This is a genomic window from Paenibacillus dakarensis, assembly GCF_001373415.1.
Classification (GTDB): Bacteria; Bacillota; Bacilli; order Paenibacillales; family Paenibacillaceae; genus Paenibacillus_AQ; species Paenibacillus_AQ dakarensis.
The window spans coordinates 1-55,639 of sequence record NZ_CDSE01000027.1 but is presented as its reverse complement, the minus strand read 5'-3'; the positions used below and the strand labels follow the sequence as shown (position 1 = coordinate 55,639).

The 55,639-nt window shown below is 45.9% G+C and carries 72 protein-coding genes and 1 other annotated feature (1 of these 73 cut by a window edge); of the genes, 69 read left to right on the top strand and 3 right to left on the bottom strand.

The window, feature by feature from the left end; genetic code table 11:
* The 3 genes in view from radA to pssA are tightly spaced (at most 48 nt apart) and all read left to right on the top strand, a layout consistent with a single transcriptional unit that may run on beyond the window.
* Positions 1-655, top strand: the final stretch of a protein-coding gene (radA, locus tag BN1234_RS07755) for a DNA repair protein RadA (protein ID WP_054956091.1). The gene continues 713 nt to the left of window position 1, outside the view; 655 of the gene's 1,368 nt are visible here — the last part of the coding sequence; its start codon lies off the left edge, out of view; the stop codon is at positions 653-655.
* 13 nt (positions 656-668) lie between these two features.
* Positions 669-1,745 (top strand): DNA integrity scanning diadenylate cyclase DisA, encoded by a 1,077-nt coding sequence (gene disA, locus BN1234_RS07750; RefSeq protein ID WP_054956090.1) that lies wholly within the window; start codon positions 669-671, stop codon positions 1,743-1,745.
* 48 nt (positions 1,746-1,793) lie between these two features.
* Positions 1,794-2,522: a CDP-diacylglycerol--serine O-phosphatidyltransferase gene (pssA, locus tag BN1234_RS07745; protein WP_156337170.1), complete on the top strand. Its 729-nt coding sequence runs from the start codon at positions 1,794-1,796 to the stop codon at positions 2,520-2,522.
* Between the two features lie 110 nt (positions 2,523-2,632).
* Here pssA and BN1234_RS07740 read toward each other — a convergent pair whose 3' ends face one another.
* Positions 2,633-3,028: a nucleoside triphosphate pyrophosphohydrolase family protein gene (locus BN1234_RS07740; protein WP_054956088.1), complete on the bottom strand. Its 396-nt coding sequence runs from the start codon at positions 3,026-3,028 to the stop codon at positions 2,633-2,635.
* A gap of 222 nt (positions 3,029-3,250) precedes the next feature.
* Here BN1234_RS07740 and BN1234_RS07735 point away from each other — a divergent pair, with 222 nt between their 5' ends.
* The 63 genes from BN1234_RS07735 to salA all read left to right on the top strand — a co-directional run bounded on the left by BN1234_RS07735 (position 3,251) and on the right by salA (position 51,839).
* The gene (locus tag BN1234_RS07735) at positions 3,251-4,339 is read left to right on the top strand and encodes a PIN/TRAM domain-containing protein (protein ID WP_054956087.1); all 1,089 of its coding nucleotides are present in this window, start codon (positions 3,251-3,253) and stop codon (positions 4,337-4,339) included.
* An 83-nt stretch (positions 4,340-4,422) separates the two neighbouring features.
* Positions 4,423-5,109: a 2-C-methyl-D-erythritol 4-phosphate cytidylyltransferase gene (ispD, locus tag BN1234_RS07730; RefSeq protein WP_054956086.1), complete on the top strand. Its 687-nt coding sequence runs from the start codon at positions 4,423-4,425 to the stop codon at positions 5,107-5,109.
* A gap of 16 nt (positions 5,110-5,125) precedes the next feature.
* The gene (gene ispF, locus BN1234_RS07725; RefSeq protein WP_054956085.1) at positions 5,126-5,614 is read left to right on the top strand and encodes a 2-C-methyl-D-erythritol 2,4-cyclodiphosphate synthase; all 489 of its coding nucleotides are present in this window, start codon (positions 5,126-5,128) and stop codon (positions 5,612-5,614) included.
* Positions 5,615-5,649: 35 nt separating this feature from the next.
* Positions 5,650-7,113 (top strand): glutamate--tRNA ligase, encoded by a 1,464-nt coding sequence (gltX, locus tag BN1234_RS07720; RefSeq protein ID WP_054956084.1) that lies wholly within the window; start codon positions 5,650-5,652, stop codon positions 7,111-7,113.
* 427 nt (positions 7,114-7,540) lie between these two features.
* On the top strand, positions 7,541-8,239 hold the full coding sequence (cysE, locus tag BN1234_RS07715; protein WP_054956083.1) for a serine O-acetyltransferase: 699 nt from the start codon (positions 7,541-7,543) through the stop codon (positions 8,237-8,239).
* A gap of 23 nt (positions 8,240-8,262) precedes the next feature.
* Complete coding sequence (gene cysS / locus BN1234_RS07710; protein WP_054956082.1) at positions 8,263-9,669, top strand: cysteine--tRNA ligase; 1,407 nt, start codon at positions 8,263-8,265, stop codon at positions 9,667-9,669.
* Complete coding sequence (locus tag BN1234_RS07705) at positions 9,666-10,112, top strand: Mini-ribonuclease 3 (protein ID WP_054956081.1); 447 nt, start codon at positions 9,666-9,668, stop codon at positions 10,110-10,112. The genes cysS and BN1234_RS07705 overlap by 4 nt, the downstream gene beginning before the upstream one ends.
* Before the next feature lie 80 nt (positions 10,113-10,192).
* Complete coding sequence (gene rlmB / locus BN1234_RS07700) at positions 10,193-10,939, top strand: 23S rRNA (guanosine(2251)-2'-O)-methyltransferase RlmB (protein ID WP_054956080.1); 747 nt, start codon at positions 10,193-10,195, stop codon at positions 10,937-10,939.
* A gap of 6 nt (positions 10,940-10,945) precedes the next feature.
* Positions 10,946-11,467, top strand: coding sequence for an NYN domain-containing protein (locus BN1234_RS07695; RefSeq protein WP_054956079.1), 522 nt, complete (start codon positions 10,946-10,948; stop codon positions 11,465-11,467).
* 154 nt (positions 11,468-11,621) lie between these two features.
* On the top strand, positions 11,622-12,266 hold the full coding sequence (sigH, locus tag BN1234_RS07690; RefSeq protein ID WP_054956078.1) for an RNA polymerase sporulation sigma factor SigH: 645 nt from the start codon (positions 11,622-11,624) through the stop codon (positions 12,264-12,266).
* A gap of 334 nt (positions 12,267-12,600) precedes the next feature.
* Complete coding sequence (gene rpmG / locus BN1234_RS21825) at positions 12,601-12,750, top strand: 50S ribosomal protein L33 (protein ID WP_006212941.1); 150 nt, start codon at positions 12,601-12,603, stop codon at positions 12,748-12,750.
* A 20-nt stretch (positions 12,751-12,770) separates the two neighbouring features.
* Positions 12,771-12,962: a preprotein translocase subunit SecE gene (secE, locus tag BN1234_RS07685; RefSeq protein WP_013312170.1), complete on the top strand. Its 192-nt coding sequence runs from the start codon at positions 12,771-12,773 to the stop codon at positions 12,960-12,962.
* A gap of 21 nt (positions 12,963-12,983) precedes the next feature.
* The gene (nusG, locus tag BN1234_RS07680) at positions 12,984-13,517 is read left to right on the top strand and encodes a transcription termination/antitermination protein NusG (RefSeq protein ID WP_054956077.1); all 534 of its coding nucleotides are present in this window, start codon (positions 12,984-12,986) and stop codon (positions 13,515-13,517) included.
* Between the two features lie 69 nt (positions 13,518-13,586).
* Complete coding sequence (gene rplK / locus BN1234_RS07675; protein ID WP_054956076.1) at positions 13,587-14,012, top strand: 50S ribosomal protein L11; 426 nt, start codon at positions 13,587-13,589, stop codon at positions 14,010-14,012.
* Positions 14,013-14,091: 79 nt separating this feature from the next.
* Positions 14,092-14,784, top strand: a complete 693-nt coding sequence (gene rplA / locus BN1234_RS07670; RefSeq protein WP_054956075.1) for a 50S ribosomal protein L1 — start codon at positions 14,092-14,094, stop codon at positions 14,782-14,784.
* Between the two features lie 69 nt (positions 14,785-14,853).
* Positions 14,854-15,011: a sequence feature (ribosomal protein L10 leader region), on the top strand.
* Positions 15,012-15,064: 53 nt separating this feature from the next.
* Positions 15,065-15,568 (top strand): 50S ribosomal protein L10, encoded by a 504-nt coding sequence (rplJ, locus tag BN1234_RS07665; RefSeq protein ID WP_054956074.1) that lies wholly within the window; start codon positions 15,065-15,067, stop codon positions 15,566-15,568.
* A 65-nt stretch (positions 15,569-15,633) separates the two neighbouring features.
* Entirely contained in the window at positions 15,634-15,999 is a 366-nt protein-coding gene (rplL, locus tag BN1234_RS07660) for a 50S ribosomal protein L7/L12 (RefSeq protein WP_054956073.1), read from the top strand.
* A gap of 162 nt (positions 16,000-16,161) precedes the next feature.
* Positions 16,162-16,782 carry a class I SAM-dependent methyltransferase gene (locus BN1234_RS07655; protein WP_054956072.1) on the top strand — a complete coding sequence of 207 codons (621 nt, stop codon included), beginning with the start codon at positions 16,162-16,164 and terminating at the stop codon, positions 16,780-16,782.
* 334 nt (positions 16,783-17,116) lie between these two features.
* A complete protein-coding gene (gene rpoB / locus BN1234_RS07650) occupies positions 17,117-20,662 on the top strand; it encodes a DNA-directed RNA polymerase subunit beta (protein ID WP_054956071.1) in 3,546 nt (1,181 codons plus the stop codon).
* Between the two features lie 89 nt (positions 20,663-20,751).
* A complete protein-coding gene (gene rpoC / locus BN1234_RS07645; RefSeq protein WP_054956070.1) occupies positions 20,752-24,366 on the top strand; it encodes a DNA-directed RNA polymerase subunit beta' in 3,615 nt (1,204 codons plus the stop codon).
* A 171-nt stretch (positions 24,367-24,537) separates the two neighbouring features.
* Positions 24,538-24,789 carry a ribosomal L7Ae/L30e/S12e/Gadd45 family protein gene (locus BN1234_RS07640; protein WP_054956069.1) on the top strand — a complete coding sequence of 84 codons (252 nt, stop codon included), beginning with the start codon at positions 24,538-24,540 and terminating at the stop codon, positions 24,787-24,789.
* Between the two features lie 134 nt (positions 24,790-24,923).
* Positions 24,924-25,343: a 30S ribosomal protein S12 gene (gene rpsL / locus BN1234_RS07635; protein ID WP_054956068.1), complete on the top strand. Its 420-nt coding sequence runs from the start codon at positions 24,924-24,926 to the stop codon at positions 25,341-25,343.
* Between the two features lie 47 nt (positions 25,344-25,390).
* Positions 25,391-25,861, top strand: a complete 471-nt coding sequence (gene rpsG / locus BN1234_RS07630) for a 30S ribosomal protein S7 (protein WP_046680956.1) — start codon at positions 25,391-25,393, stop codon at positions 25,859-25,861.
* 47 nt (positions 25,862-25,908) lie between these two features.
* Complete coding sequence (gene fusA / locus BN1234_RS07625; protein ID WP_054956067.1) at positions 25,909-27,990, top strand: elongation factor G; 2,082 nt, start codon at positions 25,909-25,911, stop codon at positions 27,988-27,990.
* A 94-nt stretch (positions 27,991-28,084) separates the two neighbouring features.
* The gene (gene tuf / locus BN1234_RS07620) at positions 28,085-29,275 is read left to right on the top strand and encodes an elongation factor Tu (protein WP_054956066.1); all 1,191 of its coding nucleotides are present in this window, start codon (positions 28,085-28,087) and stop codon (positions 29,273-29,275) included.
* Positions 29,276-29,646: 371 nt separating this feature from the next.
* Complete coding sequence (gene rpsJ / locus BN1234_RS07615) at positions 29,647-29,955, top strand: 30S ribosomal protein S10 (RefSeq protein WP_006037947.1); 309 nt, start codon at positions 29,647-29,649, stop codon at positions 29,953-29,955.
* Between the two features lie 42 nt (positions 29,956-29,997).
* Positions 29,998-30,621: a 50S ribosomal protein L3 gene (gene rplC / locus BN1234_RS07610; RefSeq protein ID WP_054956065.1), complete on the top strand. Its 624-nt coding sequence runs from the start codon at positions 29,998-30,000 to the stop codon at positions 30,619-30,621.
* A gap of 26 nt (positions 30,622-30,647) precedes the next feature.
* Positions 30,648-31,271, top strand: coding sequence for a 50S ribosomal protein L4 (gene rplD, locus BN1234_RS07605; RefSeq protein ID WP_054956064.1), 624 nt, complete (start codon positions 30,648-30,650; stop codon positions 31,269-31,271).
* Complete coding sequence (gene rplW / locus BN1234_RS07600; protein WP_054956063.1) at positions 31,271-31,564, top strand: 50S ribosomal protein L23; 294 nt, start codon at positions 31,271-31,273, stop codon at positions 31,562-31,564. Before rplD ends, rplW begins: the two co-directional genes overlap by 1 nt.
* A 29-nt stretch (positions 31,565-31,593) precedes the next feature.
* Positions 31,594-32,424 (top strand): 50S ribosomal protein L2, encoded by an 831-nt coding sequence (rplB, locus tag BN1234_RS07595; RefSeq protein WP_054956062.1) that lies wholly within the window; start codon positions 31,594-31,596, stop codon positions 32,422-32,424.
* 69 nt (positions 32,425-32,493) lie between these two features.
* Complete coding sequence (gene rpsS / locus BN1234_RS07590; RefSeq protein WP_054956061.1) at positions 32,494-32,769, top strand: 30S ribosomal protein S19; 276 nt, start codon at positions 32,494-32,496, stop codon at positions 32,767-32,769.
* Between the two features lie 35 nt (positions 32,770-32,804).
* Entirely contained in the window at positions 32,805-33,137 is a 333-nt protein-coding gene (rplV, locus tag BN1234_RS07585) for a 50S ribosomal protein L22 (RefSeq protein WP_054956060.1), read from the top strand.
* A 13-nt stretch (positions 33,138-33,150) separates the two neighbouring features.
* Positions 33,151-33,816, top strand: a complete 666-nt coding sequence (gene rpsC / locus BN1234_RS07580) for a 30S ribosomal protein S3 (RefSeq protein WP_054956059.1) — start codon at positions 33,151-33,153, stop codon at positions 33,814-33,816.
* A gap of 2 nt (positions 33,817-33,818) precedes the next feature.
* A complete protein-coding gene (gene rplP / locus BN1234_RS07575; protein WP_054956058.1) occupies positions 33,819-34,253 on the top strand; it encodes a 50S ribosomal protein L16 in 435 nt (144 codons plus the stop codon).
* Entirely contained in the window at positions 34,243-34,440 is a 198-nt protein-coding gene (gene rpmC, locus BN1234_RS07570) for a 50S ribosomal protein L29 (RefSeq protein WP_007132561.1), read from the top strand. The genes rplP and rpmC overlap by 11 nt, the downstream gene beginning before the upstream one ends.
* A gap of 41 nt (positions 34,441-34,481) precedes the next feature.
* On the top strand, positions 34,482-34,748 hold the full coding sequence (gene rpsQ / locus BN1234_RS07565) for a 30S ribosomal protein S17 (RefSeq protein ID WP_281177640.1): 267 nt from the start codon (positions 34,482-34,484) through the stop codon (positions 34,746-34,748).
* Positions 34,749-34,783: 35 nt separating this feature from the next.
* Positions 34,784-35,152, top strand: a complete 369-nt coding sequence (gene rplN, locus BN1234_RS07560) for a 50S ribosomal protein L14 (RefSeq protein ID WP_054956056.1) — start codon at positions 34,784-34,786, stop codon at positions 35,150-35,152.
* Positions 35,153-35,208: 56 nt separating this feature from the next.
* Positions 35,209-35,565: a 50S ribosomal protein L24 gene (gene rplX / locus BN1234_RS07555; protein ID WP_082423136.1), complete on the top strand. Its 357-nt coding sequence runs from the start codon at positions 35,209-35,211 to the stop codon at positions 35,563-35,565.
* Positions 35,566-35,588: 23 nt separating this feature from the next.
* Entirely contained in the window at positions 35,589-36,131 is a 543-nt protein-coding gene (rplE, locus tag BN1234_RS07550) for a 50S ribosomal protein L5 (protein WP_082423135.1), read from the top strand.
* 40 nt (positions 36,132-36,171) lie between these two features.
* Positions 36,172-36,357: a type Z 30S ribosomal protein S14 gene (locus tag BN1234_RS07545; RefSeq protein WP_010348808.1), complete on the top strand. Its 186-nt coding sequence runs from the start codon at positions 36,172-36,174 to the stop codon at positions 36,355-36,357.
* Between the two features lie 33 nt (positions 36,358-36,390).
* The gene (gene rpsH / locus BN1234_RS07540; RefSeq protein WP_007132557.1) at positions 36,391-36,789 is read left to right on the top strand and encodes a 30S ribosomal protein S8; all 399 of its coding nucleotides are present in this window, start codon (positions 36,391-36,393) and stop codon (positions 36,787-36,789) included.
* A gap of 29 nt (positions 36,790-36,818) precedes the next feature.
* Complete coding sequence (gene rplF, locus BN1234_RS07535; RefSeq protein ID WP_054956054.1) at positions 36,819-37,361, top strand: 50S ribosomal protein L6; 543 nt, start codon at positions 36,819-36,821, stop codon at positions 37,359-37,361.
* A 112-nt stretch (positions 37,362-37,473) separates the two neighbouring features.
* Positions 37,474-37,842, top strand: a complete 369-nt coding sequence (rplR, locus tag BN1234_RS07530; protein WP_054956053.1) for a 50S ribosomal protein L18 — start codon at positions 37,474-37,476, stop codon at positions 37,840-37,842.
* Positions 37,843-37,868: 26 nt separating this feature from the next.
* Positions 37,869-38,366, top strand: coding sequence for a 30S ribosomal protein S5 (gene rpsE, locus BN1234_RS07525; protein ID WP_054956052.1), 498 nt, complete (start codon positions 37,869-37,871; stop codon positions 38,364-38,366).
* A gap of 12 nt (positions 38,367-38,378) precedes the next feature.
* Positions 38,379-38,564, top strand: coding sequence for a 50S ribosomal protein L30 (rpmD, locus tag BN1234_RS07520; RefSeq protein ID WP_054956051.1), 186 nt, complete (start codon positions 38,379-38,381; stop codon positions 38,562-38,564).
* 42 nt (positions 38,565-38,606) lie between these two features.
* Entirely contained in the window at positions 38,607-39,047 is a 441-nt protein-coding gene (gene rplO, locus BN1234_RS07515) for a 50S ribosomal protein L15 (protein WP_054956050.1), read from the top strand.
* On the top strand, positions 39,047-40,345 hold the full coding sequence (gene secY, locus BN1234_RS07510) for a preprotein translocase subunit SecY (RefSeq protein WP_054956049.1): 1,299 nt from the start codon (positions 39,047-39,049) through the stop codon (positions 40,343-40,345). Before rplO ends, secY begins: the two co-directional genes overlap by 1 nt.
* Before the next feature lie 81 nt (positions 40,346-40,426).
* On the top strand, positions 40,427-41,071 hold the full coding sequence (locus BN1234_RS07505) for an adenylate kinase (protein WP_054956048.1): 645 nt from the start codon (positions 40,427-40,429) through the stop codon (positions 41,069-41,071).
* 5 nt (positions 41,072-41,076) lie between these two features.
* A complete protein-coding gene (gene map / locus BN1234_RS07500; protein WP_054956047.1) occupies positions 41,077-41,829 on the top strand; it encodes a type I methionyl aminopeptidase in 753 nt (250 codons plus the stop codon).
* 9 nt (positions 41,830-41,838) lie between these two features.
* On the top strand, positions 41,839-42,144 hold the full coding sequence (locus BN1234_RS07495) for a KOW domain-containing RNA-binding protein (RefSeq protein WP_054956100.1): 306 nt from the start codon (positions 41,839-41,841) through the stop codon (positions 42,142-42,144).
* Positions 42,145-42,146: 2 nt separating this feature from the next.
* On the top strand, positions 42,147-42,362 hold the full coding sequence (gene infA, locus BN1234_RS07490; protein ID WP_054956046.1) for a translation initiation factor IF-1: 216 nt from the start codon (positions 42,147-42,149) through the stop codon (positions 42,360-42,362).
* A gap of 153 nt (positions 42,363-42,515) precedes the next feature.
* A complete protein-coding gene (gene rpmJ / locus BN1234_RS07485) occupies positions 42,516-42,629 on the top strand; it encodes a 50S ribosomal protein L36 (protein ID WP_054956045.1) in 114 nt (37 codons plus the stop codon).
* An 18-nt stretch (positions 42,630-42,647) separates the two neighbouring features.
* A complete protein-coding gene (gene rpsM / locus BN1234_RS07480) occupies positions 42,648-43,016 on the top strand; it encodes a 30S ribosomal protein S13 (protein WP_054956044.1) in 369 nt (122 codons plus the stop codon).
* Positions 43,017-43,035: 19 nt separating this feature from the next.
* Complete coding sequence (gene rpsK / locus BN1234_RS07475) at positions 43,036-43,431, top strand: 30S ribosomal protein S11 (RefSeq protein WP_054956043.1); 396 nt, start codon at positions 43,036-43,038, stop codon at positions 43,429-43,431.
* 131 nt (positions 43,432-43,562) lie between these two features.
* Positions 43,563-44,507 carry a DNA-directed RNA polymerase subunit alpha gene (locus BN1234_RS07470; RefSeq protein WP_054956042.1) on the top strand — a complete coding sequence of 315 codons (945 nt, stop codon included), beginning with the start codon at positions 43,563-43,565 and terminating at the stop codon, positions 44,505-44,507.
* Between the two features lie 33 nt (positions 44,508-44,540).
* Positions 44,541-44,906, top strand: coding sequence for a 50S ribosomal protein L17 (gene rplQ / locus BN1234_RS07465; RefSeq protein WP_054956041.1), 366 nt, complete (start codon positions 44,541-44,543; stop codon positions 44,904-44,906).
* A 393-nt stretch (positions 44,907-45,299) separates the two neighbouring features.
* A complete protein-coding gene (gene truA / locus BN1234_RS07460) occupies positions 45,300-46,097 on the top strand; it encodes a tRNA pseudouridine(38-40) synthase TruA (protein WP_054956040.1) in 798 nt (265 codons plus the stop codon).
* Between the two features lie 290 nt (positions 46,098-46,387).
* Positions 46,388-46,825 (top strand): 50S ribosomal protein L13, encoded by a 438-nt coding sequence (rplM, locus tag BN1234_RS07455; protein WP_054956039.1) that lies wholly within the window; start codon positions 46,388-46,390, stop codon positions 46,823-46,825.
* 19 nt (positions 46,826-46,844) lie between these two features.
* Entirely contained in the window at positions 46,845-47,237 is a 393-nt protein-coding gene (gene rpsI, locus BN1234_RS07450; RefSeq protein WP_054956038.1) for a 30S ribosomal protein S9, read from the top strand.
* A 712-nt stretch (positions 47,238-47,949) separates the two neighbouring features.
* Positions 47,950-48,642: a phosphoadenylyl-sulfate reductase gene (locus BN1234_RS07440; RefSeq protein ID WP_054956036.1), complete on the top strand. Its 693-nt coding sequence runs from the start codon at positions 47,950-47,952 to the stop codon at positions 48,640-48,642.
* A gap of 33 nt (positions 48,643-48,675) precedes the next feature.
* Entirely contained in the window at positions 48,676-49,845 is a 1,170-nt protein-coding gene (gene sat, locus BN1234_RS07435) for a sulfate adenylyltransferase (protein WP_054956035.1), read from the top strand.
* A gap of 68 nt (positions 49,846-49,913) precedes the next feature.
* The gene (gene cwlD / locus BN1234_RS07430; protein ID WP_054956034.1) at positions 49,914-50,681 is read left to right on the top strand and encodes an N-acetylmuramoyl-L-alanine amidase CwlD; all 768 of its coding nucleotides are present in this window, start codon (positions 49,914-49,916) and stop codon (positions 50,679-50,681) included.
* A 69-nt stretch (positions 50,682-50,750) separates the two neighbouring features.
* A complete protein-coding gene (gene salA / locus BN1234_RS07425; protein ID WP_054956099.1) occupies positions 50,751-51,839 on the top strand; it encodes an iron-sulfur carrier protein/transcriptional regulator SalA in 1,089 nt (362 codons plus the stop codon).
* A 71-nt stretch (positions 51,840-51,910) separates the two neighbouring features.
* Here the strand turns inward: salA and gerD are convergent, their stop codons facing one another.
* On the bottom strand, positions 51,911-52,624 hold the full coding sequence (gene gerD, locus BN1234_RS07420) for a spore germination lipoprotein GerD (protein WP_054956033.1): 714 nt from the start codon (positions 52,622-52,624) through the stop codon (positions 51,911-51,913).
* Positions 52,625-52,751: 127 nt separating this feature from the next.
* On the opposite strand from gerD, the gene BN1234_RS07415 reads away from it, so the two are divergent.
* Complete coding sequence (locus tag BN1234_RS07415) at positions 52,752-53,345, top strand: KinB-signaling pathway activation protein (protein WP_054956032.1); 594 nt, start codon at positions 52,752-52,754, stop codon at positions 53,343-53,345.
* A gap of 45 nt (positions 53,346-53,390) precedes the next feature.
* Here BN1234_RS07415 and pdaB read toward each other — a convergent pair whose 3' ends face one another.
* Positions 53,391-54,194 carry a polysaccharide deacetylase family sporulation protein PdaB gene (gene pdaB, locus BN1234_RS07410; RefSeq protein WP_054956031.1) on the bottom strand — a complete coding sequence of 268 codons (804 nt, stop codon included), beginning with the start codon at positions 54,192-54,194 and terminating at the stop codon, positions 53,391-53,393.
* Positions 54,195-54,286: 92 nt separating this feature from the next.
* Between pdaB and BN1234_RS07405 the strand changes: the two genes are divergently transcribed.
* Positions 54,287-54,898, top strand: a complete 612-nt coding sequence (locus tag BN1234_RS07405; protein ID WP_054956030.1) for a stage II sporulation protein M — start codon at positions 54,287-54,289, stop codon at positions 54,896-54,898.
* Between the two features lie 202 nt (positions 54,899-55,100).
* Positions 55,101-55,331 carry a hypothetical protein gene (locus BN1234_RS07400; RefSeq protein WP_054956029.1) on the top strand — a complete coding sequence of 77 codons (231 nt, stop codon included), beginning with the start codon at positions 55,101-55,103 and terminating at the stop codon, positions 55,329-55,331.
* The last annotated feature ends 308 nt before the right edge of the window (positions 55,332-55,639 follow it).

The window sequence follows — 55,639 nt, the reverse complement described above, 5'->3', positions numbered from 1 at the left end:
TGAAGGGGAACGCCATCACACCTATCGGCTCCTTCGGGCGGTAAAGAACCGATTCGGATCAACGAACGAAATGGGCATTTTTGAAATGGGAGAAGACGGGCTGCGTGAGGTTGGTAATCCGTCAGAGCTGTTTCTGTCAGAGCGTCCCCTTGGTGTTGCCGGCTCAACGGTCGTAGCAAGTATGGAAGGCACAAGGCCTGTTCTGGTCGAACTCCAGGCGCTCATTTCGTCTACTCATTTTCCATCGCCGCGAAGAATGGGCACAGGAATCGATCATCACCGGATGAATCTGATTATTGCCGTGCTTGAGAAACGAATGGGCATGTTCCTTCAAAATCAGGATGCATACCTGAATGTTGCCGGCGGAGTTAAGTTAGATGAGCCTGCGGTAGACCTGGCGATTGCGGTTAGTATCGCTTCGAGCTTTCGTGATATGCCAACCAAGCCTTATGATGTTATATTTGGTGAAGTTGGGTTGACTGGGGAGGTTCGCGCCGTTTCAAGAGTTGAGCAGCGGGTAAAAGAGGCGGAGAAGCTTGGGTTCAAACGAGTTATTATGCCAGAGAAAAGCCTGAAGGGATGGAAGCATCCGAAGGGCATACAAATTATTGGAGTCAATACCGTTGCAGATGCACTAGCTGTTGCGTTAGATTAGGGGGCATACTAAAGTGAAAGAAACGAGCCAACTCGATAAAATGAATGATCTTCTGAAGCTGGTGGCGCCTGGGACGCCATTCCGCGACGGGCTTGAGAATGTGCTTCGGGCAAAGACTGGTGCACTGCTCGTTGTCGGGTACAGTCCAGAGGTTATGGAAGTCGTCGATGGCGGTTTTTCCATCAATTGTGATTTCTCGCCTAACTATTTGTATGAGCTGGCGAAGATGGATGGAGCGATCATATTAAGTGAAGATCTTAAGCGAATTTTATATGCGAATACACAATTGATTCCGGATTCCTCGATTTCTTCTTCCGAGACGGGAATTCGGCACCGTACTGCAGAGCGTGTTGCGAAGCAGACAGGTAAACTGGTTGTATCTATTTCCCAGAGACGGAATATAATTACCTTGTATCAGGGTTCGTTACGTTATGCCCTGAAGGAAATTGGCGTTATTTTGACCAAAGCAAACCAGGCGATTCAAACGTTAGAGAGATATGGAATGGTGCTTAATCAGTCCCTGACCAATCTTTCCGCATCAGAATTTGAAGAGATGGTTACGATTCCCGAGGTTGTGAATGTTATCCAGCGGGTTGAGATGGTGCTCCGTATCAAGAAGGAGATTAAACGGTATATCAACGAGCTGGGTAATGAAGGACGCCTGATCAGTATGCAGATGGATGAGCTGGTCAGCAACATTGAAGAAGAAGCTTGGCTGCTGTATTCTGACTATGCACGTGAATACAGCGAGGAAAAGATTCGTGAAATTATTCTGTCCCTGAAACGATTGACGGATGATGAGCTGCTTGATATTCATCACATTATCCGGATTCTCGGGTATCCGTCATCAGCCGCTGCTTCGGAGGAGGAAATTTCCCCGCGCGGCTACCGGATTTTGAACAAGATCCCTCGTTTGCCTAATGTGATTATTCGTAATCTGGTGGATCGGTTTGAAGATTTGACGACAATTATGTCCGCTACAATTGACGAATTGGATGAAGTTGATGGAATTGGCGAGGTTCGGGCGCGCACGATTAAGGATGGATTGAAAAGATTGCAAGAGCAAGTATTCATTGACAGACAAATGTAAATCTCATACAATCAATGAATGCGAAGAATTAATGAGGTGAATATACAAATGACGAAGTCAATTCCGAACATGTTTACTCTCGGTAATCTGTTTCTCGGAATGATTGGCATTATTTTGGCGACAGAGGGCAAGACCAGTATGGCTGCCATCATGATCATTATTGCTATGCTTCTCGACGGTTTGGATGGGCGCGTTGCTCGTGCACTGAATGCACAGAGTGAATTTGGTAAAGAGCTGGACTCTTTATCCGATGTAATCTCGTTTGGGGTTGCTCCCGCTCTGATTATGTACACGGTGGCTCTCTCGGATCTGAATCATGCATTTGCATGGACGGTTGCCGCTATTTTTCCGATGTGTGGTGCTCTGCGATTGGCACGGTTTAATGTGCGTCCGGGGATTCCAGGATATTTTATCGGTCTGCCCATTCCGGCGGCAGGTGGTGTGCTTTCGACATTAGCACTGTTCCACGAAGAGATTACTGCACCGTATATGATTATTGCCATGTTACTGTTATCTTATCTCATGATCAGCAGCGTTAAATATCCTAACTTCAAAAAAATCGGGCTTCCTAAAAAGGCGATTAAATATACGCCGATCGTGATTATCGTAGCGGTAATCGTGGCGGTATTCTTTCCGGAACAAACCTCTATGCTGATCTTTGTCCCTCTCGTTATTTATGCGGGATACGGCTTGAAACAGAGCTTCCGCAAGCTGAACCGCAGACATCGGGAAGAGGACCATAAATCAGATGAGGCATATCATTCCTCAGACCGTTAATCTATAGCCTAAATATAATAAAAAGCACTTAATTTCTCTGCCTTGCGGCAAGAAGTTAAGTGCTTTTTTTGTTATATGCATTTGAAATGACCAACTGTATTCAAAGGGGCCTAAGACAGATTGAACAAGCCAAGCGTTGAACATTTCTGGGATTCTTTATCCACGACTTCATCCAGTTGAATATCCAGTAAATTGGCCATAGCCGACAAATAGAATAAATTACGGCCAATCTCAGAACTGACGGCTTCCCGGCAATTTTCGCATAATTGACCATTAACGTGGGTACCTGCGAGTTGTTTAGCCTGTTCGAGGTCAGCGCCCATATCGAAGCTTTGCTTCGTGGCATGCAGTTCGATACAGCCGCATTCCGTAATAGCTTTGGTGACAGCGCGATTAACGGACGCATTGCTTTGCCCTGTTTTGGACAGCACATCTAGAAGACTGCGGTGACGGAGCAACAATTCGGAAACTTGATCCTGAAAAGCCTGCAAACTAGGAGCGCTCATGATTATCATCCACCTCGATATCGTTATTATGAATTGTGTTCATTATATTCCAGCCGTTTAGGAGATTTCAACTAAATGAGTCTCTTTATTTTCTTGTTTGAAGAATTTGATGCTCGTGGCTTCAATTTCAGAAAAAAAAGAATGACCACGATTACACCTCTGAAAAATGGACCATACTGGTAATTATACCATGATGAATTGAATTAGGAGGTGTGGGAACTCATGTTAAAAAAAGCTATCTTAGCATTTACGGTATTATGCGGTGCATGGTGTGGATATACGTTATATCAAATGGTGGAGCGGTCGTTCCCCGAAGTATCCTCACTCTTCGGTCAAGGAGTAATTACCGGGGGAAGCGGCATATTTGCACTGCTTGGAGGATTGTTGTTTGGAATGATCACCATTCTGACCGCAGAAAAATTTGACGGGAAGCTTCAAGCTATGATTGCATCCTTCTCACGGATTCCGATGACTGACCTTGCAGCAGGCACAGCAGGATTACTGGGAGGCCTGTTGATATCTTTGCTGTTATCGCCTAGTCTGACATGGCTGGGACAAGGGGGAAGATTTCTTCAGGTAGGTATCACCCTGCTTGGGGGATATGTAGGGCTGCGAATTGGCCTCGAGAAGAAGCAGGAGCTCGCTTCGCTCTGGATGTCTGGAAAATGGAGTCAAGGCACAGAGCCGGAAGCGCGCAGAATTGAAGAGCACAAGATTTTGGATACCAGTGTAATTATTGACGGACGGATTGCTGATATTTGCAAAACAGGATTCATTGAGGGAACCATTGTTATTCCGGAATTCGTGCTCGAAGAGTTACAGCATATCGCAGATTCGTCTGACCTTCTGAAACGGAACCGCGGCCGGCGTGGACTTGATATTTTGAACAAAATCCAGAAAGAACTGGATGTAAAGGTCCTTATTTATGAAGGAGATTTCGAAGAAATTTCCGAGGTGGACAGCAAGCTGGTTAAACTGGCTAAAGTTCTTCAGGGCAAAGTGGTTACCAATGATTTCAATCTGAACAAGGTATGCGAACTTCAGGGTGTGTCGGTGCTGAATATTAATGACTTGGCGAATGCGGTCAAGCCGGTCGTGCTGCCGGGTGAAGAAATCCTGGTCCAGATTATCAAGGATGGCAAGGAGCACGGTCAGGGTGTGGCGTATCTTGATGACGGAACCATGATTGTCGTAGAAGGCGGGCGTGAATATATCGGGTCGATGATGGAAGTGCTTGTGACAAGTGTGCTGCAGACCTCAGCAGGCCGGATGATTTTTGCGAAACCAAAACTATTGGAAAAAGCCCAGTAAACGGGGTATGATGGAAGATGTACATATCCGTTCCCGGTTGTAACGACTAGATTTTACTGCCGGGTGAAGATAGGGGTTTTCGTATGAGTAACAGCTTCGGGGTTGTCATTGTGGCAGCAGGTAAAGGTAAACGAATGGGAACCCGTGAAAGTAAACAATTTTTGCAAATCGAGGGCAGACCCATCGTTGTGCATACATTAGATACTTTTAACCAGTTGCCTTGGCTTGATGAGATCGTTTGGGTTACCGGAAGCGGTGACGTGGATCGCTGTAAAGCCTGGGTGAAGGATTATGGGCTGGACAAGGTGTCGGCAGTGATTCCGGGTGGCAGCGAGCGCCAAGAGTCTGTTTACCAAGGCATCAAGCAAATGAATACAGAATGGGTAATGATTCATGACGGTGTCAGACCATTTGTTACCCGCGAGGAGATCGAGAGCTGCCGTGAGACCGCTTTGCGTGAAGGAGCGGCTGTTCTCGGTGTTCCTGTAAAGGATACGATCAAGCAGGTGAACGGGCAGGGGCTAATTACAGCTACTCCTGAGCGTCATAGTCTGTGGGCTGTTCAAACCCCACAGGCTTTTCGTCTTTCCGACCTGCTGGAAGCCCATGAGTCTGCAGAGCGGGAAGGATTTTTGGGTACCGATGATGCAATGCTCCTGGAAAGAGCGGGACTTCCTGTTGCTATGGCGGAAGGGAAGTATACAAACATCAAGATTACAACACCGGAAGACTTGGAGTATGCCGCATTTTTGAAAAATAAGAAGCTATAAGCAAGGAGAGATACTGATGATTCGAGTAGGCCAGGGATTTGATGTGCATCAGCTTGTGGAAGGGAGGCCATGCATTATTGGAGGGGTTACCATTCCGTATGAAAAAGGTCTGGCAGGTCATTCGGATGCTGACGTGCTCCTTCATGCGATTACAGATGCGATTTTGGGTGCATTAGGGCTCGGGGACATCGGCCGCCATTTTCCGGATACAGATCCGGATTTCAAGGATGCCGACAGTCTGAAGCTTCTGGAGCAGGTATGGGAGATGGCGAAGGCAAAAGGTTACCGTCTAGGCAATGTAGACAGCACCATTATTGCCCAGCAGCCGAAGATGGCCCCATACATTCCTGAGATGACCAAGATTATCGCAAAAGCACTTGAAGCAGACAAAGCACAAGTCAACGTCAAAGCGACAACAACAGAACAGCTTGGCTTTACAGGCCGGGGCGAGGGGATCGCCGCACAATCTATTGTGTGCCTTGTTAAAGGTATGCTATCATCTTGAAAGAATCTTTGAGAAAGCGAACGGAGGGGTTAGAAATGACCGAAGAAGTCCGTGTGCGCTATGCACCGAGTCCAACGGGACATTTACATATCGGCAATGCCAGAACGGCATTATTCAATTATTTATACGCACGCAAGCACAATGGTAAATTTATTATCCGTATTGAAGATACGGACGTGAAACGCAATGTGGCAGGCGGGGAAGAAAGCCAGCTTAAATACTTGAAATGGCTTGGCATGGATTGGGATGAAAGTGTGGATGTAGGGGGCGAATACGGTCCTTATCGCCAGACTGAACGCCTGGACATTTACCGCAAATATTGGCAGGACCTGCTTGATCGCGGATTGGCTTATCGCTGCTATTGCACGGAGGAAGAGCTGGAGAAGGAGCGCGAGGAGCAGACGGCCCGCGGCGAAACCCCGCGTTATTCCGGCAAACACCGGAACCTGACGGACGAACAGTGCAGAGCATTTGAAGCGGAAGGACGGGTTGCCAGCATCCGTTTCCGTGTTCCGGAGGATAAAGTCTATACGTTTGATGACATGGTGAAGGGTACGATCTCTTTCAACACGAAGGAAATGGGCGACTTTGTCATTGTGAAAAAAGACGGTATACCGACATACAATTTTGCGGTTGCCATTGATGATTATCTCATGAAAATCACCCATGTACTCCGGGGTGAGGACCATATCTCCAATACTCCTCGTCAGCTGATGATCTATGAAGCGTTTGGCATGGAGCCTCCGCGCTTCGCTCATATGACTCTGATCGTCGGGGAGAATCATAAGAAGCTGAGCAAGCGGGATGAGTCGATCATTCAGTTTATCGAACAGTATGATCAGCTCGGATACCTGCCGGAAGCCTTGTTCAATTTCATCGCTCTTCTGGGCTGGTCCCCGGAAGGCGAAGAAGAAATCTTCTCGAGAGAGCAGTTAATCGAGATTTTCGATGCGAACCGTCTCTCGAAGAGCCCGGCCGTATTTGATACGAATAAATTAGCGCATTTGAACAACACATATATCAAGCAGGCTGATCCGGACCGGATTGCGGATCTTGCCATCCCGCATTTGCAGCGTGCATCTCGTCTCCCTGCAAAATTGACGCCGGAGGAAGATGCTTGGGCACGCGCGCTGGTAGCTCTTTATCAAGAGCAGATGACATCGGCTTCCGAGATTGTGGATCTGTCTGAAGTATTCTTCCGCACACATCTTGAACTTGACCAGGAAGGAATCACTATTCTTGCCGAAGAGCAGGTTCCTGCTGTGCTGTCAGCTTTCCTCACCAAGCTGGAAAATGCAGAGGAGTTTACGGCATCCACTATTGCTGCTCTGATCAAAGAGGTTCAGAAGGAAACAGGAGTTAAAGGTAAAGGACTCTTTATGCCAATTCGTGTAGCCTTGACGGGGCAGACACATGGTCGTGACCTGAATCAGACCATCTGGCTGCTTGGAAAAGACCGTGTGCTTGACCGTTTGCGTTCCCAGATCAAGGGTGCTTAACAGGTCCTGATCTATCATTGATAACTTCTTGTCAGGAAACGGTCTTTTGGGTAATATATAAACAAGTAAAGATCGAAAAGCTACGATCAGGAGAAGTACGTGTAGTATAAGGCACGATTCAGAGAGGATAACCGGAAGAGAACAAGGAAGCTTGATTCTTCCAGGCTGTGAGTTATCCCGCTGCCGAAAGCGGAAATGCGCCTGTGAGCTGTATGGTTGAAGCGGGATTTCATGCGTTAGATCATACCGGCCGTCACCGTTAACGACTTGAAGTTGGACCGTGCTATCCATCCCTGGCCCTGGGAGGATGTCAGCCGGTTTAAGCAGAGTGGAACCGCGTGTTTGACGCCTCTGCAGCGATGGCTGCAGGGGCGTTTTTTATTGAATATCGATTCTTGTGGGGCGAAATGGGGGAGGAGGTTCGTTCATGTTCAAGAAAATAAAGTCGGATATACGAACCGTATTTGAGAATGATCCGGCTGCCCGAGGGGTTTTCGAAGTGGTGTTCACGTATTCGGGTCTGCATGCCGTGTGGGCGCATCGGATAGCCCATGCCTTGTTCAAACGGCGCTGGTACTCCTTAGCTCGAATGATTTCGCAATTCAGCCGGTTTATGACTGGTATTGAAATACACCCGGGTGCTAAGATCGGCGAGCGGTTTTTTATCGACCATGGGATGGGAGTCGTTATTGGTGAAACCTGTGAGATAGGTGATAATGTCGTCATTTATCAAGGCGTAACCCTTGGAGGCACAGGGAAAGAGAAGGGGAAACGTCACCCTACGATCGGCAGCAACGTGGTTATCGGTTCAGGCGCTAAGGTGCTCGGGTCTTTTACGATCGGCGAGAACAGTAATATCGGCTCCAATGCCGTGGTGCTTCGTGAAGTTCCTCCGAACAGTACGGTTGTCGGTAACCCTGGGAAGATCGTGAAGCAGAACGGTGAGCGTATCCGTGATCGCCTTGATCATACCAATCTTCCTGACCCAATCGTGGACACACTCCGCAGCATGCAGAAAGAAATTGATGAGCTGCGCAGGGAATTAGCACAAAAAACAGATCAAACAGCGGCTTCGGATGCGGAACGTATAGAGGTCCCCTTACAAAGAGATTTACAAAAGCGATAACAGAAAGGATCGTGACCTGATAGATGGCACTTCAAATTTATAACACGTTGACCCGTACCAAAGAGAACTTTACAGCGCAGGAGCCTGGAAAAGTGAGTATGTATGTGTGCGGACCGACGGTTTACGACTATATTCATATCGGTAATGCGCGGCCTATGATCTTTTTTGATGTCGTGCGTGCTTATTTCGAACAGCAGGGTAATGAGGTCAAATATGTCGTTAACTTTACCGATGTGGATGACAAAATGATCCGTAAAGCGGAGCAGACAGGAACAACAGTGCCGGAAGTGGCGGATCGATTTATTTCTGCGTACTTTGAAGATCTGGATGGGCTTGGTATACCGCGTGCGACCATAAATCCTCGTGTTACTGAGAATATGGAGGATATTATCCGCTTTATTGAAGAGTTGATTGAGAGAGGCTTCGCCTATGAAAATGGCGGGGATGTGTTCTACCGGACACGCAAGTTTGACGACTATGGCAAGCTGTCGCAGCAAAAGCTCGATGAATTACAGTTTGGAATCCGGATTGAAGTGGACGAGCGTAAGGAAAATCCGGAGGATTTTGTCCTGTGGAAGGCTGCTAAGCCAGGGGAAATCTTCTGGGAAAGCCCATGGGGTAACGGACGTCCGGGTTGGCATATTGAATGCTCTGCAATGGCCCGCCGCTATTTGGGTGATACGCTGGATATTCATGGGGGCGGACAGGATTTGCAGTTCCCCCATCATGAGTGCGAGGTAGCCCAGTCAGAGGCCTTGACAGGTAAACCGCTGGCGAATTACTGGATGCATAACGGTTATATCCGAATAAACAATGAGAAAATGTCGAAATCTCTAGGTAACGGGGTATTGGTTAAAGATCTGCGTAAGCAGTATACCAAAGAAGCGATTCGCTACTTTATGCTGTCGACCCATTACCGTAACCCGCTGAATTTCAGCGACGAAGTGATGGAGCAGGCTCAGAACAGTGTGGACAGGATCGCGAATGCAGCAGGTAACATCAAGCATCGTCTTGAAACGGCAGTTGGATCTCCGGAAGGTAAAGCGGGAGCTGAGGTCATCTCCAAAATGTCCGATGTGCTTGCTGATTTCCATAGCAAAATGCAGGATGATTTCAATACGCCGGATGCCATTACCGCCATGTTCCAATGGGCGACAGAAGCGAATCATATTCTTCAGAAGGCTTCCGTGCCAGCGGAGGATTTGCAGGCTGTCCTGTCTGTCTTTGAAGAAATGAATGGAGTATTGCGCATTGTGGATACAACGGCAGATGAGCTTCTTGATGAAGATGTGGAACGGTTAATTGAGGAGAGAGCAGAGGCACGCAAAAATAAGGACTGGGCACGTGCTGATGAAATCCGGGATCGCTTACTGGCTGAGGGAATCATCTTAGAGGATACAGCGCAGGGTATGCGCTGGCGCCGTAAATGAGCAGCACAGGCAGCGAGAAATTGGAAGGCGGATGGTTTCCTTATCCTCCTTCCAGGCCTGTCCGTCTCATTCCCCCCATCGTGCTTGCTTACATTGGGGATTCCATCTATGAAATTGCAGTCCGTCAGTATTTGATATCCCTGCCCAATCTTCGCCCCCATCATTTGCATCGCAAGGCCACAAGCCTTGTATCTGCCAAAGCGCAGAGTCGTATATTGTCATTCCTTGAACCAATCTTAACAGAGGAGGAACACGACATTGTACGGCAGGGCCGGAACGCTAAATCCGGAAGTATACCCAAGAATGCTGATGTTCTGGAATATCGGCACGCTACAGCTTTTGAGAGTCTGGTTGGTTACCTTTATTACGCTGGACAACATAAACGACTTCAGGAATTAATTAAGCTGGCTATTGACTATATGGAGAGTCCTGCTGAATCATAGCAGCAGGCAGTGAGAGTATAAATCAAACCGCGGGCCTTGAATGGCGGGCCTTTAGCCGGTATTGCAGGAGGAAGAATAACATGCAGGATGAAGAAATAATTGCCGGTAAACACTCCGTAACCGAGGCGCTCCGTTCCGGACGCACAATCAATAAAATTTGGGTTGCGGATAACGCTCAGAAACATTTGATTACGCCAATCATTGCTGAGGCAAGAAAACTTGGGATCGTGATTCAAAATGTGGATAAACGCAAGCTGGATCAGCTTGTCCCAGGGGTGCAGCACCAGGGTGTTGTGGCGCAGGCAGCTCCTTATGCCTATGCAGAAGTGGATGATCTTTTGAAGATCGCTGAAGACAAGGGTGAACCTCCGTTCCTGCTGATTCTTGACGAAATTGAAGATCCGCATAACCTTGGGTCGATATTGAGAACAGCAGATTGTACAGGAGTTCACGGGGTCATTTTGCCCAAACGACGGTCTGCCCAGATTACGGCGACGGTTTCTAAAACCTCTGCTGGCGCTGTTGAATACGTGCCGGTTGCGAGAGTTACGAATCTGGCACAAACAATAGAGCAGCTGAAAGAGATGGGCGTTTGGGTCGTCGGAACGGTTGTGGATGCCGTAGAAGAAATTTATGATACCCAGGTGTTTAACGGCCCGGTTGCCATCGTGATTGGTAATGAGAGCAAAGGCATGGGCAGACTGATTCGGGAAAAATGCGATGTTCTTGTTAAGCTCCCGATGGCTGGCCAGATCAACTCGCTGAATGCTTCGGTTGCTGCCGGTGTTATCATGTATGAAGTCCTCCGCCGCCGTCTCGAAGGTTAGAAAGAGATGGCCGATTGGCGGGATATACTGCTGGTCGATGGATATAACATGATCGGCGGATGGCCGTTTCTCGCGGAGCTCGCTAATATCGGCATGCAGGAGGCAAGGGATGCTCTTCTGGAGAAACTGGCAGATTACCAAGCTTTCTCGGGGCTTCGTGTCATTGCTATTTTTGACGCATACCGGGTACCCGGTTTGGGTAAATCTTTTACTCAAGGGAAGGTGCAGGTATATTTCACGAAGGAAAAAGAGACCGCTGATGAATGTATTGAACGGCTTGTTGTTGAGTTTAGCCACCGTAGGCGTAAAATTTATGTTGCGACGAGTGATCTGATGGAACAGCATATTATATTTGCGCTAGGTGCTTTTCGGATCTCTGCAAGAGAGCTGCTCAATCAAGTGGAGCAAAGCGAGAAGGAAATTGCCCAAAAAATTAAAGAGGACCAATCCAAGTCGACAAGGAACACCCTGGATAATAAACTAAGCCCCGATGTCCGTCTCATGTTTGAACGCTGGCGCCGCGAATAGGTTCAATTATTTGAATCCAGACGGGGAAAACCCTTACATTTCTTTTTTTTATTCACCCTGATGTGGTTGACGGTCTTATATACATCATATATACTTGACATATATTTCAAGCGAGTGGCGGGGTACCGTGCGTTCCGGGCCGGAGGGATTCTAATTGAGTGTCGACCTCAGAGAAATCATGATATCGGGGTATGATTTGATAAGTGATGAAGACATGGTTGAGGCGGTCCGTGAAGGTGACAGCGGGGCGCTTGAATATTTGATCAATAAGTACCGGAACTTTGTACGGGCTAAAGCCAGGTCTTACTTCTTGATAGGTGCAGACCGAGAAGATATCGTACAGGAAGGCATGATCGGACTTTATAAAGCGATTCGCGATTTCAAAGGGGACAAGCTCTCGTCGTTTAAGGCTTTTGCTGAGTTGTGCATAACGAGGCAGATCATCACGGCCATTAAGACTGCAACGAGACAGAAGCATATTCCGCTTAATTCCTATGTATCGCTGGACAAGCCGATTTATGACGAAGATTCAGACCGAACACTGCTTGATGTTATATGCGGTACGGCTGTATGTGATCCGGAAGAACTGTTGATTAACCAGGAAGAGTTTGTAGGATTGGAAGATAAGATGTCTGAGATCCTGAGCGATTTGGAACGGAAAGTTTTGATGCTTTATCTGGATGGACGTTCCTATCAAGAAATCGCGGTAGATTTAAGGCGTCATGTCAAATCTATTGATAATGCCCTCCAACGGGTAAAGCGTAAGCTTGAGCGGTATTTGGAGGTTAGGGATAATTAGAAAGATGCAATCGTTAAAGGCTCAGATCGAGCCTTTTTTTACTTCAATTCAATTTTTGTTGTTTCATTTATTCCAAGTATGAACATAATGGTAAGTAAATGCAGCTTGCTTTCAGAGAGAAAAAGGCTTGAAATGGCTTCAACCATGTGATAAAGTGTTTTAGGTAGGCCTAAATTCGCGTGTTTTTGAATGGGAACGTTGTTACAGCGATGGAACAACGGTTTTGTTCATCTCGCAGGAATTTCGACTGTCTGTTACAGGACACAACGGATTTTCTACTAGGATTAATATGGGTTCTTCTGATAAAGAAGGACGTCTTCGGGAGGTGCAAATCATGCGGGTAATTATCACTTTGGCTTGTACAAGCTGCAAACAAAGAAACTACACAACCACAAAGAACAAGCGAAATCACCCCGACCGCATGGAGATGAAGAAATTTTGCAAGTTCTGTAACGAGCAAACTCCTCATCGCGAAACCAGATAGTTTTTGGAGGTGTAGTCGGCGTGAAACGTAGTTTCAAGTCTCTGTTTTCCTTTTTCTCTGAAAGCTGGGCGGAACTTAAAAAAGTTCGCTGGCCCAATCGTAAAGAACTGACGAACTATACTCTCATCGTTATCGGCACCATTGCGTTTGTCACAATTTATTTTTGGGTTTTAGACATCGGCATTTCCGCTGTGATCGAAGCGATAATTTAGAAGGGTCCCAGGTGGCTTGATATGGAAAAAAGATGGTACGTAGTTCATACCTATTCAGGGTATGAGAATAAAGTCAAAGCCAATTTGGAAAAACGTGTCGAGTCCATGGGCATGGAGGATAAAATATTCCGCGTTCTTGTTCCTATGGAAGAAGAAATTGTAAACAAAGACGGTAAGAAAAAGACCGTTATGCGTAAAGTTTACCCGGGATATGTCTTGGTCGAAATGATTCAAACTGATGATTCTTGGTATGTTGTCCGCAATACGCCTGGAGTTACAGGTTTTGTTGGTTCGACAGGCTCCGGTTCAAAACCGACGCCTTTGCTTCCGGAAGAAGTGGAACAGATTCTGAAGCATATGGGCATGGATGAACCGAAACCGAAGATTGAATTCGAAATCAAAGAATCAGTTCGTATCAAGGTTGGTCCTTTTGCGAATTTCGTGGGCTCCGTGGAAGAGATTTTGGCTGAAAAGAGTAAGCTTAAGGTTCACGTCAACATGTTTGGGCGGGAAACCCCGCTGGAGTTGGATTATACTCAAGTGGAGAAGTTATAAATACTTCAGGTTTCTTGTGGTAGGACATGGGATGTCCGTTACCACTATTGATGCAAGGAGGTGTCTTACATGGCGAAGAAAATTATCAAAATGGTAAAACTGCAAATTCCTGCAGGTAAAGCGAACCCGGCTCCTCCAGTAGGTCCAGCATTGGGTCAAGCAGGTGTCAACATCATGGCATTCTGTAAAGAATTCAACGCTCGTACTGCTGATCAAGCTGGTTTGATCATTCCGGTTGAAATTTCGGTGTTTGAGGATCGTTCCTTTACATTCATCACCAAAACTCCACCGGCTGCTGTCCTGCTTCGTGTGGCTGCCAAGATCGAAAAAGGATCCGGCGAACCAAACAAGAAGAAAGTGGCAACTGTTAAACGTGATGCGGTTCGTCAAATCGCAGAACAAAAAATGCCTGACTTGAACGCTGCATCTGTTGAAGCTGCAATGTTGATGGTTGAAGGTACTGCTCGTAGTATGGGTATCACAATCGAAGACTAATCGTCTTTCGGTAAACCGGATCAGATCCGGAACATGTGGGAGGAATTTCCGCTAAAACCACAAAGGAGGATAAACAATCATGGCTAAACACGGTAAAAAATACCTTGAAGCTGCTAAGCTGATTGACAGCGAAGCAACTTATGAGCCTTCAGAAGCCGTTGAACTGGTGAAGAAGGCAGCTGTTGCCAAATTCGACGAAACTGTTGAAGTGGCTGTACGTTTGGGTGTAGACCCTCGTAAACAAGACCAGGCTGTTCGTGGTGTAGTAGTTCTGCCTCACGGTACAGGTAAAACGCAACGCGTTCTGGTATTTGCAAAAGGTGAAAAAGCGAAGGAAGCCGAAGCGGCTGGCGCTGATTTTGTTGGGGATCAAGACATGATCAACAAAATTCAACAGGGCTGGTTCGAATTCGACGTCTGCGTAGCAACACCTGATATGATGAGTGAAGTCGGTAAATTGGGCCGTCTGCTCGGTGGTAAAGGTCTGATGCCTAACCCTAAAGCTGGAACGGTTACATTCGATGTTTCCAAGGCTGTTCAAGAAATTAAAGCTGGTAAAATCGAATACCGTCTTGACAAAGCAGGTCAAATCCACGCGCCAATCGGTAAAGCGTCCTTTGATGCAGCTAAGCTTAATGAGAACCTTAAGGCTCTCTTGGATGCATTGAACCGCGCGAAGCCAGCTGCTGCTAAAGGTGTATACCTTAAAGGCATCGCTGTATCTTCGACAATGGGACCTAGCGTTCGCGTGAACACAGCTGCTTACAAATAATATTTACCATTGACTTGCTTGTCTTGGTTTGATATTATATAACAGTTGTGAGTCCTAGTGACTGACCATTAAAGTTGAATATGCTTACCGTAGACAGTAGGTGCCGTTAGCTGGCTTAATTTCCTACCGAGGTGTTATGATAGAACGTCAGCAGTATGTTCGGGTGACCAGCATAATGATGATCCATCAGGCCTTCGTGATTCTACGGAGGCTTTTTTAGTGCCCGTAGGATGGTGGCCCTTGAGGTCCCAGCTAACCATACAATCAGGAGGTGTAGACATTGGCAAACGTAAAAGTGATTCAAGCTAAACAAGAAGCGGTTGACGTTATTACTTCTAAGTTTCGCGAAAGTGCGACAACTGTTGTAGCTGACTATCGTGGATTGAACGTTGCTCAAGTAACTGAACTGCGTAAGCAGCTTCGTGAAGCTGGCATCGAATTTCAAGTATTGAAAAACTCCCTGCTTCGCCGTGCAACAGCAGCTGCAGAGCTGACTGAGCTGGATGAAGTGTTGACGGGTCCAACGGCTGTAGCTTTCAGTACTGAGGATGTTGTCGCTCCTGCGAAAATCTTGAATGATTTCGCTAAGAAGAACGACGCTCTGAAACTGAAAGGCGCAGTAGTAGAAGGCCGTGTTGTTGGAGAGGACGAAATTAAGGCGCTTGCGGAACTTCCGTCCCGCGAAGGTCTCTTGTCCATGCTCCTCAGCGTGCTTCAAGCTCCAGTGCGGAACTTCGCGCTTGCAGTTAAAGCAGTTGCTGAAAAAGAAGAACAAGGCGCATAAGCAACTTTTTCGTCAAGCAGTATAAAACAATAAAATTCTAAATATAAAATGGAGGTTCAACCCAAATGAGCAAAGAGCAAATCTTGGAAGCAATCAAAGGCATGTCCGTTCTGGAACTGAACGATCTCGTTAAAGCAATCGAAGAAGAATTCGGCGTAACTGCTGCAGCTCCAGTAGCTGTTGCAGGTGCAGGCGCTGGCGCAGCTGCAGAAGCTGAGCAAACTGAATTCGACGTAATCCTGAATGGTGCAGGCGCGTCCAAAATCAACGTTATCAAAGTTGTTCGCGAAATCACTGGCCTCGGCTTGAAAGAAGCGAAAGAACTCGTTGACAACGCTCCAAAACCATTGAAAGAAAAAGTTTCTAAAGAAGAAGCTGAAGCTGTTAAAGCTAAATTGGAAGAAGCAGGCGCATCCGTAGAAGTTAAGTAATTTCTTCTATACTGCAGCAAGAAACAAACCCCTTGAATATTTGTTCAAGGGGTTTGTTATTGTAATGGACTGATTTTTGGGCAAGACGGTTATACTAGAGTTAGAGGATACTAGTAATGGTTATTGCATATATGAAAAGGAATATGCTATGTGGAGGTTGGTATGCCGAATCAGCATTATTATTCTAACCAGCCGGTGACCGAACATGACAGACGGAAACTAGAAACTGTGCTGCGTGGCAGCAAGTTTACGTTCATAAGTGATTCGGGCGTCTTTTCAAAAGGCGGTGTGGATTACGGAAGTAAGGTATTGATTGAAGCACTGGAGATCCCAAGCCGGTCTCATGTGCTGGATGTCGGCTGCGGTTATGGACCCATAGGGCTTTCGGCTGCAAGGCTGGCTAACGAAGGTCATGTAACGATGATCGATATAAACAGCCGGGCGATAGAATTAGCTAAGGAAAATGCGGAGTTAAATGGGATCAGCAATGTGACCATTGTGGAAAGTGACTTGTTTGCAGCGGTGCAGGGCCAGCAATTTGATATCGTTATTAGCAACCCGCCTATACGGGCAGGGAAGGAAACGGTACACAAAATTTTTGAGCAGGCATATGAACACTTAAAAGATGGCGGAGAGTTGTGGATTGTTATACAAAAAAAACAAGGATCTCCATCGGCCAAGGCCAAGTTGGAAAGCTTGTTCTCACGTGTAGAGGAAGTAACGAAGGATAAAGGATATCGCATATTTAAAGCGGTAAAAACTTCATCTCAAAAAAGTGAATAGGCTGTTGACTCGGATTTCTGGATGTGTTATTATTATAAAATGTCAGTATTAGGATGGTCTCCTTGTCTTTAGTTTGCTGAAATGTCAAGGCTTAATGTGGGAAACGTTGCATAAAGTCAGTCATGTTGACGTATAATATGTACATTTTGGGCAAATCTACTGGATATGAGAGGAGTATCATAACCATGGATAAGCTGCTCTTTTTTCGAAAGATATTCGATAAGGGCTTTTCTCTATTTATGGGAGTTTCCTCTGTACGTACCATTATAGTGTTACAAACAGAGGTTCGCAATGAATTTTTTAAAAGTGAGTAGACATGAGGGGTGAGTTTAAGTTGGCAGGACATCTTGTTCAATATGGTCGACGCACTCGGCGAAGTTATGCACGTATTAAAGAGGTACTCGAAGTTCCGAACCTGATTGAAATCCAACAAAAATCTTATGAGTGGTTTTTGGAGGAAGGACTCCGCGAAATGTTCCAAGACATCTCGCCGATCCAGGATTTCACAGGGAATTTAGTGCTGGAGTTTATTGACTACAGCCTTGGGGAACCGAAATACACCGTCGATGACGCGAAAGAACGCGACGTAACTTATGCGGCGCCGCTCCGTGTAAAGGTCCGTCTCATTAACAAGGAGACCGGAGAAGTCAAGGAGCAAGAAGTGTTCATGGGAGACTTTCCGTTAATGACGGAAACCGGAACATTTATTATCAATGGTGCCGAACGGGTCATTGTCAGCCAGTTGGTTCGCTCTCCCAGCGTCTATTTCAGCACTAAAGTGGATAAAAACGGCAAGAAAACATACACTGCTACCGTTATTCCAAACCGTGGCGCGTGGTTGGAGCTGGAGACGGATGCTAAGGATATTGTATATGTGCGGATCGACCGTACGCGTAAAATACCTGTAACCGTATTGCTGCGTGCACTTGGTTTTGGTACAGATGCAGAAATTTTAGAACTGCTGGGCGATGACGAATATATTCGTAATACCCTGGATAAGGACAATACAGACTCAACGGAAAAGGCGCTTATTGAAATTTATGAACGCCTTCGTCCAGGTGAGCCGCCGACTTTGGATAACGCGAAAAGCCTTTTGGTTGCTCGTTTCTTTGATCCGAAGCGTTATGATCTGGCGAACGTGGGTCGCTATAAGATCAATAAGAAGCTTCATATTAAGAACCGTCTCTTTAACCAGCGTTTGGCTGAGAGTCTGATTGATATGGAGACTGGGGAGATCGTTGCGGAAGCAGGCCAGACTGTGGACCGCCGTCTTTTGGACGAGATCATGCCTTACCTTGAGAAGAGCGTTGGCTTCAAAACTCATCATGTAGTTGGCGGCGTTCAGGATAGTGAGGATATCACGCTCCAGACGATTGATGTGTTCTCACCGATTGAGGACGGTAAAGTTGTTAAGGTTATCGCTAATGGTAACATTGATAAATCCGTGAAGCATATTACGCAGGCGGACATTATTTCGTCCATCAGCTATTTCATTGATTTGCTGCATGGCATCGGAGATACAGATGATATTGACCACCTGGGTAACCGTCGTCTGCGTTCTGTGGGCGAGCTTCTGCAGAACCAGTTCCGTATTGGTCTTTCCCGTATGGAACGCGTTGTGCGTGAGAGAATGTCGATTCAGGATGCGAGCGTAATTACACCGCAAGCTCTGATCAATATTCGCCCTGTAATTGCATCGATTAAAGAATTCTTCGGCAGCTCTCAGTTGTCACAGTTTATGGACCAAACCAATCCACTTGCTGAATTGACGCACAAGCGTCGTCTGTCCGCTCTCGGACCTGGTGGTTTGACGCGTGAGCGCGCGGGCTTTGAAGTTCGAGACGTTCACCACAGTCACTATGGTCGCATGTGTCCGATCGAGACGCCAGAGGGTCCGAACATCGGTCTCATCAACTCCTTGTCGACATTTGCCCGTATTAATGAATACGGCTTTATCGAAGCGCCTTATCGCTGGGTTGATCCGAAGACGGGTCAGGTAACGGATCAGATTGATTATCTGACGGCTGACGAGGAAGACAATTACGTGGTAGCACAGGCGAACGCGGCGTTAACTGAGGATGGCAAGTTTGCGGACGATATGGTTATTGTTCGTTATAACAAACAGGCTGATAACATTTTGCCTATGCCTAAAGACCGTGTGGATTACATGGACGTTTCGCCTAAACAGGTGGTTTCCGTCGCTACGGCTCTGATTCCGTTCCTTGAGAACGATGACTCGAACCGTGCACTGATGGGATCCAACATGCAGCGTCAGGCTGTTCCGCTTCTTATCCCTAAAGCGCCTCTGGTAGGTACAGGGATGGAGCATAAGTCTGCGAAAGATTCCGGTGTATGTATTGTATCCAAACACGACGGAATTATTGAGCGTTCAACTGCTAATGAAATCTGGCTCCGCCGCATAGAAACTGTGGACGGTCAAGAAGTCAAAGGCGATCTTGTTAAACATAAATTACACAAATTTATGCGTTCGAACCAAGGAACATGCATCAACCAGCGTCCAATCGTTAAGCGTGGCGATGTAATTAAGAAGGGTGACATCCTTGCTGATGGTCCTTCCACGGAAATGGGCGAATTGGCACTGGGACGTAACGTTGTCGTAGCGTTTATGACCTGGGAAGGTTATAACTACGAGGATGCGATCCTTCTTTCCGAGAAGCTCGTTAAAGAGGATGTGTACACTTCAATTCACATTGAGGAGTATGAATCCGAGGCGCGTGATACGAAGCTCGGACCTGAAGAAATCACACGTGATATTCCGAATGTCGGCGAAGAGGCGCTCAAGAACTTGGATGAGCGCGGTATAATCCGCATCGGTGCTGAAATCAGTGCTGGAGATATTCTGGTTGGTAAGGTAACGCCTAAGGGTGTAACTGAGCTTACAGCAGAAGAGCGTCTCCTGCATGCAATCTTCGGTGAGAAAGCACGTGAAGTGCGTGATACTTCCCTGCGTGTTCCTCATGGTAGTGATGGTATTATCGTTGATGTGAAGGTGTTTACACGTGAGAACGGTGACGAATTGCCACCGGGCGTTAACCAGCTGGTTCGTGTATACATCGCTCAGAAGCGTAAAATTTCTGAAGGTGACAAAATGGCCGGACGTCACGGTAACAAAGGTGTCGTTGCCCGTATTTTGCCGGAAGAAGACATGCCGTTCCTGCCGGATGGCACACCGGTGCAGGTTGTTCTTAACCCGCTCGGCGTACCTTCACGGATGAACATCGGTCAGGTTCTGGAAGTTCACTTGGGTATGGCTGCGTTGCAGCTCGGTATCCATGTGGCCACCCCTGTATTTGATGGAGCAAGTGAATATGACGTGTTTGATACGATGGAAGAAGCAGGCATGCAGCGCAATGGTAAGACTATTCTGTATGATGGCCGTACCGGTGAACGCTTCGAGCGTGAAGTTACCGTTGGTGTCATGCACATGATCAAGCTGGCGCACATGGTTGACGATAAAATCCATGCCCGTTCCACAGGCCCTTACTCTCTCGTTACACAGCAGCCGCTCGGTGGTAAAGCACAGTTCGGTGGACAGCGTTTCGGTGAGATGGAGGTTTGGGCGCTTGAAGCATATGGTGCCGCATATACACTGCAAGAAATTCTTACCGTGAAGTCCGATGACGTGGTGGGCCGGGTGAAAACCTACGAATCCATCGTTAAGGGCGAGAATGTTCCGGAACCAGGTGTTCCTGAATCATTCAAGGTATTAATTAAAGAGCTCCAGTCTCTCGGTATGGATGTTAAGATCCTTAGCGAGAACGAGGAGGAAATCGAGATGAAAGAACTCGATGATGAAGATGATACAGCAGGCGATAAGTTGAGCCTTAACTTGGAAGGCACTGAAGTCGGAGTGGAATAACGGTCATTTATCACCCCGCCGGTCAATAGCCGGCGGCGGTGTTTTGATTGGAAGCACATAATTAGGACTAGGTTGAGGAGGGTTGCTCCTTGTTGGACGTTAACAATTTTGAGTACATGAAAATCGGTCTTGCTTCCCCGGAGAAGATTCGTTCTTGGTCTCGTGGAGAAGTAAAGAAACCGGAAACGATTAACTACCGTACATTGAAGCCTGAGAAGGAAGGTCTTTTCTGCGAACGTATTTTTGGACCGCAAAAAGACTGGGAGTGCCATTGTGGTAAATACAAACGCGTTCGTTATAAAGGCGTAGTCTGCGATCGATGCGGTGTTGAAGTAACACGGGCTAAGGTACGCCGTGAACGTATGGGTCACATTGAACTTGCTGCTCCTGTTTCCCATATCTGGTACTTCAAAGGTATTCCAAGCCGTATGGGTCTGGCATTGGATATGTCTCCAAGATCCTTGGAAGAGATTATTTATTTTGCATCTTATGTTGTGACGGATCCAGGAGATACGCCGCTTGAGAAGAAACAGCTGTTGTCTGAAAAAGAATACCGCAGCTACCGTGAAAAGTACGGATACGGATTCCAAGCTGGCATGGGTGCTGAAGCTGTGAAAAAGCTTCTTCAAGATCTGGATATCGAGAAAGAACTCGAATTCCTGAAAGAAGAATTGCGCACAGCTCAAGGACAACGCCGTAACCGTGCGATCAAACGTCTGGAAGTGGTTGAGGCGTTCCGCAACTCTGGCAACAAACCGGAGTGGATGGTTATGGATGTTCTTCCTGTCATTCCTCCAGAACTGCGTCCAATGGTTCAATTGGACGGTGGACGTTTTGCGACATCTGACTTGAATGATCTGTATCGTCGCGTAATTAACCGGAACAACCGTCTTAAAAGACTGCTTGACCTCGGTGCGCCAGACATTATCGTACAGAACGAAAAACGGATGCTTCAGGAAGCTGTTGACGCTCTGATCGACAACGGCCGCCGTGGACGTCCTGTTACAGGACCGGGTAACCGTCCTTTGAAATCCCTCAGCCATATGCTGAAAGGTAAACAAGGTCGTTTCCGTCAGAACCTGCTCGGTAAACGGGTTGACTACTCTGGTCGTTCCGTTATCGTTGTAGGTCCTTATCTGAAAATGTATCAGTGCGGTTTGCCTAAGAAAATGGCACTGGAACTGTTTAAACCTTTTGTTATGAAAGAACTGGTCAATAAAGGCCTTGCTCATAATATCAAGAGTGCAAAACGTAAAGTGGAACGCGTAAGCCCGGAAGTATGGGATGTGCTTGAAGAGGTTATTAAAGAGCATCCGGTTCTTCTGAACCGTGCCCCTACACTCCACAGACTCGGTATTCAAGCATTTGAACCGATCCTGGTAGAAGGCCATGCGATCCGCCTTCACCCGCTTGTATGTACAGCTTATAACGCTGACTTTGACGGTGACCAAATGGCCGTTCACGTTCCGTTGTCTGCTGAAGCACAGGCGGAAGCACGTCTCCTGATGCTTGCATCGGGTAATATTTTGAACCCTAAAGACGGTAAGCCAGTCGTTACCCCATCTCAGGATATGGTTCTTGGTTCCTTCTATCTGACCATGGATAACAAGGAAGAAAAGGGAACAGGCATGATCCTGGGTAATGTGAACGAAGCGGTGTCCGCGTACCAGCGTGGAGTAGCAGGATTGCATGCGCGTGTAGCGATTCCTGTAAAAGCACTGGGTAAGACAGTCTTTACGGAAGAACAGCAAAAAGCAATGCTGGTTACTACGATTGGTCGGATTATCTTTAACGAGATTTTCCCTGCAAGCTTCCCTTACATTAACGAAGCGACACGTGTGAACCTCTTCCAGGGCACGCCGGAGAAATACTTCGTTTATGAAAAAGGTGCAAACATCCAGGAAGTGATTCAAAGTCTTCCGATCAGCGGTGCAGTTGGTAAAGAGTACTTGGGTCAAATTATTGCACGCTGCTTCGAGATTTATCACACAACCGAAACATCCGTCATTCTTGACAAAATCAAGCAGCTCGGCTTTACGTATTCCACACGTGCTGGTGTAACGGTTGCCGTGTCTGACGTTATTGTTCCTCCTGAAAAGGCAGGAATTCTTAAAGAGTCCGACGAGAAGGTTAGGGTTGTAACGAACCAGTACCGTCGTGGATTGATCACTAACGAAGAACGCTATGACCGTGTTATCGACATTTGGTCTAAAGCGAAGGATGATCTTACAGATGTCCTCATGAAATCGATGGACCGCTTTAACTCCATCATGCTCATGGTTGACTCTAAAGCGCGGGGTAACAAATCTCAGATTACTCAGCTTGGCGGTATGCGCGGTCTGATGGCCAACCCGTCCGGTCGAATTATCGAGATGCCTATCAAATCGAACTTCCGTGAAGGTCTGACGGTACTCGAGTACTTCTTGTCAACACACGGTGCACGTAAAGGTCTCGCCGATACAGCACTTCGTACAGCTGACTCAGGTTACTTGACTCGTCGTCTGGTTGACGTGGCACAGGATGTTATCGTACGTGAAGATGAGTGTAGTACAGATAAAGGCTTTACCGTTAGCCGTATTCAAGACGGTAAAGAGGTTATTGAGGATCTCTACGACCGTATTGAAGGACGTTATGCATTCGAGACTGTCCGTCATCCGGAGACTAAAGAGATTATCGTTAACCGTAACGAATTGATCGATTCTGACAAAGCTGACGAAATCGTTAAAGCTGGTATCGAGAAGCTGCAAATCCGTTCCATTCTCAGCTGCCGTGCGCGTTACGGTGTCTGCAAGAAGTGTTATGGACGTAACCTGGCAACAGGTAAGTTTGTCGAAATCGGGGAAGCGGTTGGTATTATCGCTGCTCAATCGATCGGTGAACCGGGAACACAGCTCACGATGCGTACGTTCCATACCGGGGGCGTTGCGGGTGATGACATCACCCAAGGTTTGCCGCGTATCCAGGAGCTCTTTGAGGCTCGTAATCCTAAAGGTCAAGCAACGATCAGTGAGATTGACGGTGTCGTTAAAGAGATCCGTGAAACGAAAGATCGTCGTGAAATTGAAATCCAGGGCGAAGCAGAAACTAAAACGTATGCTGTTACGTATGGCTCCCGTCTGCGCGTAAGCGAAGGCAAGCACATCGAAGCCGGGGATGAATTGACTGACGGTTCTATCGACCCTAAAGAAATGCTTCGCATCAAGGGTATTCGTGGCGTACAGAACTACATCCTTCAGGAAGTACAGCGCGTTTACCGTAACCAGGGTGTAGAAATTAACGATAAACACGTTGAGGTTATGATTCGTCAGATGCTCCGTAAGATTCGTATCGTCGATGCAGGGGATACAAGTCTGCTTCCAGGTTCTTTCGTGGATATTCACGAGTACGAATCTGCTAACAAAGAAGCAATCCTTTCCGGCAAAGAGCCAGCAGTGGCTAAGCCGGTTCTGCTCGGTATTACAAAAGCATCCCTTGAAACGGATTCATTCCTTTCTGCGGCCTCCTTCCAGGAGACAACTCGCGTATTGACTGACGCTGCTATTAAAGGTAAGGTCGATCAATTGCTAGGTCTGAAAGAGAATGTAATTATCGGTAAGCTGATCCCTGCAGGTACAGGTATGAACCGTTACCGTAATGTGAAGTTTGAAGGCCAGGATGATGCAAATGGTGAGAATCAGGAACTAGAAACTGCTAACGTAGAGTAACGAAGAAGGATAGGGATACAGAGAGTTAGTGTGGCGATATTCGACAGCTGGCTCTCTCCCATATTTCTTTTTGTAACTGCATAATTTGCTTGACATCATTAAAGGCAGATGCTAATATAGCAAAGGTGCGTGAGTAGTAGCTTTATCCCTGTTCTTTTGGAGGAATTTCCAATGTCTAATGATAAAGGATTACAGGATGCTCATGTTAAAATTGGCACCAAACAAACAATGAAGGCCGTTGAAACCGGTCAGGCCGCTGAGGTTTATGTGGCTGAGGATTGCGACCAGCGTTTGACTTCCCAAATCGTAAACCTGTGTGGAAAGCACGGTGTAGATATTACGTATGTGCCTACAATGAGAGCACTCGGAGAGGCATGCGGCATCGAAGTCGGTGCAGCAATGGTAGCAGTCTTAAAACAATGAGTTCGAACTGTTTTTGTTGGAGGAGGCTCCTTCTCTCGGCAAAAACTTTTCATTTGTCTTTTTATGAACCGCCTGGGTCTGTGGACTTAAAATGGTTTGTATGAGGATGAGTAATATAGGAAGGGGGTGGCATCATGCCAACAATTAACCAATTGGTTCGTAAGGGCCGTCAAGCTAAAGTTTACAAGTCAAAGTCACCGGCATTGCAAAAAGGATTCAACGCATTGAAACGTGAGGATACTAACCTGAGTGCTCCACAAAAACGTGGTGTATGTACTCGTGTCGGCACAATGACTCCACGTAAACCGAACTCGGCGCTTCGTAAATATGCTCGTGTTCGTTTGACGAACCGCATCGAGGTTACTGCTTACATTCCAGGTATCGGACATAACTTGCAAGAGCACAGTGTTGTTCTGATCCGTGGTGGTAAAGTAAAAGACCTTGCGGGAGTACGTTATCACATCGTTCGCGGTGCACTTGATACTGCAGGTGTGAACAACCGTATGCAAGCTCGTTCGAAATACGGCGCTAAGCGTCCTAAAGCGAAAAGCTAAGTTATAGTACATGTTGAAACAACATGATTGAAGAAAGGGGGATATCCATGCCACGCAAAGGTCCAGTTACTAAAAGAGACGTGCTGCCGGATCCGGTGTATAACAGCAAGCTCGTTACACGTCTGATCAACCGCATCATGCTGGATGGTAAGAGAGGTGTTGCTCAAAGCATTCTCTATAATGCATTCAATATTATCCAAGAACGTACGGGTAATGACCCAATGGAAGTATTTGAAGCAGCCATCAAGAACATCATGCCGGTTCTGGAAGTTAAAGCTCGTCGTGTCGGCGGTGCAAACTACCAGGTGCCTATCGAAGTAAAACCAGAAAGACGTACATCCCTGGGATTACGTTGGCTCGTAAACTACTCCCGCAACCGCGGCGAGAAGACTATGGAAGAGCGTTTGGCGGCTGAGATTATCGATGCTTCCAACAACACTGGTGCTTCTGTTAAGAAACGTGAAGACACACACAAAATGGCTGAAGCGAACAAAGCGTTTGCTCACTACCGCTGGTAGGATTCAGCTTATAAATTTTAATATAATTTTGAAGGGAGACTATTCGCATGGCGACAAGAGAGTTCTCCTTGAAAAATACACGTAATATCGGGATCATGGCGCATATTGACGCTGGTAAAACGACTACTACAGAACGTATTTTGTTCTACACAGGCCGTACGCACAAAATCGGTGAAGTTCACGAGGGTGCTGCTACAATGGACTGGATGGAGCAGGAGCAGGAGCGCGGTATCACCATTACATCCGCAGCAACTACCGCTTCTTGGAAGGGTCACCGCGTTAATATTATCGACACCCCGGGGCACGTTGACTTCACAGTTGAAGTTGAACGTTCCCTTCGTGTATTGGATGGGGCAGTAGGTGTATTTAGTGCGAAAGAGGGCGTAGAACCTCAATCGGAAACCGTATGGAGACAAGCAGACCGCTACGGCGTTCCGCGGATCGCATACGTAAACAAAATGGACATTATCGGTGCGGACTATCTTAATGTTGTTAATGACATGAGAGATCGTCTCCAAGCTAATGCGGTAGCTATTCAGCTTCCAATTGGCGCAGAAGCCGATTTTGTTGGTATCATCGATATCGTCGAGGAAAAAGCTTATATGTATAAGGATGACCTCGGTCAAAATATCGAAGAAGCCGAAATTCCTGCAGATTACAAGGATCAAGTTGAGGAACTTCGCAATGAACTCATTGAGAAGGTTGCTGAGCTTGATGAAGAATTGACTATGAAATACCTTGAAGGTGAAGAAATCACTGTAGAAGAGATCAAAGCAGCTCTTCGCAAGGGTGTAGTAGAAGTTAAGATCTTCCCTGTTATTTGTGGATCCTCTTACCGTAACAAAGGTGTTCAGCTGATGCTGGATGCTGTTATCGATTACTTGCCGGCTCCTACAGATGTACCAAGTATTCAAGGTCACTTGGAAGATGGTACAGAAGTAGCGCGTCACTCTTCTGACGAAGAACCGTTCGCAGCTTTGGCATTTAAAATCATGACAGACCCTTATGTTGGTAAGCTTACGTTCTTCCGCGTTTACTCCGGTGTTCTTCAATCCGGTTCTTATGTACTGAATGCTACTAAGAATAAGCGTGAGCGTATTGGACGTATCCTTCAAATGCATGCGAACAGCCGTCAAGAAATCAGTGAAGTATTCTCTGGTGATATCGCTGCAGCTGTAGGTTTGAAAGATACTGGAACAGGTGATACACTGTGTGATGAGAAGAACCCAGTTATTCTCGAATCCATGAACTTCCCTGATCCGGTTATCGAAATCGCAGTTGAACCAAAAACCAAAGCTGACCAAGATAAAATGGGCGTTGCTCTCGGTAAGTTGACTGAAGAGGATCCAACTCTTCGTGCTCATACTGACGAGGAAACTGGCCAAACGATCCTGGCAGGTATGGGTGAGCTTCACCTGGACATTATCATCGACCGTATGCGTCGTGAGTTCAAGGTTGATACCAACGTGGGTAAACCACAGGTAGCATACCGTGAAACTTTCCGTGCGCCAGCACGTGTTGAAGGTAAATTCGTTCGTCAGTCCGGTGGTCGTGGTCAATACGGTCACGTATGGGTTGAGTTCGAACCTCTGGAGCCGGGTACTGGTAACCAGTTCGACAGCAAGATCGTCGGTGGTTCTGTACCAAGAGAATATATTGGACCAGCACAACAAGGTATTGAAGAGCAAATGAAGAACGGTGTACTTGCCGGCTTCCCACTCGTTGACGTAAAAGCTACAATCGTTGACGGTTCATACCATGATGTTGACTCCAACGAAATGGCGTTTAAAATCGCTGGTTCGATGGCTCTTAAAGCAGCTAAAGACAAGTGTAAGCCTGTCCTGCTTGAGCCAATCATGAAAGTAGAAGTTACTGTGCCTGAGGAATACATGGGCGACGTAATGGGTATGCTGAACTCCCGCCGTGGACGTATCGAAGGTATGGATTCCCGTGGTGGTACTCAAATTATCCGTGCGAAGGTGCCTCTGTCCGAAATGTTCGGTTACTCTACAACTCTTCGTTCCGGTACACAAGGACGCGGTGTGTTCTCCATGGAGCTTTCTCACTATGAAGAAGTTCCGAAGAACATCTCTGAAGAAATTGTGTCTAAGGTTAAAGGCGTCGAGTAATAACGTTTTTCCTGCTGGACTTAGGGCAGGGTGAATATCCTGACACCTTGGTCCGGCCAAAACATATATATCCCCTTAAGGAGGAATTGTTCAAATGGCAAAGGCTAAATACGAACGTACGAAACCCCATGTTAACATCGGTACTATCGGTCACGTTGACCATGGTAAAACAACTTTGACTGCTGCAATCACAACTGTATTGTCCAAAACTTACGGTGGTGCTGCTGTAGCATTCGACCAAATCGACAAAGCTCCTGAAGAGCGCGAGCGCGGTATCACAATCTCCACAGCTCACGTTGAGTATGAAACTGATACTCGTCACTATGCACACGTTGACTGCCCAGGCCACGCTGACTATGTTAAAAACATGATCACTGGTGCTGCTCAAATGGACGGCGCAATCCTGGTTGTATCCGCAGCTGACGGCCCAATGCCACAGACTCGCGAGCACATCCTGTTGTCCCGCCAAGTAGGCGTTCCTTACATCGTTGTATTCTTGAACAAATGCGATATGGTTGAAGACGAAGAGCTCTTGGAACTGGTTGAAATGGAAGTTCGCGATCTCTTGAGCGAATATGACTTCCCTGGCGATGACACTCCAATCACTCGTGGTTCTGCTCGTGAAGCATTGATGAACCCAGATGGTGAGTGGGCTCAAAAAATCGTTGAAATGTTCAAAATTATCGACGAGTACATCCCATTGCCAGAGCGCGACACTGACAAGCCTTTCTTGATGCCAGTTGAGGACGTATTCTCCATCACTGGTCGTGGTACCGTTGCTACAGGTCGTGTAGAGCGTGGTACTATCAAAGTCGGTGAAGAAATCGAAATCGTTGGTATCAACGAAGAAACTAGAAAATCCGTTGTTACGGGCGTTGAAATGTTCCGTAAATTGCTGGATTCCGCACAAGCTGGTGACAACATCGGTGCATTGCTTCGTGGTGTAGAGCGCAGCCAAATCGAGCGTGGACAAGTATTGTCCAAGCCAGGTTCCGTTAAGCCTCACACTGAGTTCACTGCTCAAGTATATGTACTGAGCAAAGAAGAAGGCGGACGTCATAAGCCTTTCTTCACTGGCTACCGTCCACAGTTCTACTTCCGTACTACGGATGTAACTGGTGTAATCAACCTTCCTGAAGGTTCCGAAATGGTTATGCCTGGTGATAACATCACTGTTACTGTACAACTGATCGCTCCAATCGCGATTGAAGAAGGTACTAAGTTCTCCATCCGTGAAGGCGGACGTACAGTTGGTGCAGGTTCCGTAGCTTCCATCATTAAGTAATTAAAGGCTTATACGAGCCTCAAATAGAGCAACAGTGTGATGTAACGAGCAACAGTGTGATGTAACGTTAGAACAGAGCCGGATCCCCTGGATTCGGCTCTGTTTTTTTGATATATTGTTGAAGCGAAGGACAGCTGATAGAGTCGTATTTGTACAGTTGATTGATTTCAAATATTTGTGAAAATATCTTTTATCATTTAATGCTTGCATTACGCCTATCTATTCTATATAATAATGAATGTTGTTCTGCGACGTTGCGATGATGTGAGAGGTTACTGACACACCCGGCCCCTTTGCCATGAGGCAGGTGTCCAGAAAATTTTCACGGAGTATGTCCGATACCAAATTGGGCGATAGAAGGAGGGAATAAAATGGCAAAGCAAAAAATTCGTATTCGCTTGAAAGCATACGACCACAGAATTCTTGATCAATCCGCTGAGAAAATTGTTGAAACAGCAAAACGTTCGGGTGCTGGTGTATCTGGTCCGATCCCGCTGCCAACTGAAAAACAAATCATTACGGTTCTCCGTGCGGTACACAAGTATAAGGATTCTCGGGAGCAATTCGAAATGCGCACACACAAGCGCTTGATCGACATCGTGAACCCGACTCCACAAACTGTGGATGCCTTGATGCGCTTGGACCTGCCGTCCGGTGTAGATATCGAAATTAAATTGTAATACATGAATAACTGATTATTTGTAGAGAAAAGAGGTGTCAACATGAAAGGTATCTTAGGGAGAAAGCTCGGAATGACTCAAGTATTTACCGCTGAAGGTAATGTAATTCCTGTAACGGTTATCGAAGCAGGTCCTTGTGTTGTTTTGCAAAAGAAAGATGTGGAGAACGATGGATACGAAGCTATTCAGCTCGGTTTCTCCGACAAGAAAGAGAATAACGCTAACAAACCAGAAGCAGGACATGCTAAAAAAGCAAATACTGCACCTAAGCGCTACGTTCGAGAAATTCGCGGTGTTGACCTCGCGAGTGTCGAGGTTGGTCAAGAAGTGAAGGCTGATATCTTCGCGGAAGGCGAATATGTTGACGTAACTGGTATTTCTAAAGGTAAAGGTTTCCAGGGTGTAATCAAACGTTGGGGACAAAGCCGCGGACCTATGTCTCACGGTTCTCGTTACCACCGTCGTCCAGGTTCCATGGGTTCGATCCAAGCAAACCGCGTTCCTAAAGGGAAGCGTCTGCCAGGTCACATGGGCCACAACACGGTTACAATCCAGAAGCTTGAAATCATCAAGGTAGACGTTGAACGCAACGTACTTCTTGTAAAAGGCTCAATTCCTGGCCCTAAAAAAGGTCTTGTGCAAATTAAAGAAACGGTGAAGAAATAATCGCCTGAAGAAAGGAGGAACAATCAATGCCTAAAGTAGCACTGTTAAATATCGACGGCAGCCAAGTTGGCGAAATTGAATTGAATGATGCGGTATTTGGCATCGAGCCAAATGAGCATGTTCTGCATAGTGCAGTATTGCTGCAACGCGCTTCCCTGCGTCGTGGTACTCACAAAGTCAAAGGACGTTCTGAAGTACGCGGCGGCGGACGTAAGCCTTGGAAACAAAAAGGTACTGGTCGCGCTCGTCAAGGTTCGATCCGTTCACCACAATGGAAAGGCGGCGGCGTAGTATTTGGACCAACTCCACGTAGCTACTCCATTAAACTGCCTAAGAAAGTTCGTCGTTTGGCGATCAAATCCGCATTGTCTTCTAAAGTGATTGATAATGCAATTATCGTGCTGGATCAATTGACGCTTAATGCGCCAAAAACGAAAGAGTTCGCTAACATCTTGAGCAACCTTAAAGTTGGACGCAAAGCTCTGATCGTTGCTCCTAGCTATGATGATAATGTAGCCCTTTCCGCACGTAATATTCCTGGAGTGAAATTCGTAGCGGCTGACGGCATTAATGTTCTTGACGTACTGACGTACGATCAATTGATCATTACGAAGGAAGCAGTTCAGAAGGTAGAGGAGGTGCTCGCGTAATGAAGGATCCTCGCGATATAATCAAGCGCCCGGTGATCACGGAACGTACGGCTGATTACATGTCGGAACTGAAATATGCTTTCGAAGTAGACATCCGTGCTAACAAAACCGAGATTAAACAAGCCGTTGAATCGATTTTCAAAGTAAAAGTATCGAACGTGAATACAATGCGTGTTCCTGCGAAGCCAAAGCGTTACGGCCGCCACTCTGGTTACACTACAGAATGGAAGAAAGCAATCGTAACTTTGACATCTGACAGCAAACCGCTTGAGTTCTTTGAATCGGTTGAATAAGAAATTTCTAAGTAAGGAGGGAAAATTCAGTGCCTATTAAAAAGTATAAACCGACATCCCCGGCTCGACGCAACATGTCCGTGTCGACTTTCGAAGAAATCACAACGAACCAGCCGGAGAAATCGTTGCTTGCGCCGCTGAGCAAAACAGCTGGACGTAACAACCAAGGTAAAATTACAGTTCGTCACCATGGCGGCGGACACAAACGTAAATACCGTATCATCGACTTTAAACGTACGAAAGACGGCATTCCAGGTCGCGTTGCTACGATCGAGTATGACCCGAACCGTACTTCCAACATCGCTCTGATCCACTATGCAGACGGAGAGAAGCGTTATATCATCGCTCCTAAAGGTCTGAAAGTTGGAGATCAAGTGACTTCAGGCGTTGGATCTGATATCAAAATTGGTAATGCTCTTCCTTTGGAAAACATCCCAGTTGGTACAGTTATCCACAATATTGAATTGCAACCAGGTAAAGGCGGACAATTGGTTCGTGCAGCTGGTACAGAAGCTCAGCTTCTCGGTAAAGAAGATAAGTACGTAACAGTACGTCTTTCTTCCGGTGAAGTTCGTCACATTCTGAAAACTTGCCGCGCAACTATCGGTTCCGTAGGTAACGGAGACCACGAGCTGATCAAGATCGGTAAAGCTGGTCGTAGCCGTTGGCTCGGAAAACGTCCTGAGGTTCGTGGTGTAGTAATGAACCCTAACGATCACCCACACGGTGGTGGTGAAGGCCGCGCTCCTATCGGACGTAAGTCGCCTATGTCTCCTTGGGGTAAACCAACCCTTGGTGCTAAGACTCGTAAAAAAGGAAAAGCTTCTGACAAATATATCGTTCGCCGCCGCACGAAGTAATACACACTGTGCATAACTTCGTGTAAGGCTGCGGGTTACGAGACAGTTTGGTGAAGGGAGGATTACAATATGAGCCGTAGTTTGAAAAAAGGACCTTTTATTGATGCATACTTGCTCAAAAAAGTAGAGGACATGAACGAATCCGGTAAAAAAGCCGTGATTAAGACTTGGTCCCGCCGTTCAACGATTTTCCCGCAATTTATCGGTCACACATTCGGCGTATACGATGGCCGTAAACACGTGCCTGTATATGTAACGGAAGACATGGTGGGTCACAAGTTGGGCGAGTTCGCTCCAACGCGTACTTACAAAGGTCATGAAGACGATAAGAAAACAAGACGTTAATTAATAAAGCTCTTTGTTTGAGAGGAGGTTAAACAATGGAAGCAAAAGCACATGCAAGATCGATTCGGATTGCTCCTCGTAAAGCTCAACTGGTTGTTGACTTAATCCGCGGTAAGCAAGTTGGTGAAGCGATCGCGATTCTTCGTCACACTCCGAAAGCTGCATCTCCTGTAGTTGAGAAGCTGCTGAACTCAGCTATCGCAAACGCTGAGCATAACTATTCTATGGATGTAAACAAGTTGGTAGTAACTCAAGTTTACGTCAACCAAGGTCCGACGATGAAACGTTTCCGCCCTCGTGCGATGGGACGTGCAAGCCGGATTAATAAACGCACCAGCCACATTACTTTGGTGGTAGCTGAAAAATAAGGAGGGAAAACGTGTGGGCCAAAAGGTAAATCCAGTAGGACTCCGTATCGGTATTATCCGTGATTGGGAATCCAAATGGTATGCAGGCAAAGATTTCGGTGATCTTTTGCTGGAAGACGTTAAAATCCGTGAATACCTGAAGAATAAATTGAAAGACTCCGCTGTATCCCGTATTGAAATCGAGAGAGCGGCAAATCGTGTGAACGTAACGATCCACACTGCTAAACCAGGAATGGTAATCGGTAAAGGTGGTTCGGAAGTTGAAGTACTGCGTGGTCAAGTGACTAAAATCGCAGGCGGCAAAAAGGTTCACATCAACATCTCTGAAATTAAGAACCCTGAAATGGACGCTATTCTTGTAGCTGAAAGCATTGCACAACAATTGGAACGTCGTGTTTCTTTCCGTCGTGCTCTGAAACAAGCAATTCAAAGAACTATGCGCTCTGGAGCGAAAGGGATTAAAACATCCGTCAGCGGACGTCTTGGCGGTGCTGAAATCGCTCGTACGGAAGGCTACAGTGAAGGAACTGTTCCACTTCATACGCTTCGTGCAGACATCGACTATGGTACAGCAGAAGCGCATACGACTTACGGCCGTATCGGCGTGAAAGTATGGATCTATCGTGGAGAGGTTCTTCCTACGGCTAAGAAACAAGCTGCTCAGGAAGGAGGCAACTAATCATGTTGGTACCAAAACGTGTTAAACACCGCAAACAACAGCGCGGCAGTATGAGAGGCCAAGCTAAAGGCGGTACTGAACTGAACTTCGGCGAATTCGGCCTGCAAGCATTAGAACCAGGTTGGATCACGAACCGTCAGATCGAAGCTGCGCGTATTGCGATGACTCGTTATATTCGCCGTGGCGGTAAAGTATGGATCAAGATTTTCCCGGATAAGCCGATTACTCAAAAGCCTCTCGAGGTGCGGATGGGTTCCGGTAAAGGTAACGTTGAGAAATGGGTTTCTGTTGTAAAACCAGGCAAGATTATGTTTGAACTTGGAGGCGTGTCTGAGGAAATCGCCCGCGAAGCGATGCGTCTCGCCGCTCACAAGCTGCCTGTTAAAACGAAGTTTGTGAAACGTGAAGAAGTGGGTGGTGAAGCAAATGAAAGCTAATGAACTGCGCAACTTAACCACTGCAGAGATCGAGCAAAAAATCGCCGGATTTAAAGAAGAACTCTTTAATCTCCGTTTTCAATTGGCTACAGGCCAGCTTGATAATCCAACCCGGATTCGTGATGTGCGCAAAGAAATAGCTCGTGCTAAAACCGTTATCCGTGAAAGAGAACTTGGGATTAGTTAATGAAACAGACGCCGTCTGTATTCAGGAAGGAGGCCAACTCAGTGAGCGAAGAACGCAATGCTCGTAAAGTGCAAATTGGTAAAGTCGTCAGTGACAAAATGGATAAAACCATTGTTGTAGCTGTTGAAACTTATAAGAAGCATAACTTGTATCACAAGCGCATTAAATACACGAAAAAATTTAAAGCGCATGATGAGAACAATACAGCTCAAATCGGTGATACCGTTAAAATCATGGAAACTCGTCCGATCTCTAAGGATAAGCGCTGGAGACTGGTTGAAGTTGTAGAGAAAGCGGTAATCATCTAAAGCATAGTCAGTTTTTCCGAAAGGAGGAAATTTCAATGATTCAACCATTTACTCGTTTGGCTGTGGCTGACAACTCTGGTGCGAAGGAACTGATGTGTATCCGCGTATTGGGTGGTACTGGTCGCCGTACAGCTCAGATCGGTGATTTGATCGTGTGTTCCGTCAAACAAGCAACACCAGGCGGCGTTGTCAAAAAAGGTGATGTAGTAAAAGCGGTTGTTGTTCGTACGAAGCGTTCTGTTCGTCGTAAAGACGGATCTTACATTTCATTTGACGAAAACGCAGCGGTAGTTGTTAAAGAAGACAGAAGCCCACGTGGAACTCGTATTTTCGGACCAGTTGCTCGCGAACTTCGCGAAAGAGACTTCATGAAAATCGTTTCCTTGGCTCCGGAAGTAATCTAATCGGTATGATTGAGATAAGTTATGCTTGCCCAGTCAAGCCCCAGGAGGTGTAACGAATGCCTAGAGTGAAAAAAATTCTGGAATCCCATAACAATAAATTGCACGTTAAAAAAGACGATACAGTTATTGTGATCAGCGGTAAAGACAAAGGCAAAAAAGGCCGTGTCATTGCAGCTTATCCTCGTGAGAACCGTGTTTTGGTAGAAGGCGTAAACATGATCAAGAAGCATCAGAAGCCTAACCAAACAAATCCGCAAGGCGGTATCATCGAGAAAGAGGCTCCGATTCATGTTTCCAACGTGATGCACGTTGATCCAAAGAGTGGAAATGTAACCCGTATCGGTTACAAAGTGCTGGACAACGGTAAAAAAGTCCGCATCGCTAAGAGATCTGGAGAGCAAATCGATAAATAGAAGTGAAGAAAGGAGGTCCCTGAATCATGGCAAGAATGAAAGAACGTTTTCTTAACGAAGTTACTCCTGCGCTCATGCAGAAGTTTAACTATAAAACGGTAATGCAAGTACCTAAAATTGAGAAAGTTGTCATCAACATGGGTGTGGGTGACGCTGTAGCTAACTCTAAAGTACTTGATTCCGCAGTTAACGACATGCAGCTGATCGCTGGACAAAAACCGGTTATCACTCGTGCAAAGAAATCCATCGCCGGATTCAAATTGCGTGAAAATATGCCAATCGGTGTAAAAGTAACACTGCGCGGTGAGCGTATGTATTACTTCCTCGATAAATTGTTTAACGTTACGCTTCCACGTGTACGTGACTTCCATGGCGTATCTACTAAAGCTTTCGACGGTCGTGGTAACTACACACTCGGTTTGAAAGAGCAATTGATCTTCCCTGAGATCGAGTATGATAAAGTAGATAAAGTTCGTGGTATGGATATCGTAATCGTTACAACGGCAAAAACTGACGAAGAGTCCCGTGAACTGCTTACTCAAATGGGTATGCCTTTCGCGAAATAAGACGGTTTCTCCGAAACTATTTAGGAGGTGTCAGGCTAAAGTGGCAAAAACTTCGATGAAAGTTAAACAACAACGTGCGCCTAAATTTAAAGTGCGGGCTTATACTCGCTGCGAGCGTTGCGGTCGTCCACATTCGGTACTGCAGAAGTTTAAAATTTGCAGAATTTGTTTCCGTGAATTAGCTTATAAAGGCCAGATTCCTGGCGTGAAAAAAGCAAGCTGGTAAGAAGTTTATAACCGGGAAGGAGGTTTACCACACATGACTATGTCCGATCCAATTGCAGATATGCTTACTCGTATTCGTAACGCGAACACTGTGCGTCACGAGACGGTAGAAATGCCTGCTTCGACAATTAAGAAACAAATCGCTGATATCTTGAAGCGTGAAGGTTTCATCCGTGATGCGGAGTTTGTGGAAGATAACAAACAAGGGATCATCCGTGTTTTCCTGAAATACGGCTCCAATAACGAACGCGTCATCACAGGTCTGAAAAGAATCAGTAAACCAGGTCTTCGCGTGTACACGAAGAGCAATGAAGTGCCTCGTGTTCTCGGCGGACTGGGTATCGCGATCATCTCCACATCTAAAGGAGTAATGACCGACAAAGAAGCTCGTCAAGCCAAAGCCGGCGGAGAAGTTCTCTGCTACGTATGGTAATTAACGTCACAAGATAGGAGGTGCAATGAATGTCCCGTATTGGTCGTAAACCAATTGCTATTCCAAGCGGTGTGGATGTCACACTGGATAACACTGTAATCACGGTTAAAGGACCGAAAGGTACCTTGACTCGTGAACTGCATAAAGACATGCAGGTTTCAGTAGAAAACAACGAAATTACTGTTGTTCGGCCTTCCGACAACAAAACTCATCGTTCTCTTCACGGCACGACCCGCAGCGTTGTCTCGAACATGGTCAGCGGCGTGACTGAAGGATTCTCGAAAAACCTTGAACTGGTCGGTGTCGGATACCGTGCAAGTAAGTCCGGAGATAAAATCGTTCTGAACGTAGGTTACTCCCACCCGGTTGAAATCACGCCTGAACCAGGTATCGAGTTCGAAGTACCTTCCAACACAAAGATCACTGTAAAAGGAATCGATAAAGAGCGCGTAGGTGCATACGCTGCTAAAATCCGTTCCGTACGTGAACCAGAGCCTTACAAAGGTAAAGGTATCAAGTACGAAGGTGAACGCATTATTCGTAAAGAAGGTAAGGCTGGTAAGAAGAAATAAGGTAGCTGCCCCCGGGTTTACCCGCTGGCTTGCTAACCTGTTTCTCCTTACTTACCCCATGAGTCTTAAAGTGAAGCTGTTAAGGCAAAACTGAAGGGAGTGAAAGGGAAGCATGATCACGAAACAAGACAAGAATAAAGCTCGTTTGAAAAGACACCTGCGTGTGCGTAAGAAAATTCAAGGCACTGCAGAGCGTCCACGTCTGAATGTGTTCCGTTCTTCGAAACACATCTATGCTCAATTGATCGATGACGTGGCCGGCGTGACTTTGGCATCGGCTTCTACATTGGATAAAGAACTGAGCGGCGACATCAAAAACGGCGGCAGCGTTGAGTCTGCTCGTAAAGTTGGAGAGCTCGTTGCAAAGCGTGCAACTGACAAAGGTTACAAATCAATCGTATTCGATCGTGGTGGATATCTGTATCACGGACGTATTCAAGCTCTGGCTGAAGCAGCTCGCGAAGCAGGCCTTGAATTCTAAGACATTTTCAAAAGGAGGTAAACGACTTGCGTGTAGATCCTAACACTTTAGAACTGACTGAAAAAGTTGTAAATATTAACCGCGTTGCTAAGGTTGTTAAAGGCGGACGCCGTTTCAGCTTTAGTGCATTGGTAGTTGTCGGTGATGGAAAAGGTTGGGTTGGAGCAGGTATTGGTAAAGCAGGCGAAGTACCGGATGCAATCCGCAAAGCCATCGAAGACGCCAAGAAAAACCTGATTCACATTCCATTGGTTGGAACAACAATTCCTCACCAAGTAACGGGTCACTTCGGTGCAGGCCGAGTTCTTTTGAAGCCAGCATCAGAAGGTACCGGAGTAATCGCCGGCGGACCGGTTCGTGCTGTACTTGAACTGGCTGGCGTAGGTGATATCTTAACAAAATCTCTAGGTTCTTCGAACTCCATGAATATGGTCAATGCGACTTTGGAAGGCTTGTCCCGTCTGAAGCGTGTTGAAGAAGTTGCCAAGCTTCGCGGCAAATCCGTCGAAGAGCTGTTGGGTTAAGGAGGGAATCTCATGGCTAAACTTGAAATCACCCTCGTGCGTAGCGTGATCGGACGTCCGGAAGATCAGCGTATGACCGTGAAAACACTTGGATTGAATAAGATCAACGCTAAAGTTGTTCACAATGATAATCCAGCCATTCGCGGTATGATCAAGAAGGTAAATCACCTGGTTTCTGTTCAAGAAATCGAAGGTTAATCCCGGGGTTAACCCGGATATATTAAGGAGGTGCAACGAACGATGAAGTTACATGAGCTGAGCCCAGCACCTGGATCCCGCAAAGAACGTAAACGCGTTGGACGCGGTCCAAGTAGCGGTACGGGTAAAACATCAGGTAGAGGTCACAAAGGTCAAAACTCCCGTTCAGGCGGTGGTGTTCGTCCTGGCTTCGAAGGCGGACAGAACCCATTGTATCGTCGTCTGCCAAGACGTGGCTTTGTGAATCCAACTCGCAAAGAGTACGCGATTGTGAACATCGAAGAACTGAACAGCTTTGCAGAAGGTACTGAAGTAACTCCAGAAGTTTTGGTCGAGAGCGGAATCGTAAACAATACGAAGAGCGGCATCAAAATTCTTGGCAACGGTGAAGTTACCGTGAAGTTGTCTGTAAAAGCAAATAAGTTCTCTCAATCTGCGGTAGAGAAGATCGAGGCTGCCGGCGGTAAAACCGAGGTGATCTAATGTTTAAGACCCTGAAAAATATATGGCGTGTAGAAGATCTTCGTAAACGTATTTTGTTCACTCTGTTTGTATTGATTATTTTCCGTATCGGATCTTTCGTACCAGTTCCTGGTGTGAATAAAGATGTGTTTACACAATCAAACCAAGCAGGTAACGAATTGTTTGGACTTCTCAACACGTTCTCAGGGGGCGCACTTCAGCAGTTCTCAATTTTCGCCCTCTCGATCTTTCCATATATTACATCGTCCATTATTGTACAGTTGCTGTCTATGGACGTCATTCCGAAATTTGCGGAATGGGCAAAACAAGGGGAGCACGGTAAAAAGCAGTTGGCTCAAATCACCCGTTATGGTACGGTAATATTGGGCTTGATTCAGGCTTTCGGTATGTCGATCGGTTTCAACCGTTTATACGGTACCGAAATGATTCCGAATGCTACTTTCATTGATTATCTCGTTATTGCGATCGTGTTGACTGCAGGTACATCATTCTTGATGTGGCTTGGTGAGCAGATCACAGAAAAGGGTATTGGTAACGGGATTTCAATTATTATCTTTGCAGGTATCGCTGCAGGAATTCCAATGCATATCCGCACAACCATTGAGTCGAACTTTATTCAAGACAATCAAGTCTTCTTGAATGTCCTGAAGGGTGTTATTATCCTTCTGGTACTCATCTTGATCGTTGTCGGGGTTGTATTTATCCAGCAGGGTATCCGCAAGATCCCAGTACAATACGCTAAGCGTGTTGTGGGCAACAAGATGTACGGCGGACAGAACACACACATTCCAATGAAAATCAATGGCGCTGGCGTCATTCCGGTTATCTTTGCAATGTCACTGCTTCAATTCCCTGTTATTCTTGCAAGCTTCTGGTCTACAACTGCATGGGCGAAGTGGGTAACTACTAACCTTGCATATGATAAACCACTGGGTATGGTCCTCTATGTCGTTATGATCATTGGTTTCACTTTCTTCTACACATTCGTGCAGATGAATCCGAACCAGATGGCTGATAACATGAAGAAGAACGGCGGCTATATTCCAGGCATCCGTCCTGGTAAAGCTACTGAGAAGTATCTGACACGAGTAATGACTCGTTTGACGATGACAGGAGCACTGTTCCTGGCAGTCATCTCTGTACTTCCTGTGTTCTTTGGAGCGCTAGCTGGCCTTCCGCGTACGGTTCAAATCGGCGGTACATCCTTGCTGATCGTTGTCGGTGTTGCACTGGATACAATGAAGCAGATCGAAAGCCAATTGATTAAGCGTCATTACAAAGGATTTATTAATAAGTAGTCGATAGGTTCCGGTTAGTGGTCAATTCTACTTCCGGCACCTATTGTGCTGTTCTTACTATAGGTAGGAGGAGGGACTAAGGTGAACATCTTATTCATGGGCCCTCCTGGGGCAGGAAAAGGAACACAAGCAGAAACCATTGTTAATGACTTTGGCATTCCTCATATATCTACAGGCGATGCATTTCGTTTGGCGATTAAACAAGGAACTCCCATTGGGTTGAAAGCAAAAGAATTCATGGACCAAGGTCTGCTGGTACCTGATGATGTGACCATTGGCATTGTAGCTGAGCGGCTGCAGCAGTCCGATTGCGAAAAAGGTTTTTTATTGGACGGTTTTCCAAGAACCCTTTCGCAAGCGGAAGCGCTGGAAGATATTCTGGCCCGCTTGAATACAAGCCTTGATCATGTCATCAACCTGAAAGTTGACCGTGAGAAATTGCTGGCTCGTCTTACTGGGCGACGCATTTGCAAGAACTGCGGATCAACATATCATGTGATCTTTAACCCGCCTAAACAGGAAGGCATTTGTGATAAATGCGGCGGTGAACTGTATCAACGCTCTGATGACAACGAGGAGAGCGTAGGCATTCGCTTAGACGAATATATCAACAAAACTGCACCACTCCTCACATTTTATGAGAACAAAGGTCTTCTGCGTCAAATTGATGGTGATCAGGAAATCGGAGCGGTTTCTTCTGAAATTGCATCCGTACTGCGAGGTTAAGTATAATGATCATTTGTAAATCCGAAAAGGAACTGGGCTTGATGAGAGAGGCAGGACGGATTGTGGCGGAATGCCACAAGCTCCTTTCTGCTCATATTGAACCCGGCATTACGACCGGGGAACTTGATCATTTGGCCGACCGTTTCATTCGCAGCCAAGACGCTTTGCCGTCTTTTAAAGGCTACAACGGATTTCCTTCCAGCATTTGCGCATCAGTTAATGAAGAATTGGTGCATGGATTTCCAAGCAAACGCAAATTAGTTGAGGGCGATATCGTTACGTTTGATATCGGTGCACAGTATCAGGGTTACCACGGTGACTCGGCATGGACCTATCCTGTAGGTAAGATTACCGATGAAGCTCAGCGATTGCTGGATGTAACTGAAGGTTCTCTTTATGCCGGACTTGCGCTAATCAAACCCGATGTACGCTTGTTTACAATCTCTCATGCCATACAGCGTTATATCGAGGATGCAGGGTTTTCTGTTGTCCGCGAGTACGTGGGTCATGGTGTGGGCACCGATCTGCATGAAGATCCGCAAATTCCGAACTACGGCATTCCTGACCGCGGGCCAAGACTCAAGCCAGGCATGGTTCTGGCAATTGAGCCGATGGTAAACGCCGGTAAGCGTAATGTTAAGACGCTGGAAGACAATTGGACAGTCGTTACGGTGGATGGCTCCTTGTGTGCTCACTTTGAACATACAGTAGCCGTAACCGAGGACGGCATGGAAATTTTGACGAAGTTGGCTGAATAGGTGATTGATTTGAATAAAATTAACCCGGTTCAGGTTGGTCAGGTCGTCAAAATTCTGAGAGGCAGAGATGCTGATCAGTATGCCATTGTCGTTTCGATAGAAGACAGCAAGTTTGTTACTATTGCGGACGGGAACAAACGAAAGTTTGATCAGGCGAAGAAGAAGAATCTTGTTCACCTGGAACCCCAGCCTTTCATTAGTAGTGAGGTTGTAAATAGTTTGCAAGAAAGCGGTCGGGTAACAAATGGGAAGCTGCGTTTTGCAATCAACCAGTTTTTATCCGACAAATCCAATGCTGATCAGAAAGGAGAATAACTGTGGCCAAGGAAGATGTCATTGAAGTTGAAGGTACGGTTATCGAACCGTTGCCGAATGCAACATTTAGAGTCGAGCTTGAGAATGGTCATCAAATTCTCGCTCACGTTTCCGGAAAGCTGCGGATGCACTTTATCCGCATCCTTACAGGTGACAAAGTAGTTATCCAATTATCGCCATACGATCTGACTAAAGGTCGTATCACTTACCGTAAATAGTATGTCGTTCCCCTGGGGAATAAAGGAAAGCTGCGAAGCGGTTTTACTGAAGTAAAACTCAGCAGCGGTTACGAACAGTTTTGCTATAGCAGAACAACAGTCTAGTTTTCGAAGCTGGTTTTACACACGTAAAACTTTGAGGAGGTAATTAACATGAAGGTAAGACCTTCTGTGAAGCCTATTTGCGAAAAATGCAAAGTCATTCGCCGCAATGGGAATGTAATGGTTATCTGTGAAAATCCGAAACACAAACAAAAACAAGGTTAAAGAAGGGGGTGTAGCGTAATGGCTCGTATAGCTGGTGTGGATTTGCCACGTGACAAACGCGTTGAGATCGCCTTGACTTACATTTTCGGAATCGGTAAAACGACTTCCCAGAAAATTATCAAAGAAGCAGGCATCAATCCGGACACTCGTGTTCGTGATCTGACGGAAGATGAAGTGGGTAAATTGCGTGAAACGATCGACAAGATGGTTAAGGTAGAAGGTGACCTGCGTCGTGAAATTTCCTTGAATATTAAACGTTTGACTGAGATCGGCTGCTACCGCGGTGTTCGTCATCGTCGTGGGTTGCCGGTTCGTGGACAACGTACTAAAACCAATGCTCGTACACGGAAAGGTCCTCGTCGTACGGTAGCTAACAAGAAGAAATAAGGAAGGGGGATAACAGACAATGGCTAAACCAAAAAAAGTCGTACGTACTAAACGTCGTGACCGCAAAAATATTGAATCTGGCGTGGCTCATATTCGTTCCACGTTCAACAATACGATCGTAACTATTACGGATCCCCACGGAAATGCTATTTCTTGGGCTAGCTCCGGCGGCATGGGATTCAAAGGTTCTCGTAAGTCTACTCCATTCGCTGCACAAATGGCTGCTGAAACAGCTGCTAAAGCTGCAATGGAGCATGGTATGAAAGCAGTGGAAGTTATGGTTAAAGGCCCAGGTGCTGGCCGCGAAGCAGCGATTCGTTCTCTGCAAGCTGCTGGACTGGAAGTTAACCTCATCAAAGACGTAACACCGATTCCACATAATGGATGCCGCCCACCAAAACGTCGTCGCGTATAATGAAGTCATCCTGTTAATGTGGTATAATTCCGGTGCAATCTGCTAAGAATGGTTGTTTAGGCATACTACATGGATTACTGGATAAGATGACAGTTTCATATAGGAGCGACGTTTGAAGGAGGGGTACTTGCGTGATTGAAATCGAAAAGCCGAAAATTGAGACCGTTGATGTCAATGAAGAAGGAACCTATGGGAAATTTATAGTAGAACCGTTGGAGCGTGGTTATGGCACGACGCTGGGGAATTCACTTCGCCGCATCCTGCTGTCCTCGCTGCCAGGCGCAGCCGTTACATCTGTTCAGATTGATGGCGTTCTGCATGAGTTCTCTACGATTCCTGGTGTCATGGAAGATGTGACAGAAATCATTTTGAACCTTAAAGCTTTGTCGCTGAAGATTCATTCCGATGAAGAAAAAGTGTTTGAAATTGATGCCGAAGGCGAAGGGGTTGTTACCGCTGGTGACATTCGTGCGGATAGCGATGTAGAGATTCTTAATCCGGATCTTCATATTGCAACGCTCGGCCCTGGTGCGAGACTTCACATGCGTATTTTTGCGAGTCGCGGTCGTGGCTATGTCCAGGCGGATCGGAACAAACGCGATGACCAGCCTATCGGCGTCATTCCCGTCGATTCGATCTACACACCGATTAGCCGTGTAAACTACGGTGTAGAAAATACGCGTGTTGGTCAAGTAACCAACTACGATAAGTTGACACTCGAAATCTGGACGGATGGAAGCATTCGGCCGGAAGAGGCTGTCAGCCTCGGCGCAAAAATTTTGACTGAGCATTTGTTCCTCTTCGTTGGTTTGACCGATGAAGCGAAAGATGCTGAAATTATGGTCGAAAAAGAAGAAGACAAGAAAGAAAAAGTTCTTGAAATGACGATCGAAGAACTGGATCTCTCTGTTCGTTCTTACAACTGCCTCAAGCGTGCCGGCATTAATACGGTACAAGAGCTGACTACGAAAACAGAAGAGGATATGATGAAGGTTCGTAACTTGGGCCGCAAATCCTTGGAAGAAGTTCAGGAGAAGCTCGAGGAGCTCGGTTTGGGACTTCGTACAGAAGAATAGTTTAAGATTGTTCTAGCAAAGGAGGGAAAACACATGGCATATCAAAAGTTGGGCCGCGACTCCAGTGCGCGTAAAGCATTGTTCCGTGACCTGGTAACCGACCTGTTCTTATATGAGCGCATCGAAACAACTGAAGCGAAAGCTAAAGAAGTTCGCTCTATCGCAGAAAAGCTGATCACGAAGGCAAAGCGTAATGATTTGCACTCTCGTCGTCAAGTGGCTGCATTTGTACGCCGCGAGACAGTTGACGGTGAACAAGATGCTATCCAAAAATTGTTCTCCGAAATCGCGCCTCGTTACTCCGAGCGTCCAGGCGGATACACTCGTATCCTGAAATTGGGTCCTCGTCGTGGCGACGCAGCTCCAATGGTATACTTGGAACTGGTTGACCGCGCGTAGTTAACTCGATCCCGTTAGATCACTCTTTTGACTTCAAGAGAGTGAGCACTGCATTCTGAAGTGACTGTAGTTATGTATGCCCGGCTCTACACTTGTTTATCCATAAGGATGACTTGTGCAGGCTATCCAATCGGGTCGTGGTTCGAGATGGATCAAAGTCGGCTTCCGACTCATCTCGGCTACCCCAGGGCATCGTATGCGAGAGCCTTCTAGTCATGCGGCTGACTATTAGGGATCGGCTAGCATGATGAAAAGGAGCTCCTTGGGGGCTCTTTTTTAGATATAGGAGCTTTTCTTCTATACCTGCTTGCTAGATAGGATGGTCCTGATTAGGACTATGAAAGGGTGTCTGCTTGTTTAGCAGATTCAAGGAAGTGAACCAGGAGGGAAACCATGCGCAATCTTCTGATGAAAGTCAGCTACGACGGAACCGGCTACAATGGATTTCAGACCCAGCCTGGTGGAAACACGATTCAGGATCTACTGGAGGAAGCTATTGAACGCCTCTCAGGTGAGCGATTAAAGATTACGGCTTCTGGTCGTACGGATGCAGGTGTTCATGCCCGTGGGCAGGTGTTCAATTTCTATACGAAATCCAAGATTCCGGTAGAGCGCTGGTGTATAGCGCTTAATTCGAGGCTGCCTCAGGATATCGTCGTTACAGATGCGGTGGAAGTACCGCTTGAATTTCACTCTCGTCGGGAAGCGAAGCGAAAAACGTATCGGTATACGATTAACGCGAATCAGTTCCCTGATCTGTTTAACCGCAGGTATCAATTCCATCATCATGGCAAGCTTAATATTGCTGCTATGGAAGAAGGGCTGCGCTACCTAATCGGAACTCATGACTTCACAACATTCGCTTCAAGGAAGTCTACAAAGCCTTCACATGTAAGAACGATCTATGATGCCTGGATTGAGACAGATACAAGTATGTGCCGTCCGAATAGCCGGGATCAGGGAATCATTCATACGTTTGTAACGGGCAGTGGTTTTTTGCAGCATATGGTGCGAATTATTATGGGCACGCTTATGGAAGTGGGAGAAGGGAAACGTACACCAGAGAGTATGGCAGTCATACTCGAGGCTAAGAACCGTGCAGCAGCCGGTCCAACAGCGATGGGTACGGGTCTGATGCTTTGGGATGTGGAATACGATCTTTCTTCTTTTGAAGGCACAGAATTATCCTGATTCTTTCAAGAAGATTTTGTGGCAATGAGATCGTTATATCCCGAACTTATCTATTTAACTACTTGTTCGGTTTAAATCATAAAATTGAGTGATATTTCACTAAAAATCGCTTGCGATTTAGGGGTAGTTCCTGTATTATATAAGTTGTGTTTTCTTAACGGCTCTCCCACAGCCCCGGTTAAGAAAATGCCGAGAATTATCCATCACTTTAAAAATGTTAGACATACGAACGAAGATAGATGAAGAAAATTTGACACAGATTTTCGGATGAAAACAAGGAGGAACTATTCATGCGTACGACCTACATGGCTAAGCCAAATGAAGTTGAGCGTTCTTGGTACATCGTTGATGCCGAAGGCAAAACGCTTGGCCGCTTGGCAAGTGAAGTTGCTGCTCTGATCCGCGGCAAACATAAGCCACAATTTACTCCACATGTGGACACAGGCGATTTTGTAATCGTAATTAACTCGGAGAAAATCGTTCTGACTGGTAAGAAAATGGAAAACAAGAAATACTATCGTCACTCCATGCATCCAGGTGGATTGAAGGTGACTGTAGCTCAAGATCTGATCAAGAAATACCCAGAGCGCGTGATCGAAAACGCAGTTTATGGTATGCTTCCTAAAACTCGCATGGGCGATAAAATGAAGCTGAGACTTAAAGCATATGCAGGCACAGCACATCCACACGAAGCTCAAAAACCAGAAGTTTACGAACTTCGCGGTTAATTAAAAGGAGGACAGTTTCATGGCACAAGTACAATACTATGGGACAGGTCGTCGTAAGCACTCGGTAGCACGTGTTCGCCTTGTACCGGGTGAAGGACGAATTGTCATTAATAAACGTGACATCAATGAATACTTCGGTTTGGAAACTCTCAAACTGATCGTTAAACAACCTTTGAACCTGACTGAAACATTGGGCAAATACGACGTTCTCGTTATTGCTCATGGCGGCGGTATTTCCGGCCAAGCTGGCGCAATCCGTCACGGTATCTCCCGTGCGTTGCTGAAAGCTGACCCAGAATTCCGTGGTTCTTTGAAAAAAGCAGGATTCCTGACTCGTGACCCTCGTATGAAAGAGCGTAAGAAATACGGTCTTAAAGCGGCTCGTCGCGCACCTCAGTTCTCCAAACGTTAATATCCCTTGTGTATCAAGGATACTCAGCCTCTGGCCTTTATGGTCGGGGGCTTTTGTTTTGTCAAAAAGCATGATTTGACTCTGATTTAAAAATATAAACCTCCATAAATATTTCAAACCGAGCTGCTGTCTGCTTATCAACATTTTTTAAGAATAAAGTCATTTGCTTTTAAACCTTTGTAATATTTTGAACGTTAAATATGTAATCCTACTTTTTTTCTAAAGTTGATTTAAGGATCTTAAAGCGGATGTGTTTAGCTAGGTAAGGAGTGAGAGGATGTTCAAATTCTTTGAGATTAAGGAGCTTCCTGAATATGTAGTAATTTCAAGTGTCCTTTTGTTTGTCCTTTTGCTTGGAGGGTTTAATAATAAAAAAATGAGTATTAAACAAATGTCTGGGGCTTTCATAATAATGCTCCTAACAATCTATACGATCAACGCTATTGTTAACTTAATAAAATGGCTGTTTACAGGATGATAGATGACATTAACTGTATTACATTATGAGCCTAGGGATAAAAAGTTCTCCAAGCGTAAATTTTTGCAATAAAAAGATCTTTTCCGAAAACCGGAAGAGGTCTTTTTTTGTTATTTTAGGACCAAACTCAGTTGACATTAAATAGAAAAGACTTATACTGTATTTAATTCATACTATTTACGTAGGATTTAATGGTTTTAAAGGATGATTTATTGAGAAGGAGGGATTACTGTCGTGAATTTACTGGAGAAAGAAGACTGGATTATAGAAAAAGCGGTTAGTTTAGAACAGGCTTCCGCCGAGGAAGTCATTTCGTGTGCTATTGAAGCATTTCCAAACATTACGTTCGCTTGTAGTTTTGGCGCAGAGGACGTTGTCTTAGTCGATATGATTCAGAGGGTTAGTCCAACAACAGATATTTTCTACCTAGACACCGATTTTCATTTCCAGGAAACCTATGAGACGCGTGACCGGCTGATGGCTAAATACAATTTGGAATTCGTAAGAGTTTCTCCGTTAATTACACCTGAAGAGCAGGCAGCACAGCACGGAGATTCATTGTGGACGATTGACCCGAATCAATGCTGCGGCATTCGAAAGGTAGAACCGCTAACACGTATCCTGTCTCAATATGATGCCTGGATTACAGGCATACGCCGCGATCAGGCTCCAACACGTGCCAACGCCAAAAAAGTTGAATATGACACAAAATTCGGCTTGGTAAAATTTAATCCTATCGCTGGTTGGACGAATGAGGACGTATGGCAGTATATTCGCGCCCATGACATCATTTATAATCCGCTCCACGATCGTAATTATCCAAGCATAGGGTGTCATTACTGCACTCGGGAAGTACTGCCCGGTGAAGATCCAAGAGCAGGACGCTGGGCCGGTAATGAGAAAACAGAATGTGGTCTGCATAAATAACACACTAATAGAAAAAGCTCTGGGAGGTATACCATGACATCCATACTGCCGCATGGAGGGGAATTAATTCAAAGAGTTGCCAGTAATGAAAGGCAGGGCGAGCTAACTCATTTGGTCAAACAGATGAAACAAATACCCGTTAATTCCTGGGCGATCTCAGACCTCGATTTAATAGGTGTAGGAGCCTTTTCACCCTTGGAAGGCTTTATGAACGAGGAAGATTACATGTCAGTTGTTGCGTCCATGAGATTGGCTGATGGAACCGTATGGAGCATACCGATTACACTGGCAGTAGAAGAACAGCTAGCGAATCAGCTTACACTTGGAGAACCAGCAGCTCTTGTTGGAGAAAACGATGGTATTGTATATGGAGTGATCCATGTAGAGAGTATTTATCAGGTGGATCAACGTGAAGAGGCGCTTCAAGTATTCAAAACAGATGATCCGGAGCATCCTGGCGTTCAGAAGTTGTTTGAGCGTTCTGATATCTACGTAGGAGGGTCCATTGAGCTGCTTCACCGGCCGGAGCCTGATAAGTTCAAGGCGTTCTATTATGATCCGGCTCAGACCAGAGGATACTTTAAGGAGCAAGGATGGAAGACGGTCGTTGGCTTTCAGACCAGAAATCCGGTTCACCGGGCTCATGAATATATTCAGAAGAGTGCTATGGAAATCGTGGATGCCCTCTTTTTAAACCCGCTCGTTGGTGAAACCAAGGCAGATGATGTTCCTGCGGATGTACGGATGAAAAGCTATCTGAAGCTGCTGGAGCATTATTATCCGTCTAACCGTACTTTCTTAGGCGTCTTTCCTGCAGCAATGCGCTATGCTGGACCGCGGGAAGCGATCTTCCATGCATTGGTCCGCAAAAATTATGGATGCACCCATTTTATAGTAGGCCGTGATCATGCGGGTGTCGGCGATTATTATGGAACCTATGAAGCGCAGGAGATATTCAGTAACTTCACTGCAGAAGAGCTTGGCATAACACCCCTTTTCTTTGAACACAGCTTCTTTTGTACCGTATGTGGAAATATGGCTTCGAGCAAAACATGCCCGCATGAAAAAGAGCATCATTTGACCTTATCCGGTACCAAAGTAAGAGGGCTTCTTCGTGAAGGGAAATGTCCACCTCCGGAATTTACACGACCAGAGGTGGCTCAAATTCTTATAAAAGGCATGAAAGAAAGTATAACCGTATAAAGGGGAATATTTCTCCGCCTTGTCCCATATCATGAAATACAACACTTATGGGACGAGGTGGATTTTTTATGTCCAGGAAGGGTTCGGATAAGGTAACCGTATGGATATCATGGAAGCGAATGAAACAAACGATATTTGGCATGGCGCTGCTTGCCTTGTTACTCGTTATAGTTACCTATGAGATTCCAAGTGCAAAAACGGTCAAGTATTGGAACCTGCCGCTAGCAGGTAAAGTGATTGCACTCGACGCAGGTCATGGAGGACCTGATGGAGGTGCTGTCAGCAGGCAAGGAGTCATCGAAAAAGATGTGAATCTTGCAATCACGCTTTATCTGCGGGATTATCTTCAACAAGCTGGTGCTCTGGTCGTGATGACAAGAGAAGGTGACTATGATCTGGCCTCCCCGGATACAAAGGGGAAGCGGAAAACGGAGGATCTGAAACAGAGGGTCCGGCTCGTTGAAGACCATCGAGCTGATATGTTTGTAAGCATTCATCTGAACAGTATGGTATCAAACCGGTGGCGTGGGGCGCAGACATTTTACCCACCCTCAAATGATGACAGCAAGAGCCTGGCGGAATTAATTCAAAGTGAAATTAGACACAATTTAGAGAATACTCAGCGTCTGGCCAAAATCAATGATAAAGTTTTTCTGCTTCAAGCCTTTAAAGTACCGTCCACGCTGGTAGAAGTAGGTTTTCTTTCTCATCCAGAGGAATCGGAAATGCTGCGGGATGAGAAATACCAGCGAAAGGTTGCGGCTTCAGTATATAAAGGTATACTTCGCTATATGTCAGGGGAACGTGTGAATCAGTCGTCAGATCCGATTAACTAATGGTATAATAGATAAGAACTGATAATTTCTATCTAGCCATTACATAGAGTCGAGGTGCTGATCGATATGCTGATAAACAGAGAGCAGGTACAGGAAATTCTCCAGCCTATTCAGGATCCGGAAACGGGAAAAAGCCTGATAGAGCTGCAGCGGATTCGTGATATCGTAGTAAAGGATAGTTCGGTACGACTGTCTGTAACGTACAGTAGTGAGGAGCAGCGTGAGCAGCTCAATGGACAGATTAGAGAGCTTCTCCAGGCAATTGGAGCCGAAGATGTTCATATTCGCATGGTCCCAGCGGTGAATTCCGCACAGCAGGAGCCTGATGATCGTGAAAAGCTGACGAAGGGGCATGCTGCGGGCATGCAGAATAATCAGCTTCTCAGTAAAAATTCCGGCGTTCATTTCATTGCCGTAGCGAGTGGTAAAGGCGGGGTAGGTAAATCCACCGTTACCGTTAATCTGGCAACCGCTTTGGCACGCCAAGGTAAAAAGGTCGGACTGATCGATGCCGACATTTATGGCTTCAGTGTACCCGATATGATGGGGATTGAAGAAGGGCCAAGCGTAACGGATGAAGGAGTTATTATTCCCGTAGAGCGCTTCGGCGTTAAAGTCATGTCGATGGGCTTTTTCATTCGGGAGAACAGCCCCGTAGTATGGCGTGGACCGATGCTGGGCAAAATGCTGCGTCAGTTTTTTGAAGATGTAGCTTGGGGAGACCTGGATTACATGCTGCTCGACCTTCCGCCTGGAACAGGGGATGTAGCGCTTGATGTTCATCAGATGATACCGCAAAGCAAGGAGATTATCGTTACGACTCCTCATGCTACAGCAGCATTTGTGGCAGCCCGGGCTGGTGCTATGGCAATCCAGACAGAGCATGAGATTCTTGGGGTTGTTGAGAATATGGCTTACTACAGCTGCTCGAACTGCGGGGAGAAGGATTATGTATTTGGACGCGGCGGCGGAGGAATGCTGGCCGAAACGCTCCATACAGAGCTGCTTGGTCAGCTGCCGCTCGGAGGTCCTGACAATCTAACAGCAGATCCTGATTTCTCTCCTTCTGTATACAGAGCCGGGACAGAGAGCGCAAATATTTATAGTGATATCGCGAATAAGATTTCAAGCAAGTGTGAAGGAACCACTGAATCATAATAAAAAGCTCCCTGTAACAGGGAGCTTTTCTTATTTAGTGCAGGAATGAAGGCAAGTCAGCTGATACCTAACTATTTACCGCCACCAGAGCCGCCACCTTGACCCTCGCCCTGTTTCTCGCCCTGACCTTGTCCTCCACCTTGCTGTCCGCCTTGGCCTTGTCCTTCGCCCTGCTGATCCTTTTTCTTAACAGAAGGCTCCAGCTCCTCTTTAACAACCGTTTTAAGCAGCTCCAAGACTTCCATCCGGAAAAGAGGGTTTTGCATCGCTTCCTGCATGACAGTCATGGATTGTTTACGATAGTCTGAGGTCTTGGTCAGGTCGAGGAAAGATTTCATAACCTCAGGAGTTTTCATAATGTCCTGAATAGATTTTTGATACATCGGATCCTTAATGAGCTGCATATGGAGCTGTTTGCTTTCAGCGTTGATCGCTTTAGCAAACTCGCCGGCGAATTTAGGATCGGTCATAATTTTCTCCAGCTCTTTTTTATACTCTTCAGAAACGAGTGTATCCTTAACAGCTGTACGAATCTGTGCACTGGATTGTTCGGTTAGCATTTTGGCATTCATTGACCCGCCCCCACCGCTTGAGGAACCTGAAGTACCGAGGGCTTCCTGAACAGCTTTTTTCCCGTCGTCACTTTTAAGGATATCAACGACCATGGATTTCATCTCTTTATAACCAAGCTGCTGTGAAGAATATCCTTGATCAGAACCGCATGCAGTAAGCAGCACAGTAGTTCCGCAGATGAAAAGACACAAACGAAATAACGGCCACTTCATTACCGTTGTCCTCCTTATATGGGATGTTAACGATAGTATGTGACGGAACTTAAGAAATATGTCGAAGCGGGAATGGTTTTTTATTGTGAACGTTGGTAAAATAATGTCTTAATGGGGGTGGAAAGATTTGAGCTTACGCAAGTGGGCAAGGTTATTTTGGAAAACAATGCTTGTTGGCGCAATAGGAGCTGTTGTAGCAGGGCTTATATTACAGTTCGCCACAGGCACGATTGAATTTAAAGGAACACTCGATATGCTCATTTTTCCGTTAATATTGTTCGGGTATGGGGCGCTTGTAAGCGTTTATTCACAACTAGGATTCTTCGCTTACCTAACCTTGAACTATATGGGGATAGGAGTGTTTAAGCGAAAGACATGGCAGTATGTACAAATTGTTCTCTCTGTACTAGCCCTGCTGGAATTGATGTTCCTGCGTACGTTTGTTGGAGGAGAGAAGAACCTTACCTGGGATTTAGCCTTGGGAATAGGCATACTGCTCACAGCGATTGTTGTTACATACTTTAAGGTGAAGGTCACCAACATGAATGCACTTATACCTACGATGTTTTTTATGCTCGCTGTAACGATCCTCGAAATTATCGGGGTTCTAAAAATCGGAGTAAACAACGCTACCATATTTATTATTATTCCGTTACTTGCGTGCAATGCTTACCAAATTTTAATACTGCATAAAGTAACAAGCGATCAAAAAAAGAGCTAATCTATTTTAGCTCTTTTTTTACTAGCAGCTCATATATAAGGTTATTTATAAACCCGCAGAATCTTCAATGCTCTTTTGAAGCATGGCTTGATCATGGACCTCGGTGCCCTTGGCGCTACTCTGTTGAAGCAGTTCCGTCACTGTCACGAATTCATACCCCTGTTTGCGCAGCTCATTAATGATTTGGGGAAGGGCTTCGTGTGTTTGTTTAGAGGAGTCACTTGCATGGAGCAATACGATGTCGCCAGGGTGTGCTTTAGAAACGACGCGGTCAACGATTTTATCTACACCGATGTTTTTCCAATCATAAGAATCTGTATCCCATTGAATAACCGTATATTTAAGGCTTTCGGCTATGCGTAACACTCTCTTGTCAAAATCACCGTTAGGCATTCGGATTAGCTTGGGTTCTTTTCCTGTAACTGTGGTTAAAATAGAATGGGCTGTTGAAATCTGCTTGTGTATTTCTTCATCGCTAAGCGTGCTGTAGTTATCGTGTTTGTAGCCATGGCTTCCAATTTCAAACCCTGCATCTTTGATTGAATTCACAATGTCGGGATGACTCTTGCTCCATGGAGCTGACAGGAAAAAGGTTGCCTTGGGAACATTATTATCCTTCAGAACTTGAAGTATAGGCTCCGTACGTTTCTCTCCCCAGCTGATGTCAAATGTAAGAGCAATTTGTTTTTTGTCCGTAGAGACGCTGTAAACGGCAGAAGGTGTGTTTTCAGAGAAGACGGAGACATTATCACTTTCGACATAAATGACACCTACAGCAAAGATGGCAGCGGCAAAGACAAAGAAAAACCTTTTTATTTTCTTGCCGTTTAATACATAGAAATAATTCATTATACCCTAGCCCTCTCCTTTCGAATGCTACTGCTTGTATACTAAAATCTATGCTCGTACTTATGAGTTATTACTGTTTAAGGAGGCATATTATGTATCGTTTTCGTATTTTTATAAAGGATTTGGCCGCGATCCGTGTTCCTTTGATCCTTTCGACCGTTCTATTTGCACTTGGAATTATGATTGGCTGGGTTGGATCAGGCCCACTTCAGGCTATACTGATAGATGAAATTCAGGGACTTAGAGATATTAGTGAAAGCTTAAGAATGTCGGACAATCCTGAGCTAAGCTTCTTTGTTTTTATTTTCCTCAATAACAGCATCAAAAGTATATTCGTCTTGTTCTCGGGAATATTATTTGGAATCATTCCGTTTGTATTTCTTGCAATCAACGGAATGGTTATTGGTTTTATGCTTAATGTGGTGAAGATGAACGGAGGGGATTTGGGAGAAATGATCTTTAAGGGACTTCTCCCTCACGGTATCATTGAAATTCCCGTTATCTTAATCGCTTGTGCCTACGGTTTAGCATTAGGAGGCCTTGTATATAAGAGCATCCTCCCGAGAGAGGTCAGAGGAAGCGGGTTAAGGGAGCGGTGGCAGGAACTTTGGCGCAAGTCCCGTACAGCTTCGTTGTGGATTGTGGTGTTACTGTTAGTGGCTGCTGTAATTGAAAGTACAATTACGTTGTGGTTGGTATCATAATTTACCTGGAAAGTGTGCATACCTAATAAAGCGGCTTTGGTTATGGACCAGAGCCCCTTGCAGGGCATGATGGATGGAAAGAGAATGACGTCAGATAGCCGGTATATAATTCTCGGTTGACCTTACATAGCTGCTGATGACAAAGATTAATATGAGATAGATCTAAAGTGTATATGTGCATAATCTAAAGGGAGGCCCAATAATGCTGGGAATGTTATTTAACGAGAAAGAATGTAAAGAGCTGGATTATGTACTTCGAAAAGAACTTGATGAAATGCTGCTGGATCTGAGCGATCAACGATTAGAACAAAATATCCGCCATGCCATAGCCAATCGATACAAAACCGTGTTTCGGATGTACGCCAGGTTTGCACCACAGAAAGAACTGTCGAAATATGCGCGTAACGGAAAGTTTCCGCAATCCAAGCATTGATTTTCAAAAAAAAGTTGACTAACTGTGTCGCTATATGTTAAATTAATTTTCGCTTCCTTTTCGTGAGGACGCCGCCAGATTGGCGGCTTTTAAATCTTCAATAAACATCGCAAAACTTTTTCAAAAAAAGGTCTTGCGAAGATGATAGGAAGTATGATATATTATAAATCCGCTCGAGAAAATCGGGTGCACACGAAAATGCTAGACGGCAAGCTAAATGAATGATTTTGAAAAAAATAAATTCAAAAAAAAGCTTGCTAACTGCGAAAGAGTGTGATATGATATAAGAGTTGTTGCGAACGAGATTG

Coding starts and splice junctions, on each gene's coding strand:
- rpsG (WP_046680956.1), top strand. CDS start 25,391: ATGCCACGCAAAGGTCCAGTTACTAAAAGAGACGTGCTGCCGGATCCG.
- ispD (WP_054956086.1), top strand. CDS start 4,423: ATGAGTAACAGCTTCGGGGTTGTCATTGTGGCAGCAGGTAAAGGTAAA.
- rplK (WP_054956076.1), top strand. CDS start 13,587: ATGGCGAAGAAAATTATCAAAATGGTAAAACTGCAAATTCCTGCAGGT.
- cwlD (WP_054956034.1), top strand. CDS start 49,914: ATGTCCAGGAAGGGTTCGGATAAGGTAACCGTATGGATATCATGGAAG.
- fusA (WP_054956067.1), top strand. CDS start 25,909: ATGGCGACAAGAGAGTTCTCCTTGAAAAATACACGTAATATCGGGATC.
- rplN (WP_054956056.1), top strand. CDS start 34,784: ATGATTCAACCATTTACTCGTTTGGCTGTGGCTGACAACTCTGGTGCG.
- rpmD (WP_054956051.1), top strand. CDS start 38,379: ATGGCTAAACTTGAAATCACCCTCGTGCGTAGCGTGATCGGACGTCCG.
- rpsJ (WP_006037947.1), top strand. CDS start 29,647: ATGGCAAAGCAAAAAATTCGTATTCGCTTGAAAGCATACGACCACAGA.
- nusG (WP_054956077.1), top strand. CDS start 12,984: ATGGAAAAAAGATGGTACGTAGTTCATACCTATTCAGGGTATGAGAAT.
- rpsI (WP_054956038.1), top strand. CDS start 46,845: ATGGCACAAGTACAATACTATGGGACAGGTCGTCGTAAGCACTCGGTA.
- BN1234_RS07695 (WP_054956079.1), top strand. CDS start 10,946: ATGGCCGATTGGCGGGATATACTGCTGGTCGATGGATATAACATGATC.
- BN1234_RS07705 (WP_054956081.1), top strand. CDS start 9,666: ATGAGCAGCACAGGCAGCGAGAAATTGGAAGGCGGATGGTTTCCTTAT.
- rpmC (WP_007132561.1), top strand. CDS start 34,243: ATGAAAGCTAATGAACTGCGCAACTTAACCACTGCAGAGATCGAGCAA.
- rpsM (WP_054956044.1), top strand. CDS start 42,648: ATGGCTCGTATAGCTGGTGTGGATTTGCCACGTGACAAACGCGTTGAG.
- rpsK (WP_054956043.1), top strand. CDS start 43,036: ATGGCTAAACCAAAAAAAGTCGTACGTACTAAACGTCGTGACCGCAAA.
- rplC (WP_054956065.1), top strand. CDS start 29,998: ATGAAAGGTATCTTAGGGAGAAAGCTCGGAATGACTCAAGTATTTACC.
- rplV (WP_054956060.1), top strand. CDS start 32,805: ATGGAAGCAAAAGCACATGCAAGATCGATTCGGATTGCTCCTCGTAAA.
- secY (WP_054956049.1), top strand. CDS start 39,047: ATGTTTAAGACCCTGAAAAATATATGGCGTGTAGAAGATCTTCGTAAA.
- rplL (WP_054956073.1), top strand. CDS start 15,634: ATGAGCAAAGAGCAAATCTTGGAAGCAATCAAAGGCATGTCCGTTCTG.
- BN1234_RS07640 (WP_054956069.1), top strand. CDS start 24,538: ATGTCTAATGATAAAGGATTACAGGATGCTCATGTTAAAATTGGCACC.
- rplR (WP_054956053.1), top strand. CDS start 37,474: ATGATCACGAAACAAGACAAGAATAAAGCTCGTTTGAAAAGACACCTG.
- rpmG (WP_006212941.1), top strand. CDS start 12,601: ATGCGGGTAATTATCACTTTGGCTTGTACAAGCTGCAAACAAAGAAAC.
- rplD (WP_054956064.1), top strand. CDS start 30,648: ATGCCTAAAGTAGCACTGTTAAATATCGACGGCAGCCAAGTTGGCGAA.
- rplW (WP_054956063.1), top strand. CDS start 31,271: ATGAAGGATCCTCGCGATATAATCAAGCGCCCGGTGATCACGGAACGT.
- rpsH (WP_007132557.1), top strand. CDS start 36,391: ATGACTATGTCCGATCCAATTGCAGATATGCTTACTCGTATTCGTAAC.
- tuf (WP_054956066.1), top strand. CDS start 28,085: ATGGCAAAGGCTAAATACGAACGTACGAAACCCCATGTTAACATCGGT.
- rplX (WP_082423136.1), top strand. CDS start 35,209: ATGCCTAGAGTGAAAAAAATTCTGGAATCCCATAACAATAAATTGCAC.
- sat (WP_054956035.1), top strand. CDS start 48,676: ATGACATCCATACTGCCGCATGGAGGGGAATTAATTCAAAGAGTTGCC.
- rplP (WP_054956058.1), top strand. CDS start 33,819: ATGTTGGTACCAAAACGTGTTAAACACCGCAAACAACAGCGCGGCAGT.
- ispF (WP_054956085.1), top strand. CDS start 5,126: ATGATTCGAGTAGGCCAGGGATTTGATGTGCATCAGCTTGTGGAAGGG.
- rplF (WP_054956054.1), top strand. CDS start 36,819: ATGTCCCGTATTGGTCGTAAACCAATTGCTATTCCAAGCGGTGTGGAT.
- rpsL (WP_054956068.1), top strand. CDS start 24,924: ATGCCAACAATTAACCAATTGGTTCGTAAGGGCCGTCAAGCTAAAGTT.
- rplA (WP_054956075.1), top strand. CDS start 14,092: ATGGCTAAACACGGTAAAAAATACCTTGAAGCTGCTAAGCTGATTGAC.
- BN1234_RS07400 (WP_054956029.1), top strand. CDS start 55,101: ATGCTGGGAATGTTATTTAACGAGAAAGAATGTAAAGAGCTGGATTAT.
- pdaB (WP_054956031.1), bottom strand. CDS start 54,194: ATGAATTATTTCTATGTATTAAACGGCAAGAAAATAAAAAGGTTTTTC.
- rplQ (WP_054956041.1), top strand. CDS start 44,541: ATGGCATATCAAAAGTTGGGCCGCGACTCCAGTGCGCGTAAAGCATTG.
- map (WP_054956047.1), top strand. CDS start 41,077: ATGATCATTTGTAAATCCGAAAAGGAACTGGGCTTGATGAGAGAGGCA.
- BN1234_RS07740 (WP_054956088.1), bottom strand. CDS start 3,028: ATGAGCGCTCCTAGTTTGCAGGCTTTTCAGGATCAAGTTTCCGAATTG.
- gltX (WP_054956084.1), top strand. CDS start 5,650: ATGACCGAAGAAGTCCGTGTGCGCTATGCACCGAGTCCAACGGGACAT.
- rplO (WP_054956050.1), top strand. CDS start 38,607: ATGAAGTTACATGAGCTGAGCCCAGCACCTGGATCCCGCAAAGAACGT.
- BN1234_RS07655 (WP_054956072.1), top strand. CDS start 16,162: ATGCCGAATCAGCATTATTATTCTAACCAGCCGGTGACCGAACATGAC.
- gerD (WP_054956033.1), bottom strand. CDS start 52,624: ATGAAGTGGCCGTTATTTCGTTTGTGTCTTTTCATCTGCGGAACTACT.
- pssA (WP_156337170.1), top strand. CDS start 1,794: ATGACGAAGTCAATTCCGAACATGTTTACTCTCGGTAATCTGTTTCTC.
- cysE (WP_054956083.1), top strand. CDS start 7,541: ATGTTCAAGAAAATAAAGTCGGATATACGAACCGTATTTGAGAATGAT.
- rpmJ (WP_054956045.1), top strand. CDS start 42,516: ATGAAGGTAAGACCTTCTGTGAAGCCTATTTGCGAAAAATGCAAAGTC.
- rplM (WP_054956039.1), top strand. CDS start 46,388: ATGCGTACGACCTACATGGCTAAGCCAAATGAAGTTGAGCGTTCTTGG.
- rlmB (WP_054956080.1), top strand. CDS start 10,193: ATGCAGGATGAAGAAATAATTGCCGGTAAACACTCCGTAACCGAGGCG.
- truA (WP_054956040.1), top strand. CDS start 45,300: ATGCGCAATCTTCTGATGAAAGTCAGCTACGACGGAACCGGCTACAAT.
- BN1234_RS07405 (WP_054956030.1), top strand. CDS start 54,287: ATGTATCGTTTTCGTATTTTTATAAAGGATTTGGCCGCGATCCGTGTT.
- cysS (WP_054956082.1), top strand. CDS start 8,263: ATGGCACTTCAAATTTATAACACGTTGACCCGTACCAAAGAGAACTTT.
- rpsS (WP_054956061.1), top strand. CDS start 32,494: ATGAGCCGTAGTTTGAAAAAAGGACCTTTTATTGATGCATACTTGCTC.
- BN1234_RS07735 (WP_054956087.1), top strand. CDS start 3,251: ATGTTAAAAAAAGCTATCTTAGCATTTACGGTATTATGCGGTGCATGG.